The sequence below is a fragment of the Nocardia sp. NPDC058518 genome, assembly GCF_042719655.1.
In the GTDB taxonomy this organism is placed as follows: domain Bacteria; phylum Actinomycetota; class Actinomycetes; order Mycobacteriales; family Mycobacteriaceae; genus Nocardia.
In genome coordinates this window covers 1-46,310 of sequence record NZ_JBHXNJ010000015.1, presented here as the reverse complement: position 1 = coordinate 46,310, position 46,310 = coordinate 1, and the positions used below count along the sequence as shown (strand labels likewise).

At 68.5% G+C, this 46,310-nt stretch carries 46 protein-coding genes and 2 pseudogenes; 17 read left to right on the top strand and 31 right to left on the bottom strand.

The features are described 5' to 3' along the window. Window positions 1-60: 60 nt before the first annotated feature. Window positions 61-648 carry a TetR/AcrR family transcriptional regulator gene (locus tag ACFWPX_RS23845; RefSeq protein WP_378929138.1) on the bottom strand — a complete coding sequence of 196 codons (588 nt, stop codon included), beginning with the start codon at window positions 646-648 and terminating at the stop codon, window positions 61-63. 80 nt (window positions 649-728) lie between these two features. Here ACFWPX_RS23845 and ACFWPX_RS23840 point away from each other — a divergent pair, with 80 nt between their 5' ends. Beyond that, window positions 729-1,574: an SDR family oxidoreductase gene (locus ACFWPX_RS23840; protein ID WP_378929137.1), complete on the top strand. Its 846-nt coding sequence runs from the start codon at window positions 729-731 to the stop codon at window positions 1,572-1,574. Between the two features lie 14 nt (window positions 1,575-1,588). Here ACFWPX_RS23840 and ACFWPX_RS23835 read toward each other — a convergent pair whose 3' ends face one another. From ACFWPX_RS23835 to ACFWPX_RS23805, 7 genes are all read right to left on the bottom strand, one after another. Further along, a complete protein-coding gene (locus ACFWPX_RS23835) occupies window positions 1,589-3,784 on the bottom strand; it encodes a primosomal protein N' (RefSeq protein WP_378929136.1) in 2,196 nt (731 codons plus the stop codon). Between the two features lie 14 nt (window positions 3,785-3,798). Then, window positions 3,799-5,010: a methionine adenosyltransferase gene (gene metK / locus ACFWPX_RS23830; RefSeq protein ID WP_378912996.1), complete on the bottom strand. Its 1,212-nt coding sequence runs from the start codon at window positions 5,008-5,010 to the stop codon at window positions 3,799-3,801. 215 nt (window positions 5,011-5,225) lie between these two features. Further along, window positions 5,226-6,443 (bottom strand): bifunctional phosphopantothenoylcysteine decarboxylase/phosphopantothenate--cysteine ligase CoaBC, encoded by a 1,218-nt coding sequence (gene coaBC, locus ACFWPX_RS23825; RefSeq protein WP_378912997.1) that lies wholly within the window; start codon window positions 6,441-6,443, stop codon window positions 5,226-5,228. Window positions 6,444-6,472: 29 nt separating this feature from the next. Continuing rightward, the gene (gene rpoZ, locus ACFWPX_RS23820) at window positions 6,473-6,751 is read right to left on the bottom strand and encodes a DNA-directed RNA polymerase subunit omega (protein WP_056810542.1); all 279 of its coding nucleotides are present in this window, start codon (window positions 6,749-6,751) and stop codon (window positions 6,473-6,475) included. Between the two features lie 27 nt (window positions 6,752-6,778). Continuing rightward, complete coding sequence (gene gmk / locus ACFWPX_RS23815; RefSeq protein WP_056810544.1) at window positions 6,779-7,363, bottom strand: guanylate kinase; 585 nt, start codon at window positions 7,361-7,363, stop codon at window positions 6,779-6,781. Window positions 7,364-7,369: 6 nt separating this feature from the next. Then, window positions 7,370-7,690, bottom strand: coding sequence for an integration host factor, actinobacterial type (gene mihF, locus ACFWPX_RS23810; protein ID WP_056815410.1), 321 nt, complete (start codon window positions 7,688-7,690; stop codon window positions 7,370-7,372). 348 nt (window positions 7,691-8,038) lie between these two features. Further along, complete coding sequence (locus ACFWPX_RS23805) at window positions 8,039-8,629, bottom strand: TetR/AcrR family transcriptional regulator (RefSeq protein ID WP_378929135.1); 591 nt, start codon at window positions 8,627-8,629, stop codon at window positions 8,039-8,041. 30 nt (window positions 8,630-8,659) lie between these two features. Here ACFWPX_RS23805 and ACFWPX_RS23800 point away from each other — a divergent pair, with 30 nt between their 5' ends. Continuing rightward, entirely contained in the window at window positions 8,660-9,004 is a 345-nt protein-coding gene (locus tag ACFWPX_RS23800) for a DUF6463 family protein (protein ID WP_378929134.1), read from the top strand. Window positions 9,005-9,008: 4 nt separating this feature from the next. On the opposite strand, the gene ACFWPX_RS23795 is transcribed toward ACFWPX_RS23800, so the two are convergent. The 3 genes from ACFWPX_RS23795 to ACFWPX_RS23785 are packed head-to-tail and all read right to left on the bottom strand — an operon-like array spanning window position 9,009 to window position 11,450. Further along, window positions 9,009-9,665 carry a response regulator gene (locus ACFWPX_RS23795; RefSeq protein WP_378913001.1) on the bottom strand — a complete coding sequence of 219 codons (657 nt, stop codon included), beginning with the start codon at window positions 9,663-9,665 and terminating at the stop codon, window positions 9,009-9,011. Beyond that, window positions 9,656-10,780 (bottom strand): sensor histidine kinase, encoded by a 1,125-nt coding sequence (locus ACFWPX_RS23790; protein WP_378929133.1) that lies wholly within the window; start codon window positions 10,778-10,780, stop codon window positions 9,656-9,658. The genes ACFWPX_RS23795 and ACFWPX_RS23790 overlap by 10 nt, the downstream gene beginning before the upstream one ends. Before the next feature lie 19 nt (window positions 10,781-10,799). Then, a complete protein-coding gene (locus tag ACFWPX_RS23785; RefSeq protein ID WP_378929132.1) occupies window positions 10,800-11,450 on the bottom strand; it encodes a DedA family protein in 651 nt (216 codons plus the stop codon). 156 nt (window positions 11,451-11,606) lie between these two features. Between ACFWPX_RS23785 and ACFWPX_RS23780 the strand changes: the two genes are divergently transcribed. Continuing rightward, window positions 11,607-12,377 (top strand): serine hydrolase domain-containing protein, encoded by a 771-nt coding sequence (locus ACFWPX_RS23780; protein WP_378929131.1) that lies wholly within the window; start codon window positions 11,607-11,609, stop codon window positions 12,375-12,377. Between the two features lie 65 nt (window positions 12,378-12,442). On the opposite strand, the gene pyrF is transcribed toward ACFWPX_RS23780, so the two are convergent. The 8 genes from pyrF to ACFWPX_RS23740 form a co-directional block, all read right to left on the bottom strand. Beyond that, the gene (gene pyrF / locus ACFWPX_RS23775) at window positions 12,443-13,264 is read right to left on the bottom strand and encodes an orotidine-5'-phosphate decarboxylase (protein WP_378929363.1); all 822 of its coding nucleotides are present in this window, start codon (window positions 13,262-13,264) and stop codon (window positions 12,443-12,445) included. Between the two features lies 1 nt (window position 13,265). After that, window positions 13,266-16,628 (bottom strand): carbamoyl-phosphate synthase large subunit, encoded by a 3,363-nt coding sequence (gene carB, locus ACFWPX_RS23770; protein WP_378929130.1) that lies wholly within the window; start codon window positions 16,626-16,628, stop codon window positions 13,266-13,268. Next, the gene (gene carA / locus ACFWPX_RS23765) at window positions 16,628-17,740 is read right to left on the bottom strand and encodes a glutamine-hydrolyzing carbamoyl-phosphate synthase small subunit (RefSeq protein WP_378929129.1); all 1,113 of its coding nucleotides are present in this window, start codon (window positions 17,738-17,740) and stop codon (window positions 16,628-16,630) included. The genes carB and carA overlap by 1 nt, the downstream gene beginning before the upstream one ends. Continuing rightward, window positions 17,737-18,252: a transporter gene (locus tag ACFWPX_RS23760; protein ID WP_378929128.1), complete on the bottom strand. Its 516-nt coding sequence runs from the start codon at window positions 18,250-18,252 to the stop codon at window positions 17,737-17,739. Before ACFWPX_RS23760 ends, carA begins: the two co-directional genes overlap by 4 nt. Before the next feature lie 12 nt (window positions 18,253-18,264). Continuing rightward, on the bottom strand, window positions 18,265-19,563 hold the full coding sequence (locus tag ACFWPX_RS23755) for a dihydroorotase (RefSeq protein ID WP_378913009.1): 1,299 nt from the start codon (window positions 19,561-19,563) through the stop codon (window positions 18,265-18,267). Further along, window positions 19,560-20,513 (bottom strand): aspartate carbamoyltransferase catalytic subunit, encoded by a 954-nt coding sequence (locus ACFWPX_RS23750; RefSeq protein ID WP_378913010.1) that lies wholly within the window; start codon window positions 20,511-20,513, stop codon window positions 19,560-19,562. The genes ACFWPX_RS23755 and ACFWPX_RS23750 overlap by 4 nt, the downstream gene beginning before the upstream one ends. Window positions 20,514-20,589: 76 nt before the next feature. Continuing rightward, a complete protein-coding gene (gene pyrR / locus ACFWPX_RS23745) occupies window positions 20,590-21,225 on the bottom strand; it encodes a bifunctional pyr operon transcriptional regulator/uracil phosphoribosyltransferase PyrR (protein ID WP_378627016.1) in 636 nt (211 codons plus the stop codon). Window positions 21,226-21,530: 305 nt separating this feature from the next. Beyond that, window positions 21,531-22,382, bottom strand: coding sequence for an SAM-dependent methyltransferase (locus ACFWPX_RS23740; protein ID WP_378913012.1), 852 nt, complete (start codon window positions 22,380-22,382; stop codon window positions 21,531-21,533). Between the two features lie 101 nt (window positions 22,383-22,483). Between ACFWPX_RS23740 and ACFWPX_RS23735 the strand changes: the two genes are divergently transcribed. The 4 genes from ACFWPX_RS23735 (at window position 22,484) to ACFWPX_RS23720 (ending at window position 24,735) form a co-directional block, all read left to right on the top strand. After that, window positions 22,484-23,041, top strand: a complete 558-nt coding sequence (locus ACFWPX_RS23735) for a TetR/AcrR family transcriptional regulator (RefSeq protein WP_378913013.1) — start codon at window positions 22,484-22,486, stop codon at window positions 23,039-23,041. 64 nt (window positions 23,042-23,105) lie between these two features. After that, a complete protein-coding gene (locus ACFWPX_RS23730) occupies window positions 23,106-23,690 on the top strand; it encodes a GNAT family N-acetyltransferase (RefSeq protein ID WP_378929127.1) in 585 nt (194 codons plus the stop codon). 195 nt (window positions 23,691-23,885) lie between these two features. Next, window positions 23,886-24,176, top strand: coding sequence for a hypothetical protein (locus ACFWPX_RS23725; RefSeq protein WP_378929126.1), 291 nt, complete (start codon window positions 23,886-23,888; stop codon window positions 24,174-24,176). 130 nt (window positions 24,177-24,306) lie between these two features. Then, window positions 24,307-24,735 (top strand): DUF6463 family protein, encoded by a 429-nt coding sequence (locus ACFWPX_RS23720; RefSeq protein WP_378929125.1) that lies wholly within the window; start codon window positions 24,307-24,309, stop codon window positions 24,733-24,735. A gap of 13 nt (window positions 24,736-24,748) precedes the next feature. Here ACFWPX_RS23720 and ACFWPX_RS23715 read toward each other — a convergent pair whose 3' ends face one another. The 4 genes from ACFWPX_RS23715 to ACFWPX_RS23700 form a co-directional block, all read right to left on the bottom strand. Beyond that, window positions 24,749-25,660 (bottom strand): DMT family transporter, encoded by a 912-nt coding sequence (locus ACFWPX_RS23715; protein ID WP_378929124.1) that lies wholly within the window; start codon window positions 25,658-25,660, stop codon window positions 24,749-24,751. Window positions 25,661-25,724: 64 nt separating this feature from the next. Further along, entirely contained in the window at window positions 25,725-27,248 is a 1,524-nt protein-coding gene (locus ACFWPX_RS23710; RefSeq protein WP_378929123.1) for an FAD-dependent monooxygenase, read from the bottom strand. Window positions 27,249-27,383: 135 nt separating this feature from the next. Continuing rightward, window positions 27,384-28,019, bottom strand: a complete 636-nt coding sequence (locus ACFWPX_RS23705; RefSeq protein ID WP_378929122.1) for a LysE family translocator — start codon at window positions 28,017-28,019, stop codon at window positions 27,384-27,386. A gap of 59 nt (window positions 28,020-28,078) precedes the next feature. Continuing rightward, the gene (locus ACFWPX_RS23700; protein ID WP_378929121.1) at window positions 28,079-28,654 is read right to left on the bottom strand and encodes a TetR/AcrR family transcriptional regulator; all 576 of its coding nucleotides are present in this window, start codon (window positions 28,652-28,654) and stop codon (window positions 28,079-28,081) included. A 99-nt stretch (window positions 28,655-28,753) separates the two neighbouring features. Between ACFWPX_RS23700 and ACFWPX_RS23695 the strand changes: the two genes are divergently transcribed. From ACFWPX_RS23695 to ACFWPX_RS23670, 6 genes are all read left to right on the top strand, one after another. Then, the gene (locus tag ACFWPX_RS23695) at window positions 28,754-29,719 is read left to right on the top strand and encodes a zinc-binding alcohol dehydrogenase family protein (protein ID WP_378929119.1); all 966 of its coding nucleotides are present in this window, start codon (window positions 28,754-28,756) and stop codon (window positions 29,717-29,719) included. A gap of 149 nt (window positions 29,720-29,868) precedes the next feature. Further along, window positions 29,869-30,540 carry an HD domain-containing protein gene (locus tag ACFWPX_RS23690; RefSeq protein WP_378913022.1) on the top strand — a complete coding sequence of 224 codons (672 nt, stop codon included), beginning with the start codon at window positions 29,869-29,871 and terminating at the stop codon, window positions 30,538-30,540. A gap of 61 nt (window positions 30,541-30,601) precedes the next feature. Further along, window positions 30,602-31,225, top strand: coding sequence for an alpha-ketoglutarate-dependent dioxygenase AlkB (locus tag ACFWPX_RS23685; RefSeq protein WP_378913023.1), 624 nt, complete (start codon window positions 30,602-30,604; stop codon window positions 31,223-31,225). 79 nt (window positions 31,226-31,304) lie between these two features. Next, on the top strand, window positions 31,305-32,498 hold the full coding sequence (locus ACFWPX_RS23680; RefSeq protein WP_378929118.1) for a serpin family protein: 1,194 nt from the start codon (window positions 31,305-31,307) through the stop codon (window positions 32,496-32,498). A 111-nt stretch (window positions 32,499-32,609) separates the two neighbouring features. Further along, complete coding sequence (locus ACFWPX_RS23675) at window positions 32,610-34,802, top strand: NERD domain-containing protein (RefSeq protein ID WP_378929117.1); 2,193 nt, start codon at window positions 32,610-32,612, stop codon at window positions 34,800-34,802. 195 nt (window positions 34,803-34,997) lie between these two features. Further along, complete coding sequence (locus ACFWPX_RS23670) at window positions 34,998-35,660, top strand: hypothetical protein (protein WP_378913026.1); 663 nt, start codon at window positions 34,998-35,000, stop codon at window positions 35,658-35,660. A 70-nt stretch (window positions 35,661-35,730) separates the two neighbouring features. Here the strand turns inward: ACFWPX_RS23670 and ACFWPX_RS23665 are convergent, their stop codons facing one another. The 4 genes from ACFWPX_RS23665 to ACFWPX_RS23650 all read right to left on the bottom strand — a co-directional run bounded on the left by ACFWPX_RS23665 (window position 35,731) and on the right by ACFWPX_RS23650 (window position 38,270). Next, complete coding sequence (locus ACFWPX_RS23665; RefSeq protein ID WP_378913027.1) at window positions 35,731-35,997, bottom strand: YciI family protein; 267 nt, start codon at window positions 35,995-35,997, stop codon at window positions 35,731-35,733. Between the two features lie 2 nt (window positions 35,998-35,999). Beyond that, window positions 36,000-36,518, bottom strand: coding sequence for a transcription antitermination factor NusB (gene nusB, locus ACFWPX_RS23660; protein ID WP_378913028.1), 519 nt, complete (start codon window positions 36,516-36,518; stop codon window positions 36,000-36,002). Between the two features lie 2 nt (window positions 36,519-36,520). Next, a complete protein-coding gene (efp, locus tag ACFWPX_RS23655; RefSeq protein ID WP_067452307.1) occupies window positions 36,521-37,084 on the bottom strand; it encodes an elongation factor P in 564 nt (187 codons plus the stop codon). Between the two features lie 64 nt (window positions 37,085-37,148). After that, the gene (locus ACFWPX_RS23650) at window positions 37,149-38,270 is read right to left on the bottom strand and encodes a M24 family metallopeptidase (RefSeq protein ID WP_378929116.1); all 1,122 of its coding nucleotides are present in this window, start codon (window positions 38,268-38,270) and stop codon (window positions 37,149-37,151) included. A gap of 160 nt (window positions 38,271-38,430) precedes the next feature. On the opposite strand from ACFWPX_RS23650, the gene ACFWPX_RS23645 reads away from it, so the two are divergent. The 4 genes and pseudogenes from ACFWPX_RS23645 to aroB all read left to right on the top strand — a co-directional run bounded on the left by ACFWPX_RS23645 (window position 38,431) and on the right by aroB (window position 42,861). Next, the gene (locus ACFWPX_RS23645; RefSeq protein WP_378929115.1) at window positions 38,431-38,904 is read left to right on the top strand and encodes a prepilin peptidase; all 474 of its coding nucleotides are present in this window, start codon (window positions 38,431-38,433) and stop codon (window positions 38,902-38,904) included. Window positions 38,905-39,086: 182 nt separating this feature from the next. Further along, a complete protein-coding gene (gene aroC / locus ACFWPX_RS23640) occupies window positions 39,087-40,295 on the top strand; it encodes a chorismate synthase (protein WP_378929114.1) in 1,209 nt (402 codons plus the stop codon). 98 nt (window positions 40,296-40,393) lie between these two features. Beyond that, a pseudogene (locus tag ACFWPX_RS23635) lies at window positions 40,394-40,897 on the top strand (shikimate kinase); the annotation flags it as partial. Window positions 40,898-41,742: 845 nt separating this feature from the next. Further along, window positions 41,743-42,861: a 3-dehydroquinate synthase gene (aroB, locus tag ACFWPX_RS23630; RefSeq protein ID WP_378913031.1), complete on the top strand. Its 1,119-nt coding sequence runs from the start codon at window positions 41,743-41,745 to the stop codon at window positions 42,859-42,861. Between the two features lie 66 nt (window positions 42,862-42,927). On the opposite strand, the gene ACFWPX_RS23625 is transcribed toward aroB, so the two are convergent. The 4 genes and pseudogenes from ACFWPX_RS23625 to ruvX form a co-directional block, all read right to left on the bottom strand. Further along, entirely contained in the window at window positions 42,928-43,371 is a 444-nt protein-coding gene (locus ACFWPX_RS23625) for a B-4DMT family transporter (RefSeq protein WP_378929113.1), read from the bottom strand. 76 nt (window positions 43,372-43,447) lie between these two features. Then, window positions 43,448-44,260: a shikimate dehydrogenase gene (locus tag ACFWPX_RS23620; RefSeq protein WP_378929112.1), complete on the bottom strand. Its 813-nt coding sequence runs from the start codon at window positions 44,258-44,260 to the stop codon at window positions 43,448-43,450. Beyond that, window positions 44,253-45,788 carry an endolytic transglycosylase MltG gene (gene mltG, locus ACFWPX_RS23615; RefSeq protein WP_378913034.1) on the bottom strand — a complete coding sequence of 512 codons (1,536 nt, stop codon included), beginning with the start codon at window positions 45,786-45,788 and terminating at the stop codon, window positions 44,253-44,255. Before mltG ends, ACFWPX_RS23620 begins: the two co-directional genes overlap by 8 nt. Continuing rightward, window positions 45,785-46,310 (bottom strand): annotated as a pseudogene (gene ruvX / locus ACFWPX_RS23610) (Holliday junction resolvase RuvX); the annotation flags it as partial. The pseudogene ruvX and the gene mltG, both read right to left, overlap by 4 nt.

The following is a 46,310-nucleotide window of genomic DNA, read 5'->3' as shown; positions in this document are numbered from 1 at the left end:
GGGGCGCGTTTTTGTGAAACCCCCACCCCCGCCCCCCCGCGCGCGGGCGTCGCGACGCGCCTACCGCACGGCCAGCTCGTCGATCCATCGCTCCAGCCGGGCACCCTCGGTGACCATCAGCTGCGGGTCGCGGAAGGTGTTGGTGAGCAACGAGATTCCCTGATAGGCCGCGACGAACGCGATCGCGAGCTCAGCGGCGTCGGCGCGCCCCAGCTCCGCGAACTGCGTGCGTGCCCAGTCCACGAGTAACCCCATCACGCGCGCGGGCTCGCCACGGAAGGCGTCCTCCCGCTTGTCGAGCTCGGCGGCCAGCGAGCCGAACGGACAACCGAAGCGCGCCGCCATCTCCCGCTCGTCGACCCAGCTGCGCACCATCGCCTTCAACCGCTCGGCGGGCCCCTGCAGTTCGGCGATCTCGGCGACAGCTCCGGCCAGCACCTGCGCGTGCAGCGCGATCACCGCGGCGATGAACTGGTCCTTGGTCTTGAAGTAGTAGTAGACATTGCCGACCGGCACGTCGGCCTCGCGCGCGATCTCGGCGATCGTCGTCTTCTCGATGCCCTGCTGGTAGAACACGCGCATCGCCGCTTGGACCAGGCGTTCCTGCTTCCCGATCTTCGGGCTGACCTGCGCGTCCGATTTAGTCATACAACTAACTATAGACAGCTGACGGCTCATGGGATACGTTCTGCTCAGCAATTCAGTCAGCCAACTAACTAAGGATTCACATGATCGTCGTCACCGGAGCGACCGGCAACATCGGCAGCACCCTGGTCGAACTACTCGCCGACGCGGGTGCGCAGGTCAGGGCCGTATCCCGAGGTACTCGCCCCGTCGAGCTGCCCACAGGCGTCGAGCACGCGGTCGCCGAGCTGGGCGATCTCGACAGTCTCTCCCCCGCCCTGCACGGCGCCGACGCGCTGTTCCTGCTGATCACCGGCGAGCAACTGATGACCGGCCCCGAGCCCGCGCTGCTGCTGAAAACGGCCGCCGACGCCGGCGTGCGCCGGGTCGTCTTCGTGTCCTCGCAAGGCGCGGTGACCCGCCCCCACTCCGACGGCTACGCCAGAACCATCGCCTTCGAACAGGCACTCGCCGAGTCCGGCCTCGAGTGGACGGCTCTGCGTCCCGGCGCGTTCTTCTCCAACACCTTCGCGTGGATCGAACCGGTCCGGACCCAGCGCATCGTCGCGGCGCCCTTCGGCGATATCGGCCTGCCCGCCGTGGACCCCGCCGATATCGCCGCTGTAGCCGCGGCAGCCCTGCTCGAAGGCGGCCACCACACCCGCGCCTACACGCTGACCGGCCCCGCGGTGGTCACTCCCCGCGACCAGGCGGCAGCACTCGCCGAAGCGATCGACACCCCGCTCACCTTCCTCGAACTCACCGCCGAACAAGCCAAACAGAACATGCTCCGCTTCATGCCTGAGCCAGTCGCCGACCACACCCTGACCATCCTCGGCACGCCCACGGCGCAAGAGCAGCAGGTCAGCAACGATATCGAGGAGATTCTCGGTCGACCGGCCACCGCCTACGCGCAGTGGGCAAGGCGCCACCGGACGATGTACACCTGACCGAGGTGCCCCGGTCAGCCGATGTCGACCGGGTCGATCTGGACGCGAAGGGGGGCGTCGGAGCGGTGGGAGCTGCGGATCGCTTGGGCGGCGGTGAGGGCGCGGGCGAGGGGCGCGCCGCCCGAGCGGGGTACACGCAGGAGCATGCGTTCGACTTCGGCGGGAGCGTCGGTGCCGGAGAAGGGTTTACGGGCCGTCGGCGGTAGGGGGACGGGGCCGAGGATCTCGGTGCCGTCGGGAAGTGTTGTGGCGTCGAGCAATTCGGCGATCGAGGCGGTGGTACCGTCGACGGCGGCGAGACGGACCGCGGGTGGGAAGCCGACCTCGGCGCGGGCTTCGAGCTCGGCGGCGGCATGGTTGACCGGGTCCCAGCGAACCAGTGCCTGGACCGTGGGCAGGGAGGGCTCGGCCATCACGATGACCTGTCCGCGAGGCCGCACCAGGGCCGCAGCACCCATCCAGCGGCGCAAAGTGTCCTCACTCGCGCGCAGGTCGGCGCGCCCGAGCAGCGCCCATCCGTCGAGCAGCAGAGCGACACCGTAACCGCCGCGCACGAGCGGTTCGGCACCGACGGTAGCCACGACCACCTGAGCACCCGGCTCGACGGTATCGAGCACTTCCCCACCCCCCGAGGCGCGGATCGGGACGCCGGAGAAGGCGCGGCCGAGCTCTTCGGCGGTGCGAGCCGCGCCGATCACCGTCGCCCGCAGCGCTCGCGCACCGCAGGCCTGGCAGCGGAACGCGGCTTCGGTGATGCCGCACCACTTGCACTGTGGGCTCGCCGCTTCACCATTGCCCGAATGCGGTAGCGCCAACGGTCCGTTGCAGTGCCTGCAGCGCGCGGGGGTGCGACATTTCGCACAGGCCAGCGACGGAACATAGCCTCGCCGCGGCACCTGGACCAGCACCGCGGCGTTCTCCTTGATCGCGGAGCGGGCGGCCGCGAACGCAACGCCGGGCATCCGCACCGAGCGGGCCAGCGCGTCGCGTTCCAGCGCGTAATCGCTGTCGCCGGGCGCGCTGATCCGGGGCGTCACCTCGCGCAACGTCTGACGTTCCGCGAGAAGGTCTCGCGCCCAACCGGATTCGACCACTGCCTGGATTTCGGCGGTGCGCGCAAAACCGGCGGCGACGAACGCGGCACCTGTCTCGTGCGCCCGCAACATCGCCACTTCGCGAGCGTGCGGATACGGGGAACGCGGCTCGGCGTAGGTGTCGTCGCCGTCGTCCCACATCGCGATCAGCCCTAGGTCCCGTGCGGGCGCGAACACCGCCGCCCGAGTGCCCACCACGATCCGGGCCTGCCCCCGCAACACCGCCAACCACCGTCGATACCGCGCTGCGGGACCCAAGCCCGCCGACAGCCCGACAGCCGAATCACCCACCAGTGCGACACATTCGGCAAGCAACCGATCGAGGTCCCGCTGATCCGGCACCATCAACACCGCACTGCGACCAGCGGCCACCACCGTCGCCGCCAACTCCGCCAGCCGCGCCGCCCAGTCCTCTCCAGGCAACGCTTGCCATGCCGCCCGTACACCCTTGCCCTGTGCCAGCGCACCGACGAACCCCGAGCCGTGCGCATACCGCCCCCACGCCGACGCATCGACCTCGATGCGCGATTCCGCCGCGGCATCGACCAGGACCTCCGCGGCCGTCGTATCCACCTTGTCCCCCGCACCTCCGCCGAACTCCTCGGCCGAATCGCCTACCTCGCCCGCACCTTGCTCACCGATCGGGCCTGCCTCGACCAGGCCGGACACCGAATCATCCGCGCTATCAGCACCTTCCGTCGCGGCACTCGCCGCTTTCGTTGTGGTGCCGGTTTTCTTCGTGCCGCCAGTTTCGGTGCGGGCGTGACGCGGGGGAATCGCCAGGCGAAGGACATCGGGCCGAGTCCCCGCATAGCGGGTGGCGACGGCGGTGGCCAGGCGCAGAACTTCCGGGGTGAGGACGCGTTCCGGGGAGACGACCCGTTCGAGTGGCATCATCTTGCCGTTGTGGTCGCTGTGCGGGAGCCGTTCCAGCAGGTATCCGTCGACGAGACGACCCGCGAAACGGACGCGCACGCGCACGCCCGGCTGGGCGATCTCGTCCAGTTCAGGTGGGACGAGGTAGTCGAAGTCGCGGTCGAGGTGGGCAGGCGAAAGCAGCGGGAGCACCCTCGCGATGGGGTGTCCCGCTGCTGTCGATGTTTCGTCCGCTGCCACGCGGTCCGTGGTTATTACAGGCCGACGGCCGCGCGCAGCTTGTCGGCGCGGTCCGTGTGCTCCCAGGGCAGGTCGACATCGGTGCGGCCGAAGTGGCCGTAGGCCGCGGTCGGTGCGTAGATCGGGCGCAGCAGGTCGAGATCGCGGATGATCGCGCCCGGACGCAGGTCGAAGACCTCGGAGATGGCGGTGGAGATACGCACCGGGTCGATCTTCTCGGTGCCGAAGGTCTCGACGAACAGGCCGACGGGAGCCGACTTGCCGATCGCGTACGCGACCTGCACCTCGACGCGATCCGCCAGGCCCGCGGCCACGACGTTCTTGGCGACCCAGCGCATGGCGTAGGCGGCCGACCGGTCGACCTTCGACGGATCCTTGCCGGAGAACGCGCCGCCACCGTGGCGGGCCATGCCGCCGTAGGTGTCGACGATGATCTTGCGGCCGGTCAGGCCCGCATCGCCCATCGGGCCACCGAGGACGAACTTGCCGGTGGGGTTGACCAGCAGGCGGATTTCGGAGGTGTCCAGGCTGGGCAGGTTCAGATCACCGATGACGGCGTCGACGACCTTCTCGCGGATATCGGGGGCGAGCAGGTTGTCCAGGTCGATATCGGCGGCGTGCTGGGTGGAGATGACGACCGTATCGAGGCGGACCGGGCGGTCACCGTCGTATTCGATGGTGACCTGGGTCTTGCCGTCGGGGCGCAGGTAGGGCAGCACGCCCGACTTACGGACCTCGGTGAGCTTGCGCGAGAGCCGGTGCGCGAGCGCGATCGGCAGCGGCATCAGCTCGGGCGTGTCGATGGTGGCGTAGCCGAACATCAGGCCCTGGTCACCGGCGCCCTGACGCTCGATCGCGTCGTCGGAACCGCCGACGCGCGCTTCGTGCGAGGTGTCGACACCCTGGGCGATATCGGGCGACTGGGCCCCGATCGCGATGTTGACACCGCAGGAATTGCCGTCGAATCCCTTTGCGGAGGAGTCGTATCCGATCTCGAGGACCTTCTCACGGACGATCCGCGGGATGTCGGCGTAGGCGGAGGTGGTGACCTCGCCCGCGACATGGACCTGCCCCGTGGTGACCATGGTTTCCACCGCGACCCGGCTGCTCGGGTCCTCCGCGAGCAATGCGTCGAGGATGGAATCGCTGATCGCGTCACAGATCTTGTCCGGATGACCTTCGGTCACGGACTCACTGGTGAATAGCCGACTACCTGTCGTACGCACAGTTCTTCCCTCTCCCTCAACGGGTTACTCGTTCGGCTTGTGACGGTAACTTCTCGGTGTTACCGCGCAACCCTTCTCATCAAGACTATTCCAAACCACCGACATGGTGGCGAGTAAGTATCAAGCCGGACCGCGAACACCCACGCGGACGGTAAACTGCCCGACCCTCGTTGCCGCGCAACTGTTTTCGCGCGAAGTCGACGCGAACTCCCCGGTCAGGGCAGCAGCGGGACCAGCGCGTCGAGCACCCGGCTGGCCAGCAGCGCCTTCGATCCGTGATCGAGGGCCTGTTCGGTGCCGTCGGCGCCGAGCAACCAGCCGTCGTTGGTGTCGACCTCGAACGCCTTGCCCTCACCCACCGCGTTGACGACGAGCAGATCGCAGCCCTTGCGCGCCAGTTTCGCGCGCGCGTGGGTGAGCACGTCGCCGTTGTCGTCACCGGTCTCGGCGGCGAAACCGACGATCGCGGTACCGGCGAGCCGTCCCTCGGTGCGGGCGTCGACCAAGCCGGCGAGGATGTCCTCGTTCTTGGTCAGCGGGATCACGTCGGGTTCGTCGGCGCCCTTCTTGATCTTCGCGGCGGCCACGTGTGTCGGACGGAAATCGGCGACCGCGGCCGCCATGATCACCGCATCGGCGCCGAGCGCGTGCTTGTCGACCGCGGTCTTGAGCTGGTCGGCGGTGGTGATGTGGACCAGTTCGACCGCGGCGGGCGGCGCGAGCTCGATCGTGTTGCCCGCGATCAGCGTCACCTGGGCGCCACGCTGGGCGGCGACCCTGGCCAGGGCATAGCCCTGCTTGCCGGAGCTGCGGTTGCCGAGGAAGCGCACCGGGTCGAGGGGTTCCCTCGTACCACCGGCGGTGATCACCACGCGGCGACCGGTCAGGTCGCGAGGCAGCGCGTCGGCACGTTCGAGCAGCAGCGAGGCCAGACCGAAGATCTCCTCCGGTTCGGGCAGCCGTCCGGGACCGGTATCGGTGCCGGTGAGCCTGCCCGAGGCGGGTTCCATCACGTTGGCGCCGTGCGCGCGCAAGGTCGCGACATTGGCCACCGTCGCCGGATGCTCCCACATCTCGGTGTGCATCGCGGGCGCGAACAGCACCGGACATCGGGCCGTCAGCAAGGTGGCGGTGAGCAGATCGTCGGCGCGCCCCTGTGCGGCGCGCGCCATCAGATCCGCGGTGGCGGGGGCGATGACGACGAGATCGGCCTCCTGGCCGATCCGGACATGCGGCACCTCGGGCACGTCGGCGAACACCGTGGTGTGCACCGGCTGCCCGGACAGCGCCTCGAAGGTCGCCTTACCGATGAACTGTAGAGCCGACTCGGTGGGAATCACCCGCACCTGGTGTCCGGTCTCGGTGAAACGGCGAACGAGGGCACACGCCTTGTAGGCGGCGATGCCCCCGCCGACCCCGACGACGATCCGCATGGTCTTCTACGCCTCCGGACTAGAGATTGTCACTCGCCCTCGGTGTGTTCGAGCAGGTCGGAGTGAATTTCGCGCATGGCGACCGACAGCGGCTTCTCCTGCAGACCCGGCTCGACGAGCGGGCCGACGTACTCGAGGATGCCGTCACCGAGCTGGTTGTAGTAATCGTTGATCTGACGGGCGCGCTTGGCCGCGTAGATCACCAGGGCGTACTTGGAGGACGTGCGCTCGAGCAGCTCGTCGATCGGGGGGTTGGTGAGGCCGATCGGAGTGTCGTACGCGGGTACTGCGGTGATGTCCGTGCTCACTAGGGGTGACTCCTGCGGGTTAGTGGGTCAAGAACTCGAATTTGTGCTAACGAACAACGATACCAACTGCTCACAAGCGGTCGTTACCTCGCTGTTCACGATGACCGTGTCGAACTCGTCACAGGCCGCCAATTCGACCCGGGCCGTCTCGAGCCTGCGCTCGATCACCTCGGGCGTCTCGGTGCCGCGTGAACGCAGCCGCGAGACCAGTTCTTCCCAGCTCGGCGGCGCGAGAAACACCAGCAGTGCTTCCGGCATCGCCTGCCGGACCGACCGTGCACCGGCCAGGTCGACTTCGATCAGTACGGAAAGTCCGCTCGCCAGCGCTTCTCGCACCGGGGCGGCGGGGGTGCCCGATCGCTGCAACCCCCCATGGATGTCTGCCCATTCGAGCAATTCGTCCGCCGCGATCATGGCGTCGAACTCGACTCGGGAAACGAAGCGGTAATCGAGACCGTCGACCTCGCCGGGACGGGGGTCCCGCGTCGTGGCCGACACACTGAAGACCAATTCGGGCAGGCGTTCCCGCACGCACCGCACGACCGTGGATTTACCCACGGCCGAGGGGCCGACCAGTACTACCAGCCGGCCCTTCCGCGTGTTTTTGTCCACCAGACTTTAGGCGTCGAAGTCGAAGCGGGTGAGCAGCGCGGCGCGCTGCCGGGCACCGAGACCACGGAGACGACGCGTAGGCGCGATCTCCAGCTCGGTCATGATCTCCGCCGCCTTGACCTTGCCCACCTTCGGCAGAGCCTCGAGCAGCGCAGAAACCTTCATCTTGCCGAGAATCTCATCGGACTCGGCATCGGTGAGGACCTGCTTCAGGTTCGTTCCACCGCGCTTCAGGCGCTCCTTGAGCTCTGCCCGAGCGCGGCGAGCGGCAGCCGCCTTCTCCAGAGCAGCGGCGCGCTGCTCATCAGTCAGCTGGGGAAGGGCCACGGGTTCCTCCGTCTCATCGTTCATTGCCAGATCTACCGCCGGTTACCCGGACGGTCTGTGCGACCGTACCCACGGTGCGCGCCGATTGCGAACCCGACCCCCAGGTCAGGGCAGGATTACGAATGCCGTATGGCGCGCGCGGACCCGATGCGGTGACGGCTGATTCCAACGTCTCGATCGTACAGCCGAATTACTGAAATGCATCCCCACCTGCGGTTATACCGATATGGGCGATGATAGCCACCAGGTAGCGCGAGGGCCGCGTGCCGCCCTGGCAAACCCGGTGGCGCGCGACCAGCGGGTTTCCTGAAAAAGCCCGCGTGTCGCACGATTTCGTACAGCGTGTCGTCAAGATCGGGCACGAAACTCGTCGAGAACCGCACCCGACGCGGTCGCCACAACCTCGTCGATCCAGTCCGGAATCGGGGCCGCGCGGGCGATGTAATCGCGGACAAGACCGTACGGAATCGCCTTCACGGCGGCGCCCGCGATGGCCAGCGATCGGTCGTCGGCGATCCCGAATTCGGTCACGACGGCAGTCAGCAGGGCGGCGTTCATCCCGTCGTTGACGCCGGCGATCGCGGCTCGCAGATCCTCGGCGCCGACCTCGAGGAGTTCGTCGCGATGGAACATCTTCATCGCCCGCGCCTCGGTGGGGTGCGCGCGGCAATAGCGCGGCAGGAACACGGCGGCGGACAGCAGCGGCGCGGGGCCGGTCAGTGCCGTGACGAAGCCCTCGTGGAAGCGGCGGATCGACCGCAGCCACAGGCGGGCGAGCAGTTCGTCACGTGAGGCGAACCGCACATAGATCGACCCCGAGTGCACACCGGCGGCCGTGCCGATCGCCGTGATGGCGGGCCGGGTGATCGCGGGGTCGGCGAGCAGATCGCGGGCCGCGTCGAGCACCTGATCGTCGGTGAAAAGGCGGGGTCTTGCCACCGGATCAGCCTAGTGGCACAGTTTATGAATATGGATTCAAGAACAAGATTCCCGCTCGCCGGTGCGCTGCTCACCTTCATCGGCACCGCCCATACCGCCCTCGGCGTCGCGCTGTTCTTCGCCGCCGATCAAGATGCCGAGCTCACCTTCTGGTTCACCGAGTTCGGCGTGGTCAGCATCGGTTTCGGCATCGCGATCATCGCGCTGGAGCGCGCGCTGGGGTATGTGCCCGGCGCGGTGCTGCTCGTGCTCGGCGCGGTCACGGTGTCCGGCCTGGCGTTCATGCCGCTGTCGGGGTTCCTGACGGTGCTGGCGCCGCTCGGCATCGGCGCGTTCGGCTGGTGGCGGGCCAGGAACGAGCGGGTCGCGGCCTGAGCGGTCACCCCTGCGCCGCACCCGCCCGCAGGTGCTCCAGGATGGCGAGCACCCGCCGGTTGTGTGCCTCGCCTGCCGGTAGGTCCAGCTTGGTGAAGATCGCGTTGATGTGTTTCTCGACGGCGCTGCGGGTGACGTAGAGCTGTCCGCAGATCGCCGCGTTGCTCAGGCCCTGCGCCATGAGTTCGAGCACCTCGCGTTCGCGCTCGGTGAGCCGGTGCAGTGGCGAGTCGGCGCGATTGTGCAGCAGCAACTGACGGACCACCTCCGGGTCGAAGGCGGTGCCGCCGGTGCCCACCCGGTCGACGGCGTCGAGGAATGAGCCGATCGCGGCGACCCGGTCCTTGAGCAGGTAGCCGATGCCGCCGGTGCCGGTGAGGAACTCCGCCGCGTGCCTGCGCTCGACGTACTGTGACAGCACCAGGATCGCGATTCCCGGCTGGTCGCGGCGGATCTCCAGCGCCGCTCTGATCCCCTCGTCGACATGGTCGGGCGGCATCCGCACATCGGCGATGACCAGGTCGGGCGGGCGCACTCGCACAGCGGCGAGCAGTTCGGTCGCGGTGCCGACGGAGTCCACGATCTCGTGACCTTCGGCGGTGAGCAGCTGGGCCAAGCTCTCGCGCAGCAGCGCGGAGTCCTCGGCCAGGGTTATCCGCACGGAACCTCCACGGTGATGATCGTCGGGCCGCCCGGCGGGCTGTCCACTGTCATGGTGCCGTCCAGCGCGGTGACGCGGGTGGCGATGCCGGTCAGGCCGTGTCCGGTGGGGTCGGCACCACCTTTTCCGTCGTCGCGGACACGCAAGCGCACTGTGCGGCCGCCGCGCTCCACCGCGACCTCGACGGCCGTGGCTCCGGAATGTTTGATGGCGTTGGTGATCGCCTCGCTCGCGGTGAAATAACAGGCCGATTCGACCGGCCGGGGTGCGCGTTCATCGAGGTCGACGGTCAGTCGCGTCGGCACCGGGGTGCGGTCGGCGAGGGCTTCGAGGGCGGCGCGCAGGCCGTCGCGGGCGAGCATGGCCGGGTAGATGCGCCAAGAGACCTCGCGCAATTCGTCGAGGATGTGCCCGGTCTCGGCGATCGCACGCCGTCGCAGGTCGGCGCGCCCGTCCTCGTCGGCCGCCCGGTCCATCCGGCCGAGCAGGATCGACAAGGCGACCACCCGCTGTTGCACACCGTCGTGCAGATCGCGTTCGATACGCCGCCGTTCGTCGTCGATCACCTCGACCACCTCGGCGCGGGTGGTGGTGAGCTGGGCGACCCGCTGAGCCAGTTCGTCCTGGCCAGGGCGCGTGCTCCGGCGCAGGCACCAGGCTTCGGCCCGCACCACCCCGAGCAAACCCTGCACGGCGAGGAAGCCGAGCACCGCGCCGGGAAGTGCGAGCACGGTGACCGTCGCCCAGGTGACCTGCCCGGGTTCGGTCGCGTCGATGATCGGCACCGCGGCGCCGGTGCTCGCGCCGTAGACCACGGCCACCGCGACGACGACCCCCAACCCCGACAGGGCGAGCACCAGCACGCCGAGCACGCCGACCAGCGCGCGGACCGCCAGATATCCCGCGGCTCGCGCTCCGCTCGGCGCGCCGTTCGACCGCACGCCGAGCAACCGGGTGAGACGCCGGTGCTCCCCCTGGGCGATCCGGTCGGTGAGGTTCGCGGCGATCGGCGTGGCGAGCACACCGAACAGGTCCAGCGGCACGGTGAGCACGCCGAGCAGATATCCCGCGACAGCGGCGGCGACGCGTGACGATCGCGCCGTGGAGGTGCTCATCGCCCAATTCTCGCGAATCTCATCGGCCGGTGCTCGGCTGCGCCTGCCGCTGACGCACGCGCCGGACGACGAACACCGTCGCGGCCACGAGCACGGCGACGATCACGGCCTTCTGCAGGATGCCCGCGTAGGTCTCGACGACGTGCCAGTTCTCGCCGAGAAAGAAGCCCGCGAACACGAAGACCGCGTTCCACAACAGGCTGCCCGCCGTGGTCAGCAGCGTGAAGCGGATGAGGGGCATGCGTTCGACGCCCGCGGGGATCGAGATCAGGCTGCGGAAGATCGGGATCATCCGGCCGAAGAAGACTGCCTTGTCGCCGTGGCGGGCGAACCAGTCCTCGGTGCGGTCCAGGTCGGACAGTCTCACCAGGGGTACCCGGTCGACGATGCGGCGCAGGCGGTCGCGGCCGAGTGCGGCACCGAGGCCGTAGAGGGCGAGGGCACCGACCACCGAGCCCAGGGTGGTCCACAGCAGGACCTCGGCCAGGCTGAATCGCCCGCGGCCGGCAGTGAAGCCTGCCAGCGGCAGGATCACCTCGCTGGGCAGCGGGGGGAAGAGGTTCTCGAGTGCGATAGCGAGGCCGGCGCCGAAGCCACCGAGCTGTTCCATCAGCTGTACCGCCCACCCGGCGATGCCGGTCAGTTCGGTCGAATTCCCTGTCGTATCCATGCTTTCGACGCTAGGTAGCCGGGACCCCGCGATCAGTAGCGTCAACCACCCGGTTCGATGCGGCGCGACCGCAGCTCGGGGGTGGGGTTTTCCGCACCCCTGTCGCGGGGCGTACACCATCGCTGCGGGCCGGACGCGTCCCTAGCGTCGAAAGGTATGCGACAGAAACTGTTTCGGGCCTCTGTGGTCGTTGTGGGCACCGTGCTGGCGGCCACACTGATGGCCGCTCTGGTCCTCGTGACGGCACGGTGGCGGGTTGTCGGGGATACGGTCGAGGCCACCGCGCGCTGGAACGACACCGATGTGGTGTTGCGAGTCTCCGACGGCGAGCGGCAGCGCGAATGGCAATACGAGGGCAGCGCGGCCGGGCAGGCGAGCACGCCGGGACCGCACAGCAGGTTCCGGATCGGCAGCATCACCAAGACCTTCGTCGCCACCGTCGTGCTGCAACTCGTCGACGAGGGCAAGGTCACGCTGGACGGTTCGATCGCCGCGCACCTGCCAGAGCCGATTCCCGGTGGCGACCGGATCACGGTGCGGCAGTTGATGAATCACACCAGCGGGCTCTACGACTACATGAAAGAGCCGGGCATGTCGACGAACCGGTGGCGCGGCGACGACCGGTTCCGCACGCACGCACCGCGTGATCTGCTCGCCACCGCGGTGGGCCACGACCCCTATTTCGCACCGGGCGCCCGCTTCCGGTACTCGAACACCAACTACATCGCCCTCGGCCTGCTGATCGAGCACGTGACCGGGCACCGCTACGGCGACGAGATCCGCGACCGTGTCCTCACACCGTTGCGGTTGACCGCCACCACCGTGCCAGGCGAGGACCCTCGCGTCCCCGCGCCCGCCCTCACCGCACACCGTGACATCGACGGTGCGGGCCGGGTGGACGTGACCGCGGTCGGCGACTTCGCCTGATCCGGCGGCGCGACCGACGACGAGGCCGGGGCAGCGTTTCGCTACCCCGGCCGGTCGTCGTGTTCTCAACGCTGCAGGAAGGCGAACTCCTCTTGCAGCTGAGCCGTCTTGTCGCACAGCGCCGTCACCGACGGGCCCGCGTTGAGCACCTCGCGCGAGACCGCCGGTACGGCGGCGGCGAAGTTCGCCTCGGTGACCAGGGCGCGGATGGAGTCCGCTCCCCCGCCTTGCGCGCCCACACCGGGCATCAGGATCGGGCCGTTGAGGGCCGACAGGTCGGGCGCCTCGGTGAGTGTCGCACCGACGACCACGCCGACGGAGCCGAAACCGGACCCGGCGTTGCGGGCCGCGGCCTCGTCGACCATCGTCTGCGCGATGGTGCGCCCGTCCGCGGCGGTGATCCGTTGCAGTTGCGCCCCTTCGGGATTGGACGTCGCCGCGAGCACGAACACTCCACGGTGATTGTCCTGCGCCAGGCTCAGCGCCGGGTCGAGGGACCCGAAGCCGAGGTATGGCGAGACCGTCACGGCGTCCGAACCCAGGGGCCCGTCGCCGAGCCAGGCGTGCGCGTAGGCATCCATCGTGGAGCCGATATCGCCACGCTTGGCATCGGCCAGCACCAGGGTGCCCGAGGCCCGCAGCACCGAGATGGTGCGCTCGAGCACCGCGATGCCGCCGGAACCGTAGGTCTCGAAGAACGCGACCTGCGGCTTCACCAGGGCGACCCGACCGTCGAACGCCTCGACACAGATCTCGGCGAAAGCCTCCAGCCCGTCGACGTCTTCGGTGAGCCCCCACGCCCGCAGCAGGGCGGGGTGGGGGTCGATGCCGACGCACACGGGTCCGAAATGCCGCATGGCGTGCTGCAATCGGTGGCCGAATGTCATGTCAGCCACGCAGTTTCGAGTGCAGTTCCTGCAGCGAGCGCACCCCGATGCCGCCGTTGATGCCTGCCTCGATGCCCTGCACCGCCGCCGCCGCGCCCTGCACGGTGGTGATGCACGGGATGTTCGCGCCCACTGCTGCGGTGCGGATCTCGTAGCCGTCCACGCGGGGGCCCGAGTTGCCGTAGGGGGTGTTGAACACGATGTCGATCTCGCCGTCGCGGATCTGCTCCACGATGGAGGCCTCCGGCATGCCGGTGGCCGGGTCGGTGGCCTCCGGGTCGGAGTGCTTGCGTGTCTGTTCACACGGAATGCCGTTGCGGCGCAGGGTTTCCGCAGTGCCCGAGGTGGCGAGGATGCGGAAGCCTAGGTCGTGCAGGCGCTTGATCGGGAAGACCATGGCGCGCTTGTCGCGGTTGGCGACCGAGACGAACACGGTGCCCTCGGTGGGCAGCGAGCCGTAGGCGGCGGCCTGGCTCTTGGCGAAGGCGGTGCCGAAATCGGCGTCGATGCCCATGACCTCGCCGGTGGACTTCATTTCCGGCGAGAGCAGCGAGTCGATTCCCGACCCGTCGGCGCGACGGAACCGGTGGAAGGGCAGCACAGCTTCCTTCACCGCGACCGGCGCGTCGAGGGGCACGTGGCCGCCGTCGCCTTCGGGCGGCAGCATGCCTTCCTTGCGCAGGTCGGCGATGGTGGCACCGAGCATGATGCGTGCGCAGGCCTTCGCCAGCGGTACGGCGGTGGCCTTGGAGACGAACGGAACCGTCCGGCTCGCACGGGGATTGGCTTCCAGGACGTAGAGCACGTCGTCCTTGAGCGCGTACTGCACATTGAGCAGGCCCTTGACGCCGATGCCCTTGGCCAGGGCGATCGTGGAGCGTCGCACGGCCTCGATGTCGCTGCGGCCCAACGTGATCGGGGGCAGCGCGCAGGCGGAGTCACCGGAGTGGATGCCGGCTTCCTCGATGTGTTCCATCACGCCGCCGAGGTAGACCTCGTCGCCGTCACACAGCGCGTCGACGTCGATCTCGATGGCGTCTTCGAGGAACCGGTCGACCAGGACCGGGTGATCGGGGCTGAGCTCGGTCGCGCGGGAGATGTAGCCCTCGAGGGAGGTCTCGTCGTAGACGATCTCCATGCCGCGGCCGCCGAGCACGTAGGACGGGCGGACCAGGACCGGGTAGCCGATCTCGTTCGCGATCTTCTTGGCCTGCGCCACGTTGGTGGCGGTGCCGTACTTGGGCGCGGGCAGGCCCGCGGCGACGAGCACGTCACCGAACTCGCCACGGTCTTCGGCCAGGTCGATCGCGGCCGCGGAGGTTCCGACGACGGGCACGCCCGCGTCGGTGAGCCGCTGCGCCAGACCCAGCGGAGTCTGTCCGCCCAGCTGGACGATCACACCGGCGACGGTGCCGGACTCGGCTTCGGAGTTGTACACCTCGAGGACGTCCTCGAAGGTGAGCGGCTCGAAGTAGAGGCGATCGGCGGTGTCGTAGTCCGTCGACACGGTTTCCGGGTTGCAGTTGACCATCACGGTCTCGTACCCGGCGGCCGAAAGTGTCTGCGCCGCATGGACACACGAGTAGTCGAACTCGATGCCCTGACCGATACGGTTCGGGCCCGAACCCAGGATGATGACCTTTTCGCGCTCGTGCTGCGGCGCGACCTCGGACTCCGCACCGGGATCCAGTTCGTAGGTGCTGTAGTGGTACGGGGTCTTGGCTTCGAACTCCGCGGCGCAGGTGTCGACGGTCTTGTAGACCGGGCGCACCTGGAGACGGTGACGCAGCGAGCGCACGCCTGCCTCGCCCGCGAGCTCGGGACGCAGGGCCGCGAGCTGACCGTCGGACAGGCCGTAGTGCTTGGCGCGACGCAGCAGATCCTCATCGAGGACGGGCGCGTCGAGAACTTCCTGACGCAGCTCGACCAGACCGAGAACCTCGGCCACGAACCACGGGTCCACACCGGAAGCCAGCGCGACCTCTTCGATGCTCGCGCCATAGCGCAGCGCACGTTCGACCTGGTAGATGCGACCCTCGGTCGGCACGCGCAGGTCGGCGAGGATGGCTTCGATCGCCTCGCGCACCGAGGCCGGATCGCTCGGATCCGCCGGGGCCCACTGGCCGTCGTCGGTGGTCCAGAAGCTGGCGGCCTTGGTCTCGAGCGAACGCAGCACCTTGCCGAGCGCCTCGGAGAAGTTGCGGCCCATCGACATCGCCTCACCCACCGACTTCATGGTGGTGGTCAGCGTGGCGTCGGCGCCGGGGAACTTCTCGAACGCGAACCGCGGCGCCTTCACGACGACGTAGTCCAGCGTCGGCTCGAAGCTCGCCGGGGTCTCGCCGGTGATGTCGTTGACGATCTCGTCGAGGGTGTAGCCGATCGCCAGCTTGGCCGCGATCTTGGCGATCGGGAAACCGGTGGCCTTCGACGCCAGCGCCGAGGAGCGCGACACACGCGGGTTCATCTCGATGACGATCAGGCGGCCGTCGGCCGGGTCCACCGCGAACTGGATATTGCAGCCGCCGGTGTCGACGCCGACCTCGCGCAGGATCGCGATACCGAGATCGCGCATCTTCTGGTACTCGCGGTCGGTGAGGGTCATCGCGGGGGCGACGGTGACCGAGTCACCGGTGTGCACACCCATCGGGTCGACGTTCTCGATCGAGCAGACGATGACCACATTGTCGTTGCGGTCGCGCATGAGCTCGAGTTCGAACTCCTTCCAGCCGAGGATGGACTCCTCGATCAGGACGTTCGCGGTCGGCGAGGCGGCCAGACCGCCACCGGCGATCCGGTCGAGGTCTTCCTCGTTGTAGGCCATGCCGGAGCCGAGGCCACCCATGGTGAACGACGGGCGCACGACCACCGGGTACCCGAGGTCGGCGACAGTCTCGCGGACTTCGTCCATGGTGTAACAGACGGCGCTGCGGGCACTCTCACCGCCGACCTTGGCGACGATGTCCTTGAACTTCTGCCGGTCCTCACCGCGCTGGATGGCGTCGAAGTCGGCGCCGATCAGCTCGACGTTGTACTTCTGCAGCACACCGTTCTCGTGCAGCGCGACGGCCGTGTTGAGCGCAGTCTGCCCACCGAGGGTGGCCAGGATCGCGTCGGGGCGTTCCTTCTCGATGACCTTCTCGACGAACTCCGGGGTGATCGGCTCGACGTAGGTGGCGTCGGCGAACTCCGGGTCGGTCATGATGGTCGCCGGGTTGGAGTTCACCAGCGAAACGCGCAGTCCTTCGGACCGCAGCACCCGGCACGCCTGGGTACCGGAGTAGTCGAATTCGCACGCCTGGCCGATCACGATCGGGCCAGAGCCGATCACCAGGATGTGCTTCAGATCCTCGCGGCGAGGCATCAGGCTCCTTCCATGAGACCGGCGAAACGGTCGAACAGGTATGCGGCGTCGTGCGGGCCTGCGGCGGCCTCGGGGTGGTACTGCACCGAGAAGGCGCGGCCGTCGATCAGCCGCACACCCTCGACGGTGCCGTCGTTGGCGCAGATATGGGAGACCTCGGCCTTGCCGAACGGGGTGTCGAACACCTCGCCGCGCTCGCCTTCCAGGGCGAAGCCGTGGTTCTGGGCCGTGATGGAGACGCGGCCCGTGCCCTCTTCGATCACCGGGATGTTGATGCCGCGGTGGCCGAACTTCATCTTGTAGGTCGAGCGGCCAAGCGCCCGGCCCAGGATCTGGTTGCCGAAGCAGATGCCGAACAGCGGGATGCCGCGCTCGAGCACACCCTGGGTGAGCGCGATCGCGCCGACCTGGGTGGCCGGGTCGCCGGGGCCGTTCGACAGGAACACACCGTTGGGGTTCAGCGCGAGAATGTCGTCGAGGGAGGTGTTCGACGGCACCACATGGGTGCGCACGCCGCGCTCGGCGAACATGCGCGGGGTGTTGGTCTTGATGCCCAGGTCGACCGCGACGACGGTGAACTTGTGGTCACCCACCGGTTCGATCGTGTACATCGCGTCGGTGCTGACCTCTTCGGCGAGGTCGGCGCCCAGCATCGAGGCCTGGCCGTTGACCCTCGCGAGGAGCTCCTCGTCGTTGGCCAGCGCGGCACCGGAGAAGATGCCTGCCTTCATCGAACCGCGGCTGCGCAGGTGGCGGACCACCGCGCGGGTGTCGATGCCCGCGATGCCGACCACGTCCTGGCGGTCGAGTTCGTCGGTCAGCGTGCCGGTGGCGCGCCAGTTGGAGGAGACCCGCGAGGGGTCGCGCACGGCATAACCGGCGACCCAGATCTTGGCGGACTCGTCGTCCTCGTCGTTCCAGCCGGTGTTGCCGATCTGCGGGGCCGTGGCCACCACGATCTGGCGGGCGTAGCTGGGGTCGGTCAGGGTTTCCTGGTACCCGGTCATCGCCGTGCAGAACACGGCCTCACCGAGCGTCTGGCCCTCGGCACCGAAGGCGGTACCGCGGAATACGCGGCCGTCCTCGAGCACCAAGGCTGCTTTTACTGTCATTCGTCGTCTCCCGTCGTCGCCCTGGTGGAATCCGCTGTCCCGGCCGTCCATGCCGGGTACACCGTCTTGTCGTCACCGCGGAAACCGGTATCGATCTCGGTTCCCGTCGGCAGTGTCCAGCGAATTACCAGCACACCATTTTCTGTCATCACTTTGCCCGCGTGGCCGCGCTCGGTACGCACGGCTGTCACCGATTCCTGCGGAATCCAGATCACCGTGGCGCCGTCGCGTTCGAGCAGAATTCCGCGTTCGAACCGCGTCAGTTCGGCGGTCGCCCGGAATCCCAGGTCACCGACCGCGATCCGGTCCTGCCAGCTGGGCGCGATGGTGCTGCCCAGGTACATACCGGTGGTCGGTTCCAGTAGTTGTGCGCCCAGTTCGGCCGGCACCGTCGGCAGTTCGCCGATGCGTGCCTGCTGCCGCGTGGCCTTCTTCTGCCATGCCCGGTACATCAGCCACAGGCATGCAACGAAAAATGCCAGCAGCCCGACTACCCACAGCGTTCTTTCCACGTCCTGGCCTCCCTAGATCCCGACCGCCTTGCCCTCGCGGGCAGTTACCCGGCCGCGCAGCACGGTGGCTGTGACCTCGGCCGGGAACGTCATGTCCTCGAACGGTGTGTTGTTCGAGATGCTCGCCAGTTCGGCGCCGCGCACCGTCCACTCGGCGTCGGGGTCGATCAGCGTGAGGTTGGCGGGCTCGCCCACCGCGATCGGGCGGCCGTGGTCGTCGAGGCCGACGATCGCGGCGGGCTTCTCGCTCATCACCCGGGCGACACCGCGCCAGTCGAGCAGGCCGGGCTCGACCATCGTCTGCACGATGATCGACAGCGCCGTCTCGAGGCCGAGCATGCCGGGGCGGGCGGCCGCGAACTCGCAGCACTTGTCCTGTTCGGCGTGCGGGGCGTGGTCGGTGGCGACGCAGTCGATGATGCCGTCGGCCAGCGCCTGGCGCAGGGCGGCCACGTCGGCGGATTCGCGCAGCGGCGGGTTCACCTTGTTGACCGCGTCGTAGGTTTCCAGACGCGAGTCGTCGAGCAGCAGGTGGTGCGGGGTGACCTCGGCGGTGATCGAGATGCCCTGGGACTTGGCCCATTTCACCAGCTCGACGGTGCCCGCGGTGGAGGCATGGCAGATGTGCACGCGGGCGTTCGCATCGCGAGCGAGCAGCGCGTCGCGGGCGACGATCGACTCCTCGGCGGCACGAGGCCAGCCGTGCAGTCCCAGGCGCGCGGCATTGGGGCCCTCGTGCGCGATGGCGCCCTTGGTCAGGCGCGGCTCTTCGGCGTGCTGGGCGATGAGAACGCCGAGGGAGTTCGCGTATTCGAGGGCGCGGCGCATGATCAGCGGGTCGTCGACGCAGTGGCCGTCGTCGGAGAACATCCTGACCTGGCCGATACCGGCGGCCATGGTGCCCATCTCGGCGAGCTGCTTGCCCTGCAGGCCGACCGTGACGGCACCGACCGGGAACACGTCGACGAGGCCGACTTCCTGGCCGCGACGCCACACGTGGTCGGTGATCACCACCGAGTCGGCGACCGGACTGGTGTTGGCCATCGCGAACACCGCGGTGTAACCACCCAATGCGGCTGCGGCGGAACCGGTTTCGATGGTCTCGGTGTCTTCGCGGCCGGGTTCACGCAGGTGCGTGTGCAGATCGACGAAGCCGGGCAGCAGGATCTGGCCGTTGCCCTCGATCACGTCGGCGTCGCCGGAGGCCGTGATGCCCGTGCCGATCTCGGCGATGATGGTGCCGCGCACCAGCACGTCGACGGGGTCACCTTCGCCGTAGGGCTTGACGTTCTTGATCAGCAGCTCACTCATACCGTTTCCTCCTGACCGACGAGCAGCCGGAACAACACGGCCATCCGCATGTGCACTCCGTTCGAGACCTGCTGCAGCACAGCCGATTTCGGCGAATCCGCGACCGCCGAGGCGATTTCCATACCGCGCAGCATCGGGCCGGGGTGCAGGACCACCGCGTCGTCGTCGAGCAGTGCGAGCCTGCGCTCGGACAGTCCGTAGTTGATCGAATATTCGCGGGCCGACGGGAAGAACCCGCCGTTCATCCGCTCGGCCTGCACGCGCAACATCATCACAGCGTCGGCACCGGGCAGTTCGGCGTCGAGGGAGCTCGAGACCCGGGCGGGCCAGGCCTCCACGCCGACGGGCAGCAGGGTGCGCGGCGCGACCAGCACCACTTCGGCGCCGAGAGTATTGAGCAGCGAGACGTTGGAGCGGGCGACCCGGCTGTGCAGGATGTCGCCGACCAGCACGATCCGCTTGCCTTCGATATCGCCGAGGCGCTGACGCAGGGTGAGTGCGTCGAGCAGGGCCTGGGTGGGGTGCTGGTGCGTGCCGTCGCCGGCGTTGATGATCGACGGGGCGGCGCGGTTCTCCTCGCGGGCCCACTGCTCCATCCAGCGCGCGATCTGGTGCGCGGCGCCCGAGGCGGGGTGGCGCACGATCAGCGCGTCGGCGCCTGCGGCGTGCAGGGTGAGCGCGGTGTCGCGCAGCGATTCACCTTTGGAGACAGACGAACTCGACGCGCTCACGTTGATCACATCGGCGCTCATCCACTTGCCCGCGACCTCGAAGGACACGCGGGTGCGGGTGGAGTTCTCGTAGAACACCGTCATCACGGTGCGGCCGCGCAGGGTCGGCAGCTTCTTCACCTCGCGGCCGAGCAGGGCCTGTTCGAAGCGTTCGGCTTCATCGAGGAGTTCGGTGGCGGTGCCGCGATCCAGGTCGGCGACCGTCAGAAGGTGCTTCACGCCTCCACCTCGCTGGCGCTCGGCTCCGGCGTGAACCACTGGGTGGCTCTGTCCATGGTTCGGTCGCTACGCTCCCTCACTGCTCCTGTCCTTCCTGATGCAGATACACGCCGTCACGACCGTCGTGCTCGACCATGAGCACCGAGATGTCCTCGGCGCGCGAGGTGGGCACGTTCTTGCCCACGTAGTCGGCGCGGATCGGCAGTTCACGGTGCCCGCGGTCGATGAGGACAGCCAGCTGCACGGCGCGGGGGCGGCCGAGGTCGCGCAGGCCGTCGAGGGCCGAGCGGACTGTGCGGCCCGAGAACAGCACGTCGTCGACGAGGACGACCAGGGAGTTCTCGATGCCGCCGTCGGGGACCGAGGTGCGCTCGAGCGGGCGGTGCGGGCGGCTGCGCAGGTCGTCGCGATACAGCGTGATGTCGAGGGAGCCGAGCGCGGGACGCACACCGGAGAATTCCTCGATCTTGTCCGCCAGCCGGTTCGCCAGAGTGGTACCGCGGGTGGGGATTCCCATGAGAACCACCCGCGGTGCGTCGGCGTCGCCGGAATCCAAAGCGGTCTTCTCGATGATCTGATGCGCGATACGCGCTACGGTCCTGGTTACGTCCGATGGCGACAACAACTCGCGGCCGGCTGCCACCCACTCCGGGGTGTGCCGCTGCGATGTTTCGCCCGCGCCGGTTTTGGCCGCCCGTTCGGGCACAGCCATGCCGACCTCCTTCCCCGCCTCACCGGACGGTCCGTTAAAGGATGCCTAACTCGCCCGTCAGCCTATCAGCGCCACCGAGTGCCTTTGACCAGGTAGGCCCACCTGTGAGCGCGACCACGGACCGCCGATGGACGACCGCTGCCGTGTCGGCGATCACATGCGCGCCGAAAGTCCAGTGAGCGCGCATGTTTCACTGCCACACACCGCCGCTGTGACGGCCGGCGCGAACCGGTCCGTGATCGCCTTCACGTCGTCGGCACGGCCTTGATAACTGCCGCCGCCCGGCGCGAATGGTTCGCCTTCGATCACACCCGCTCGGCGAGCACGACACCGACCGCCGGGTCGTTCACCGCCACGTCTCGGCCGAGCGGAACGACCATGTCGTCCCACGCGCGGAACCGGGTGCGCCAGCCGTGCTCGACGAGCCACTGCTCCCCCGGCCGCCCCGCATCCAGCGGTGGGGTCTGCGCATCATCGTCACCGCCGACGAGTCGGCGGAGTTCGGCGTAGGGCGCGGCGTCGGGATCGACCGCGAACCGGCTGAGGCCGAATCGGCTCCCGGGCGCGGACAGCGCCGTCAGTGTCGCCACCGTGCCGAGGTGATCTTCGGGCGGGAGGTACGCCAGCGCGCCCTCGTCGATCCAGTGTGTCGGTCGGCCGGGGCGAAATCCGTGCTCGCGCAACGGGACAGCCCAGTCTGTTCGCAGGTCGATCGGCAGGACGTGCCGCCGCGCCGTCGGTGTGGCGTCCGCGGCGCGCAGCACCGGTTCTTTGAAAGCGAACAGCTCGGGCAGGTCGAGTTCGTAGACGGTGACGTCGGCCGGCAGACCGAGCCGGTAGGCGCGGGTATCGAGACCCGCGCCGAGCAGGACGATCTGGCGGCATCCGGCGGCGACAGCCTCGGCCACCTGATCGTCGACCAACCGAACGCCGACGGATCGGCCCGCGAAGAACTGTTCGGCTAGCGCCTCGACTCGTCGCCACCGCGCTGTGCCGCCCTCGGTACTCGCGAAATCGCGGCGCGCGGCGTCGACGAATGCCGTGGCGAGTGGGTCGTCGTAGAGCCGATCGGGCCTGCGCGACTCCTGCTCACGGATCAGCGCGACCCCGATCGCTGTCAGTGCCACCCCTGCGGTGGGCACATTCACCTGTGTCATCTACTCCTCCTGAAGAACTAACTTGCCGACCGGCTAGTGATCTCGGTCATGGTCCGAACGGTAGGCTCGCCCTAGCCGGTCGTCAAGCAAAGGAAAGCCCCGTGGACGGACGTCGTAGCGACACCAGGGAACGTATTCGCACAGTGGCGATGGAACTGTTCTCCGAGCGCGGCTACGAGAAGACGTCGCTGCGCGAGATCGCCGAGCGGCTCGGTGTCACCAAAGCCGCGCTGTACTACCACTTCCGGACGAAGGAAGACATCGTCGTCAGCCTGTCCGACGATCTGCGCCGCGGCATCGACGACATCGTCACCTGGGCCGAACAGGCTCCGCCGGGGTCCGAGCGCGCCGAGCAGATCCTGCGCCGCTACAGCGCGCTACTCCACAGCCTCGGCCGTGACATGGTGCGGTTCTGGCACGAGAACCAGCCCGCGTTCCGCGACCTCGGTTTCGGTGCGGGCCTGCGCTACCAATTCCGTGTCCTCGCCGATCTCATGACCGGCCCTGGCGCCACTCCGCTCGACGTCTATCACGCCCGGCAAGCCCTGCTCGCGATCAGCTGGAGCCTGTCGATGATGGGCGATCTCGAGCTGACCGACGACCAGATGCACACCGCCGCAACGGATATCGCGATCGATATCCTCGCCCGGATCCACTGACCGGTCACCGTCGGGCACCCGGAAACACGTTGCCGGGTGGAGGCGTGGTCGGCCATCATCGGTCATGACCATCGGCACCAGCGCCCATTCCGGCTCGACACCGCCGGAGCGGATCGAGCTGGGCGATCTCGTGCTGCGCCGCTGGCGAACCGGCGACCTGACGCGCCGGTTCGCCGCGCTGACCGCTTCACACGCCCACCTGCGCCCGTGGATGTCGTGGGCGGAGCAGCCACCGACGCTCGCCGGACAACGCCGATCGCTGCAGACCTCGGCCGCGCACTGGCCGACGCCCGACGGCGGCTATCTGTACGGGATCTTCACCGCGAGAGGCGAGGTGGCGGGCGGCATCGGACTCCACGACCGGATCGACCCCGGCGCCATGGAGATCGGTTACTGGTGCCACGTCGCCCACACCGGCCGGGGAATCATCACCCGCGCCGCCCACGCACTGACCACCACCGCGCTGGCCCTCCCCCATATCGGTCGCGTCGAAATCCATTGCGACGCGGCCAATGTCCGCAGTGCGGCGGTGCCGAAGCGGCTCGGATACGACCTGGTCAGCACTGCCACACGCCCGCGCACGGCACCCGCCGACTCCGGTATCGGAATGGTCTGGGCGACAACAGGCTGCCGTTCGGACGACCTGTGAGGTCGCTTGTCGGCCGATGACCCACGGACTAGACTGTGACGCGCACCACATCGCGACGGTGAGTTCGTACCGCCGCCCAGAGCGATCGTGATCCGATCGGAGCGCCGGGTCACGGTGTTCGATCGCGACCCGCCGTTCGCTGGGCCGGGCCCCAGTCACTCCACTCCCGCTCGACCGCGCAAGGAGATGACCGCCATGACGGTTGCCGTCGAACTCGACTTCCCCGGCTCGACCCTCGAACAGTACGACCAGGCCCTGGCGAAGATGGGCTTCGTGCACGGCGGCTCGGGCGGCCCGGGCCTGCTGTTCCATCTGGTCAGAAAGACCGACAACGGGTTCCACGTCACCGATGTCTGGGAATCCCCCGAGCAGTTCCAGAGCTTCGCCGAAACCACCCTCGGCCCCATCGGCATGGAAGTGGGCATGCCCAACCAGCCCACCATCGAAATCCACGAAATCTACAACTACCTGGCCCAGGGCAACTGACCTCGCCGATTCGCCGCCGAGGTCAGCGTTCCTCGTGTGCCACATGCCATATCCCACCCTCTATACGCACCCGTATATGTGCCGATACGCTCGGATTTGTACGGTTCCGTATAGAGGTTGGGAGTCAGCTATGGAACGGCCGAGTGTGAATCGGACGATCAAGTGGGCAGGGCGGGTCATCGCGATCATCGGCATCGGGCATCTCACGCTCGGCATGCTGGCCAGCTGGTCCTATTTCGATGACTGGCTGTCGTTGGACCTGTGGGGCCATTGGTGGGAGGACACCGGTGCGGCCAACGCCTTCTGGGCCAACCCCGCCGGGTTCGGCTGGCCACTGTTCATTGTCGGGCTGCTCGTTGTCTGGATGGAACGGAACGGGATCGTTCCGCCGCTCTTCCTGGCCTGGATGGTGCTCGGCTGGGGCGTGATGTGTGCCGTCATCGTCGAGCCGACCCCGGGACCGATCGTGGTGGTTGCCGCGGTCATGCTCCTGCGCGGAATCCGCAGCGCCGCTCCACCTGCCGGAACACCGTCGCCGGACCTGGTATCCCGCGCATGATCGAGTCGAACCGTCACAGCGGCGCGGGCGGTTCCGGCGCAGCCTGACGGGTGGGCAGAGCACTGATCGTCAACGCCAGCATGACCAGTGCGATGCCCGCGAGTTCCAGCGCGGTGGGCCGTTGCGCGAGAGCGATCGCGCCGACGACGGTCGCGGTCGCCGGGAGTAACGCGAGCAGCAAAGCGAATCGAGCACGGCCCACCGCGGTCAGCACCACCTGGTCCAGCGCATACGGCACCGCGCTCGACAGCACGCCGACGCCGAGACCGAGCAGCCAGGTCCGGGGGTCGGCGAACACGGCGGCGTCGATCGCCAGCTGCGGAATCAGCACGAACGGCGCCAGCAACACTGCCGCGGCCGCCATGCCGACAGCCAGGGAATCCTGGCCGTCACCGGTGTCTGCGACGCGTTTGCCGACCAGGATGTAGGCCGCCCACAGAACGGCCGAGGCGAGCGCGAAACCCACCCCGACCGGCTCGACGTCGAGTTGCACACCGGCCAGCAACACCACCCCGACCGCCACCAGCGCCACAGCGAGCAGGTCGCGCGCCCGTCGCGAGCCCAGCGTCGCGACGGCGACCGGACCGAGGAATTCGATCGCGACGGCGGTCCCGAGCGGGATGCGCGCGATCGCCTCGTAGAACACGATGTTCATCGACACGGTGACGATTCCGAAGCCCGCCGCCGTCGCGATGCCCCGCCGCGTCCAGCGGGTTCGCCACGGACGCCGCCACGCCAGCAACGCCACCCCCGCCGCGGCGGCGCGCAGCCAGGCGACGGTGGCCGGTTCGGTGGTGTCGAACAGGAATACGCCGAGTGCCGCGCCCACATATTGCGAGGTCGCCGCGACGATGAACACCATCGGCACCGACCAGCCGGGTAGCGAGCGCGTCGCCGGCCGTTCGGTTGTCGAGATCGAATTCATCCCAGGAGTAATCCACAGAAGGGCACGGATTTCAACGCGCCGAGGACTTCCCGCGTCGGCGCGATTACTGGACGCCGAACCACTTGGTCAGCGCCGCACGCATATCGGCTGCGGCGTGGTCCGATGACTCGTCGATCGTCGCCGCCCAGGCGATGTGACCATCGGGGCGGATCAGGAGAGCATCGGCCGAGCGATCGACAGTCTTGGCTGAGTGGACCTCGACGCGCGGCGCCCACTCCCCGACGATCTCGCGCAGGTCGGCACGATCGGCCAGGTCGAGGAAGACCGGTCGCGCGGCGTGCATGAGTTCGGCGACGGTGGTGGTGCCCTGATCGGTGTGCAGGATCAGATCGGGGGCGAAAGTGCCGGTGAGCGAACGGTTTCCGGGTTCCGGGTAGCGCAGATCGGTGCCCGCCACGAGGGCTCCCATGCGGCGCAGCGCGGGTTCGTCGGAGAGGAGTTCCTGGAACACCGCGCGCAATGCCTCGGCGGCGGGATCCTGGCCCTGGCGCAGTGCCGCCTGGGCGCGGGTCTGCAGCAATGCGCGGCCACCGGCGAAGTGACGTTCGGAGTGATAGGTGTCGAGCAGGTCCGCCGGCGCCCAACCGCCGATGTCGGCGGCCAGCTTCCAGGCCAGGTTCACCGAATCGGTCATGCCGAGGTTCATCGCGGCACCGGTGGCGGGCAGCAGGTGGGCCGCGTCACCGGCCAGGAAAACCCTGCCCACCCGGTAGTTCTCCGCCTGCCGGTCCTGGAACTGGTAGCGCGACAAGCGGGTCGGCGCGCCCAGCGGAACCTCCGCGCCGAGCACGCGCCGCACGCTGTCGCCGAGTTCGGCCATGGTCAGCGGTTCGTCGTTGTCGTATTCGGCTTCGTCGTTCTCGGTGGTCTGGAAGAACATCACCCGGTCCTCGGTGCTGACCCGTCCGAGCGCGAACACCCCGTTGTCGGTGCGGGTGAATCCCGGATCGATCCGGCCGAGGCCGGGTACCTCGATCCCGCCGTCTGCGAGCACGGTCACCGACTCGTGCACTGCGACCACCGCCAACCGGTTGACCTCCGGATAGGTGCTGCCGGGGAATTCGATTCCCGCCAGTTCGCGGATCCGGCTGCGGCCACCGTCGCAGCCGACCAGGTAGCGGGCGCGCACCCGGTACGGCCCGTCCGGCCCGTTCACCTGCGCGATCACCACGTCGTCGTCCTGGGTCACCGCGACCACCTCGTGTCCGCGCCGGATCTCGGCGCCGAGGTCGACGGCGTCCTCGGCGAGGAGTTCCTCGACCCGCGCCTGCGGAATCGCCATGGCGTGCATCGGAGTTTCGTCGAGACCGGTGAAGTCGAGGTACACACCGCCGAAAGGGAAGATCGGCTTCGGACTCGGGTCACCGCTGACCGCCGTCATCCGGTCGAGCAGTCCACGGAAGCGCAATACATCCAGAATCCGCCCACCGAGACCGCTGGCCTTCTGCGCGGTACCGGGCTGTTCCCGGCGTTCGAGCACCAACGGCCGCACCCCGGTCCGACCCAGCTCCCCCGCGAGCATCAATCCGGCGGGCCCGGCGCCGACAACGATCACGTCGGTGGTCATCTCTTGCATGTTGTTGTCACTCCCGAATGTGGCTGGTCCCTGCATTGCCCAGCGATTGTGCAGCACCACCGGGGCCTTGCCGCAAGCCCCCGGGTGAGCTATAAGTTAGAAGGGGCAACGAGTGTGTCGGCCGCGTCAGCCGGTCCCGGACAGCGCCATCCCCGCCCCGACTCCGATGATCATCAGCCCGCCGGTGCTGCCGACAGTTTCCAGTCGACGCGGAGAACGCACGAACCACGAACGCGCCGTCGCCGCGAGCAGCGCCCAGCAACCATCCGACAGCGCTTGGATCGTCAGGAAGATCGCGCCGAGGATCAGCAACTGCGCGGGCAGCCCACCTTCGGCCGGAACCGCGAACTGCGGAAGGACCGCGCCGAAGAACACGATCGTCTTGGGGTTGGTCGCGCCGACGATGAATCCCTGCCTGAGCACCCGACTTCCACCGATACTCGGGGCTTTCGATTGCAAGGCCGCCGCCAGCTCCTTCCGCTGCCGGATCGTCGCGATGCCCAGATAGATCAGATACCCGGCTCCGACGATCTTCACGAGCAGGAACAACGTCGCCGAGGCCATCAAAATCGCACCCAAGCCCACCGACACCGCGACCAAGGGTACGAACGATCCAGCGACGGCACCCGCGACCGACAGCACAGCGGACCGGCGCCCCAGCGTCAGTGCTCGACCGATCGCGAACAGCACGTTCGGACCTGGAATCACGATGATGATCAGGGAGGCAACGGCGAAGGCCGCGGCATTCGACAGCGGAACCATCTGTCGAAGCGTAGCCGCCGTCGATCGTGCGCCGCGGCGGAATCCGGTGACGCTGCGGCTCAGGGAGCGCGCAGCACCGAACGGACCAATTCCGCTATGCCCGAGCGTAAACGGTCGACCTCCCCCGCCCTGGCCAGTTGCTGAGCGAGTTCCCCGCCGACCGTCGAAAGCAACAGCGCGCCAACGGTGTCGGCGTCGATGTCGGGGCGGGCCTCGCGTAAGAGGGTGCTGATGTGCTGTGCCCAGAAGGTGTGGAATTCGGCGCTGCGGGGATGTGGCGGCATCGCCTGGTAGGCCGCGATCAGTTCCACGTCGTCGGTGACCAGGCTCGTCATGGCGTCGAAGAAGGCGAGTAGCCGGTCGGTCGCCGGTGCGCCCGGCCCCAGGGGCGGTGGGCCGCTCGAGACCGCCGACATCAGCCCGGCCGCACCCTCGGCGACGAGCTCGTAGAGCAGGCCCGCGCGGCTGCCGAACCGGTGGAAGATGGTGCCCTTCCCGACGCCTGCCGCTGCCGCCACCCGATCCATCGTCACCCCGGCCGCGCCGTGTTCGGCCAGCAGCGCGGCGGTGGCGTCGAGGATCGCTCGACGGTTGCGCGCGGCATCGGCGCGTTCGGTGGGACGTCGGTCGGTCATCGCACCCGCTTTCTCGGCACCCGCCGATCCGTTGACAAGTTGACCGACGGTCCATATCGTTCGAGATATCTGGACCGACAGTCAACTTATGGAGTTCTGATGCAGGCAATCGTAATGACAGAGACGGGCGTACCCGAGGTCCTGGTGGCACGGGAGGTCGGCGAACCTCGTCCGGGCGACGGGCAGGTCGCCGTCCGAGCGGAGGTTGTGCCGGTGCTGTACCCGGAGACCAAGGTCCGGGCAGGTGCGTTCCCCTTCCCCGCGCCGCTGCCCGAGGTCTTCGGGTTCCAGGCAGCGGGCACTGTTGTCGACATCGGCGCGGGCGTTGATCGGGGATTGCTCGGCGCACGGGTGGTCGCGTCGACCAACGGCTTCGGTTCCTACGCCGAACTCGTTGTCGCCGAAGCCGATTCGGTGACGGTGATCCCGGACGGGCTGACCACCGAGCACGCCGCCGCGATCCTGATGCCGGGGTCGGTGGCACTGGCGCTGATGCAGACCGCGGCCGTCGCCGCGGGCGCGACCGTCCTGATCGAAGCGGCAGCCACCGGTGTCGGCGGCTGCCTCACCCAGCTGTGCGCCGCCGCGGGCGTGCGCGTCATCGGCACCGCGGGCGGGGCACAGAAAGCCTGCCTCGCTCGCGCCAACGGTGCGCACGAGGTGCTCGACCACACCGCGCCCGACTGGGCGAACCAGCTCGCCGACCTGCTCGCAGGCGGCACGGTCGATGTCGTGTTCGATTCCATCGGGGGCGATTCACTGACACCGCTGCTCGACTCGATCACGCCACTGCGCGGCCGGATTCTCAGCTACGGCTGGCTCGACGGCGCACCCGCGCAGCTGGGCGTCACCGATCTGATCCTGCGTGGGCTCACGCTCACCGGCTGCGCGGGCACCGCCTGGCTCGGCGAAGTCGCGCGGCAGCGATCGGCGGCTCTGACGGCTTCGGCGCAGGGCCTGCTGACACCTGTGGTCCACTCGGTTCTCCCCCTCGCCGGCGCCGCGGACGCGCACCGAATGCTGGAAGACCGGGTCGCGTTCGGCACCGTTCTGTTGCGTCCGTGACGAATCCGGCGGCCGCGACACACTAAGAAGGCGCTTCTGTGTGCTCGATTCCCACCAACCTTCAGCCTAATTGAAACTTGGGTTATGCTTCAACCATCCTGAAGGTTGGTGGACGTCACGCAACCGGGCACACCGAAGGAGCAAACCCCATGTCGCAGACAACATCCGGCATCGACTCGCTGGCACTACCGTCCACGCCACTCGCGAACGAAACCCACCGGCTGATCGCCGACGCCCTCGAAATGCCGGTGTGTCATCACAGCATTCGCGGGTTCCTGTTCGGGCGCGCCCACGCCGCCGCCAAGGGCTTGCGGCCCGGCACGGACTACGACGAGGAGCTCATGTTCCTCATCTGCGCGCTGCACGATATCGGCCTGTCCGAACGTGCCAACGGCACACAGCGATTCGAGGTGGACGGCGCGGATTTCGCGGCCGAGTTCCTCGAAGCGCAGGGTGTCCACGATGAGCGCGTGGACATCATCTGGGACGCCATCGCCGCACACACGACCGGTCTCAGCGACTCACCCGTGTACCGCCGACGGCGACCCGCCGCCATCTGGATCGCGGTCACCGGCATCGGTCTCGACGTGGCCGGCGGCCCCGGCGACCTACCCCCCGGCTTCGCGGACCTGGTCCACGCCACCTATCCGCGCCTCGGCGGCACGCGCGCCCTCACCGACGCCATCGAACGCCAGGCGGTCGCCGACCCGCGCAAGGCACCACCTGGCTCACTGCCGGGCGAGATCCTCCGGCTGCGTCATCCGGAGTTGGTGCCCTACTCCTGGGACATGATTCTCGATGCGAGCGGCTGGCAGGACTGATCCGACGCAAGATCGCACCGCTTATCGAACATACATTCGAACACGTTGTAGACTGGCGCTCATGTCGCTGCCCCTGCAAGGTTCACTGTTCGACGGTGATGCGATTGCCCTGGGTTCGATCGAGGCGATCCGGCGCACCCCACTCGACGCGACCAGCTGGGTCGATGCGCTGCCCGGCTGGCTGAGCGGCGCGAGTCAGCTGTTCGACCGGCTGGCCGAGCGCGTTCCCTGGCATGCCGAACGCAGGCCGATGTACGACCGGGTGGTCGACGTGCCGCGGCTGGTGTCGTTCTTCGGGGAGAACGATCCGCTGCCGGATCACATTCTGGTCGAAGCGCGCGCGGCGCTGACCGCGCATTACGCGGCCGAGCTCGGTGAACCGTTCCGGACGGCCGGGCTGTGTTTCTATCGCGACGGCCGCGACAGCGTCGCCTGGCACGGGGACACGATCGGCCGCGGCGCCACCCACGACACGATGGTCGCGATCGTGTCGGTCGGGGCGCCGCGTTCGCTGCTGCTGCGCCCGCGCGGTGGGGGTGCCAGCGTGCGGTTCACGGTGGGGCACGGGGATCTGCTGGTGATGGGTGGGGCGTGTCAACGCACCTGGGAGCACGCGGTTCCCAAGACCGCACGCCCCGTCGGACCCCGCATCAGCATCCAGTTCCGCCCACGCGGCGTCCGGTGAGCCGTTTTGCCGCGTTGAGCAATACTTACGGATTTCGCTGACGTGGCGGATTGTCGGTGGCTGGTCGTAGGATCCGGGGATGGGGAGTTCACTTTCGCCGCATGCGCGGGCGTCGAATGCGTTGACGGGGCGGTGGTGCGCGACGTTCGGGGGCGAGGACGCGGTGGTGTCGGGGGCGGGGCTGTGGCCGTTGCTGGCAGTGCTGGCCGGGGCGGCGTCCGGGCGGTCGCGGGACGAACTCGCTGCGGTGGTGGGGATTCCAGCCGAGCAGGCGCATGCGGCCGGGCTGGATATGCTGAAATCGCTGGATACTTCGCGGGAGGTGTCGACGGCGATCGGGGCATGGGTTCGGCCGGAGCTGACCTTGCGCGAGGAATGGGTTCGCAGTATGCCCGCGGGGACGGTCGGTGAGCTGGGCGATCCGGCGGCACTCGATGCGTGGGCACAGGAGCAGACCCGGGGGTTGATCAAGAAGTTTCCGGTGCCGATCACCCCGGATACCGTCCTCGCGCTGGCCACCGCCCTGCTGGCACGCACTCGCTGGGTGAGTCCGTTCGACGAGATCCTCTACACACCGGAAACCGGTCCGTGGCAGGGACATCGGGGACCAGGCCTGTACCGGACGAACCATCCCGACGGCAGTGTGTCGGTACTCGGCGACGACGTCACCCGCGTGATCGTCACGGGCAAAGGCGAACTCGATGTGCATCTGCTGATCGGAGCGGATCCGCGCCACGGTGTCGCCGTCGGCCTCGCGGCGCTGGACGGGGCCGTTGATGTGCGAACAGAACTGCCGGTCGGCACAACAGCGCCCTGCCTGTCGGTGAGCCGACAGGAGACCTACGGCGGCGGCGATTCCGTCGTGCTGAAGCTGCCGCCGTTCGAAGTCGAGAACGAACACGACCTCACCCGCCATGCGGCACTGTTCGGGCTGCACACCGCGATGAACAATCCCGGTTCCCATTTCGCCGGACTCGCCGATGATCCGCTCGCACTGGACGCCGCGGGCCAGAATGTCATGGCGCGCTTCGACGCCGCAGGCTTCGAAGCGGCCGCAGTGACGGCCGTGGCGATATGCCCGGGCGGCATGCCGCAGAAGACATGGTCGACGATCACGTCGGTGAACATCGACCGGCCCTTCGGATTTCTCGCGGTGGATCGGCCGACCGGACTGGTCTTGGTGGCAGGTCAGGTCACGAAGCCGCCGGTGGAGTGGGTCCGGCCGGTCGGCGAGGCGCCCGCGCGGGGTCCGAGCCCGGGGCCGCCGTGGTGAGATCGGTAATCGACATTGCCGAAGACGTTGCTCAGCAACAGGATTCGGTTTCGATACGGCTGGTGGAGGCCGTATCCTGGTAGAAGTCCGCAGTCAGGTGCACAGGGGGTCGTGGTGATCGTCGTTGTCGCGGACGAGAGCGAACTCGAAGGCGCCGAGCAGATCGTCGGCGCTGCCCTCCGTGACCAGGCGTTTCAGGCGGGCGGCGTCGCCGTGTTCCGCTGCCATGTGCCGGAGAGCCGGGGCGGGTCGGTCGAGGTCGACGCGCTGGTGTGCACACCGCAGAGCGTGACCATCGTGGAGGTGAAGGGGTTCACCGCCCGCCAGGAAGGCACCCTCGCCACCCCGCCGAACGGGCCGTGGACCATCGACGGCGAACCGGCCGCGCTCTATCACGCCGTCCGGGTACCGAACCCGTTCGTCCAGGTGCGCCGGCAGGTGTTCGCCGCCAAGAGCTTGCTGCAGCAGTCCGGGATCTTCGGCTGGGTGAACGCGGTGATCGCGCTGGTCTCCCAGCCCGGTGCCGAGATCACCATCGAGGAAAGCAGAATCGCCGACGGGTACCGTGCGGTGCTGATCGATCGTGATGACGTCGGCGCACTGCACGACTACTTCCAGGCGGAGAGCGGGCGCACTGTCCGGCTCAGTGTCGATGACGTCACCCGGGTGTTCGCCGCGCTGAACCTGGGCCATCTGCTGCCCGCCCCCGATGCGCTGATGGCACAGGGTTTTCCGGCCGTTCTCGACCCGGCGACCACGTCCCGGCCCGCTGCGCCGACCGCCGTGGAGCTCGACTCTCCTTCGGAGACAGAAGAGTCCGCCACCGCAGCGAATTCGGCTGCGGCGCCGGTCAGTTCGACGCGGGTCACCCCAGCGGCAACGCCCGCTTTTCTCGCCGCGATCGACAGGCTCGCCCATCGAGCCCCTACGTCGGCTCACCCCGAGGAGTCAGCGACACCGACCCGTTCCGAAGAAGCGGCGCAATCCCCGTCTCCGAGCGAAGAATTCACCGACACGCAGGCCGAGGAGTCGAACGAGGTGGCGGCATCTGCCCCAGCGGTCGAACAGCCGACGCCCGAATCCGCTGAACCTGCGACGAACGAGGCTCCCGCTGCCGAAGTTACCGAGGAAGATCTGTCACCTGACGAGCACCCTGAGCGCGAGACGGCCGGAGAGGACACGACCTCGCACAGCGAAAGTGTTGTCTCGCTGAGTAAGTCCGTCGCTCGAACCGAATCAGGCGCGACCGTTGATCCGGTGGTCGATGGCACCGAACACACTGCGAGTGAGAGTTCGGAGCACCGGCACGAACCCACACCGGACGACGAGATTGCCGCCACGGGCACCCCGGTCGGCGCCGACGCAGGTCCGAAGGTCGGCTCGGGTCCCGCGGTGGGCGCAGCGGTCGGCACCGCTGCCGCACTGGGTGCCGCTGCCGCCGTCGGTACCGCAAGGTCGACCGGCCGGACCGGATCGTGGAGTACCCCCTCGACAGCGAGCGGCACCACCGCCGTCGCGCCCTCGTACCATTCGGCGGAACCGGAAGCGCCCCAGAAGAACCCGGAGCACTGGTCCGATTGGGTTGAAAGTGACCGGACTCCGCGGCAACCGACGCTGTCGGAGAGGTGGCGGTCGTGGCGTCGGGGGAACGGTCCGTCGCTGATCGAACAGTGGCACAATCGCCCCGTTCGGGAGCGCAGCGCACCGAGGCGGGGCCTGCGCGTGGGGCCCGGTGTCGCGTTGGTGCTGTTCATCGCGCTGTTCGGGGCCGGGTTCTTCGCGATCACGGCGGTGCAGGCGAGCCGATTCGAGATGTCGGACTTCGACCGGATGTGTGGCGAGGACAAGAAACCGTTCCCGAATGCCGCACCCTATCAGCGCGACGGCGCACGGCCGATCTATCTGTCCGGTGAACTCACGACCATGGTCCATCCGGACGATCCGACCGCGTGGAACCCGGACGACCCGTCGACCGTGCAGCTCATCGCCTGCATGAAGCAGCTGGAACTGCGCGAGCTCGTCCAGACCTGCCAGTACGGTCCTTCCTCCGGCGCACCGATTGGGCGCACCGTCAACCTCTTCCGCGCGACCTACGAGGTCGCCGTCTACGAACTCCACACCGGACGCGAGGTCGCCAAGGCGACCATGCTCGGCGAACGATATTCCGCCGACCCGTCGAATACCGATCAGGATCGTTGCCGAGCCGCCGCCGACGCCCCCGACTACCTCGGCCGCCGCCTCGGCCAACCTTCGACAGCCCAGCTCACCGGCTTCCTCGCCCCGTTGGTCCACTCTCCCCGCTGAACCACTTGACCTCGAGCGCACTCGAGGTAGCAAGATCACCTCGTGCCCAGCGCACACCCGACACCGCGCCTACCCAGCGCCGGTCGCGCCTCCGCCGGTTTCCTCGTACACCCATCGGCGGAGGCCGTCGGGATCACATCCGCGCTCCACCGCCGTGATGTGCGAGTTCGATTGCGGCAGTGGCAAGCTGGCGGGGTGGAACAGCCGAACGTCCCGCAGGGGCACCAGACCGGGCAACCGCCGCCGGGGCCGAACGATCAGTGGCGACCGCCCCGCGGTCGTCGTAAACGGCCGGGCTATCGGGAGCAACAGGCGCGCCATGCGCGCTTGTTCGGCGGCAAACGTAAGTGGGTTCTCCTCGCGCTGGCGGCGATCGTGCCGATCAGCGCCGTCGGCTTGGTGGCCTGGAGTCTGATCTCGCCGCCATCGGATACGGAGCGGACCGGCGATTGCGGGTACTACACCGATCCGACACGAGGTGGCTGGGACTTCCATCGACGGGCATGTACCGACTCCGACGCGGTGCTGATCATCACCAGCGCGTGGAGTACGCAGAAATGCGCGACGGGTGACATGGATTTCTCCCGGAGTCACCGGAAGTACACCAGCAGCCCGATGAAGCACCTGTGCACTCACCTCAACGCGAAAGTCGGTGAGTGTGTCAACGATCCGGGCAACGTCAACCTCCATCTCCACCGCATGCGCAAAATTCCCTGTGGCGCAGGGGCATTCGAGGTCAATACTCGTGTCGAAGTCACTGACCCGAACGTCTGCAACGCAGCAAGCAAGCAGTTTCGCGAGACGAAAGCGGTGACCCACACCTCGCCGGCGGTCTCGTTCTGCCTGCACAAGATCTAGCCGACCAGGCGAGCCCCACAGACACAACAGCCGCACGTTCGCAATGAACGTGCGGCTGTGACAACGGGATTCACGCCGAGACGGTGATTTCCCATTCGTGGATCGTCAGGTCCGACGCGCCGGTGATGTGCAGCGGATCGGTGTGCACCAGCGCTGTTGCGGCAGCATGGCTTTCGGCCAGCACAACGTAGGCACCACCGGTGCCGTCGGTGAAGCCGCCGCTTTCCTGGAGTCGGCCTTGCACGAGCAGCTCCTGCAGGAAGGTGCGGTGCGGTTCGATCACCGAGGCGTCGAACTTCGGGGTGCGCATGGCCATCACGAGGTACTTGCGCGCCACGGTCAGGACTCCGCCTCGCCGCGCGCGGCCTTCGTGGCGGCCGTGGCTGCCGCGGCGGCGCGAACCTGCGGTGCCACCTGCACGACCTGGCCGAGCACGCCGTTCACGAACGACGGGGAGTCATCGGTGGACAGTTCCTTGGCCAGCTCGACGGCCTCGTCGACCGCGACGACCGGGGGGACGTCGGTGGCGTGGAACAGTTCCCACACCGCGATCCGCAGGATGGCCCGGTCGACGGCGGGCAGCCGCTGCAGGGTCCAGTCCTGGAGGTAGCCCTCGATGGTGCCGTCGACCCGGTCGAGGTCGTCGGCGACGCCCTCGACGAGGGTGGTGGTGTAGGCGTGCACGGGGGCCACGCTCTGGTCGCGGGTCGCGAGCTCAGCGCGATCCGAGAGCAGCACGGAGACGTCGACATCGCGCGCCTCCGCCTCGAACAGCAGGTCCACGGCCCGGCGGCGCGCCTTGTGACGCGCGCCGAGCTTCTTGAACGAGCCCTTCTTGTCTGCCGGGGAGTCGGTCACGATCAGCCGTTGACGCGGCCGAGGTAGCTGCCGTCGCGCGAGTCGATTTTCAGCTTGTCACCGGTGTTGATGAACAGCGGGACGGCCACCTCGGCGCCGGTTTCCAGGGTGGCGGGCTTGGTGCCACCGGTGGAACGGTCGCCCTGCAGACCGATGTCGGTGTGCTGCACAACCAGCTCGATGGTGACGGGGAGCTCCACGAACAGCGGCGCGTCCTCGTGCACGGCGACCTGCACGCCCATGTTCTCCAGCAGGAAGCGGGCACCGTCACCGATGGTGGCCTCCGGGATGGAGATCTGGTCGTAGGTGTCACCGTCCATGAAGATGTAGTCGGTACCGTCGTGGTACAGGTAGGTCATGTCGCGACGGTCGACGGTCGCGGTCTCGACCTTGACACCCGCGTTGAAGGTCTTGTCGACGACCTTGCCGGACACGACGTTCTTCAGCTTGGTCCGCACGAACGCGGGGCCTTTGCCCGGCTTCACGTGCTGGAATTCGATGATCTGCTGGAGCTGACCGTCGATCTTCAGCACAAGGCCGTTCTTGAAGTCGCTGGTGTCCGCCACTGTCCTCGGATCTCCTCGTTCGTATTACTGCGTACTGGGGGTTACTGCGTTCTGCGCGCCGACGTCAGTCGACGACGATCAAGTCCTTGCTGGTGCGGGTGAGCAGTTCCGGGCCCGCTTCGCGTACTACGAGCGTGTCCTCGATCCGGACCCCGCCGCGGCCGGGAAGGTATACACCAGGTTCGACGGTCACCGCCACACCAGCGAGAAGTGTACCGGTACTCGTTTTCGCCACTCCGGGTGCTTCATGGATCTGCAGCCCGACGCCGTGACCGAGACCGTGCACGAACTGCGGGCCGTACCCCGCCGCTTCGATGATCATCCGGGCCGCCGCGTCGACCTCGCTGGTCTGCGCGCCCGGTTTGAGCGCCTCGGTTCCCGCGCGTTGCGACCGGGCGACCAGTTCGTAGATCTCCCGCTGCCAGTCGGCGGGGGTACCCAGCATCAGCGTGCGGGTCATATCGGAGTGGTAGCCGTTGACCACCGCGCCGAAATCGAACTTCACGAAGTCGCCGGTGGCCAGGACGGCGCCGGTCGGGCGATGATGCGGGATCGCCGAATTGGCTCCCGCCGCGACGATCGTCTCGAAGGAGATCGCCTCGGCACCGTGTTCGAACATCGCCCATTCGAGGTCGCGGGCAACCTGTCGTTCGGTGCGGCCCGGACGCAGCAGGCCGCGCTCGAGCAGGGTGGCAAGGCCCGCGTCGGCGGCCGCGCAGGCCGCGCTCAACTGGTCGACCTCGTAGGGGTCTTTGACCATGCGCAACTGTTCGACCAGGCCCGAGGTGGGGACGAGCTGCAGTCCGGTGCGCAGTTCCCGGAACGCGGAGTGCTGATCGACGGTCACCACATGGCTTTCGAAGCCGACGCGGCCCAGCTGCCATTCCCCGGTCAGCTCGAGTATGCGGCGCGCGGTGGCCCGGCAGATCTCGGCCTGCAAGTCGGGGACCTGTTCGGCCACCTGGGCGGAGTACCGGCCGTCGGTGCCGATGATGGTGCGGTCCTCGGCGCCGCGCATATCCCACGAATGCACCAGCACAACGGCATTGGATCCGGTGAAGCCGGTCAGGTAGCGGATGTTGACCAAATCGGTCACCAGCAACGCGTCGACACCGTTTTCCACCAGCAGGCTCCGCAGGGCACCGCGCCGGGCCGCGTAATCGGGAGCCGTGTAGTCAGCACACATGGGTCAACGCTACCGCTCAACGGGCGACACGTCGGCACGCGATGCTCCGGATTTCGTGTCGGTAGGCAATTGGATACGGCTTTGTTCACATACGCGGAAGTTGTCCACATTCTCGGGTACAGCCCACTTTCGGCCGTCGCGGCGCAGCACGATCGAACCCATGACCACTGCCGCGTTCTGTTGCCTCATCGCCTGGTGCCTGCTGCTCGGCGTCATCGATATTCATGCCCGTCGTCTTCCCAACGCGCTGACCGGCGCCGGTGCCGTCGCGGTGTTCGTGTTCGCCCTGTCGACAGGGGAATTGGCGACCGCGGTGATCGGTGCCGCGCTGTTGACGATGCCGTACCTGGTCGCCCATCTGCTCTCCCCCGCCGCACTCGGGGCCGGTGATGTGAAGCTCGCGGTGGCGCTCGGGGCCGCCGCGGCGATCGCCGGGCCACCTGCCTGGGTGTGGGCCGCGGTGGCCGCACCGCTGCTCACCGCCGCGGTCGCGGTGCTGATGCTCGGCGGTGATCGACTGCGGCTGGTGCTCGGACGTGGTTCACGCCAGGTGCGTGCCGCACCGTCTCGACGGTTGGTTCCGCATGGTCCGGCCATGTGCCTGGCCACGGTGACCGCGATGGCGTTGGCATGACCGGCGGTGCGACGCGCCGAGACGATCCCGGTGACGGGGTTTTGTCGGCCGCCCGGAGCAGGCCGGTTCGGCCGGATCAGGGCGGCGGTCGCCACCGCGCGGCCCGGCGCGGGGGCCACGTGCCGCTCGTCACGTCGGCCCGCATTCCCGGCTACACGTGTCGACATGGGAAGATGGTCGGCGTGTTGCGCTGGATAACTGCCGGAGAATCCCATGGTCCCGCTCTCGTCGCCCTCCTGGAAGGGATGGTCGCCGGAGTCGAGGTGACATCGGACGATGTCTCCGCACAGCTCGCCCGCCGCCGGCTCGGTTACGGGCGCGGCGCCCGGATGAAGTTCGAGGCCGACAAGGTCACCCTGGTCGGCGGCGTGCGCCACGGCCGCACCATGGGTGGTCCGATCGCGATCGAGATCGCCAACTCCGAGTGGCCCAAGTGGACCGAAGTGATGTCGGCCGATCCGATCGACGAGACCGAGCTCGCGGGAATGGCGCGCAACGCGCCGCTGACCCGCCCGCGCCCCGGGCACGCCGATTACTCCGGCATGCTCAAGTACGGCTTCGACGACGCCCGCCCGGTGCTCGAGCGGGCCAGCGCCCGTGAGACCGCGGCCCGCGTCGCCGCCGGAACCTTCGCGCGCAACTTCCTGCGTCAGGCCTTCGGCGTCGAGGTCATCTCGCATGTGGTGTCGATCGGTACCGCGGCCAACACCACCGGTGTCACGCCGGGTCCGGCCGATCTCGACGCGATCGATGCCAGCCCCGTGCGCGCGTTCGACGCCGACGCCGAGGCGGCCATGATCGCCGAGATCGAAGCGGCGAAGAAGGACGGTGACACCCTCGGCGGTGTCGTCGAGGTGATCGTGGACGGGCTGCCCGTCGGGCTCGGCTCGTTCGTCAGCGGCGAGCAGCGCCTCGATTCGCGCCTGGCCGCCGCCCTCATGGGTATCCAGGCGATCAAGGGTGTCGAGGTAGGCGACGGGTTCGAGACCGCGCGCCGACGCGGCAGCCTGGCCCACGACGAGATGCGTCCCGGCCCCGACGGTGTGCTGCGCTCGACCAACCGCGCCGGTGGCCTCGAAGGTGGCATGACCAACGGCGAAGCACTGCGGGTGCGTGCCGCGATGAAGCCGATCTCCACCGTGCCGCGCGCGCTGGCCACGGTCGACATGTCCAGCGGCGAAGAGGCCGTCGCCATCCACCAGCGCTCCGACGTGTGCGCGGTCCCCGCGGCGGCCGTCGTCGCGGAATCGATGGTGGCACTGGTGCTGGCGCAGGCCGCGCTGGAGAAGTTCGGCGGTGACTCGATCGCCGAGACCGTCGACAACATCACCAGTTACGTCAAGCGGATCGGCAGCCGCCCACACGTGCCCGCGGACAGCCGTATCCCGTGACCGCGCAGGGGCAGGAGGGGACCGCGCCGGAGAGCGACGCGGACCCCTCACCGGCGACCGTCGAGCCCGGTGCTCCTGACACCGGCACCGACGACCGGATCGCACCGCTGGCACGGGTGGTGCTGGTCGGGCTGCCCGGCTCGGGGAAGTCGACGATCGGGCGCAAGCTGGCCAGGGAACTCGGGGTGGCGCTCTACGACACCGACGCGGGGATCGAGGCCGATACCGGGCGCACCATTCCCGATATCTTCGCCACCGACGGTGAGGTGGAGTTCCGCCGGATCGAAGAAGAGGTGGTGCGCCGCGCCGTGCTCTCCCACGACGGTGTGGTCTCCCTCGGCGGCGGATCGGTGCTGTCCGAGCGGACCAGGGATCTGCTGCGTGACGCGACGGTCGTCTACCTGGAAATCAGTGTGTCCGAAGGGGTTCGGCGCACCGGCGCGAGCAATACGCGCCCGCTGCTCAACGGTGTCGACCCCGCCGCCAAGTACCGGGATCTGATGCGCGAGCGTCGCCCGCTCTACCGCGAGATCGCTACCGTGCGCGTGCGCACCGACGGACGAAGTCCGGGTCGGGTGGTGCGGATGATCTTGGCCAAGCTCGGCCTGGAATCGGTGCGCACCGACCTCGACGCCACCCGCTCGAACACCGGAAATGTCACCGCGGCTTCGGGTTCGGTCACCAGCAGGCCCGGCACCGGGAGCAACCGGTCCAAGAACCGGCGACGGGCCAGAGCACGCGCCGCCGCCGCGCGCCGAGGCAACACCGAACAGACGGGCGTGGTGGCGACCGAGCGTCGCGCCAGCGTCGAAGACCGGAACCGTTCGGCGGCAACACAATCCGCGGCCGACGGGGCCACGGTCGAGGAAACCACCGGTACCGCTCGCACCACCGGTGCGGCGCAGAGCGAGTCGCGCACGGCAGGCAGTCGGCGGTCCCGGCGTACCAGGTCACGCCGGGGAGGCGCACGCATCCGGTCGGCGACCACTGCTACCGCCCGCGATACGGACAGCTCGTCGGGTGCCGGGTCCACGAACCAGGAAGGCCGTGCGGGCAACGCCGAGAACCAGTCGGGCACCCGCGACGCCGCCGGGGGTCGGGCGGGCAGCCGCCATGCCGCTGGTAGCCGGGTAGGCGGGCGCAATACGGTCTCGGGCGCCCCGGCGAGCAGTCGCAGCGTCGGCCGAGGCAGGCGGGCAGCCAGCCGCGAAGCCGGCGCACCGGGGCGGGTGGGCAACCGTGGTGGCGAGCCTGCGCAACCCTCGGGCTCGGCGACGTCGGACCCGAAGGAGCCCCGGACCGGGGCCTCGCAACAGGTTCAGCGGGCCGGGCCACCCGGTGACGCGGAACGCGCAACGAGTACCAACGAACGCAGGCGACGCGGACAGCCGCGGCGGCGTAGCGGGCGACGTAATAACAATGACCAGAAAGAATCGGAGCAGCGCACGTGACAGAGCCGTCCATCATTGAGGTTCGCACCGCCGACCCGTACCCGGTGATCATCGGCCGCGGGCTGCTCGGCGATCTCGTCGAGGCGGTCAACGCGGGCAATGCCGTGCGGACCGTGGCGATCTTCCATCAGCCGCCGCTCGCCGAAACCGCCGAAGCGGTGCGTAAAGCACTGGCCGACACCGGGATCGACGCGCATCGCATCGAGATCCCCGACGCCGAGGACGGCAAGGAACTGGCCGTGGCCGGGTTCTGCTGGGAGGTGCTCGGCCGGATCGGGCTGACCCGCAACGACGCCATCGTGAGCCTGGGCGGTGGCGCCGCCACCGACCTGGCCGGCTTCGTGGCCGCCACCTGGATGCGTGGCGTGCGCATCGTGCACGTGCCGACCACGCTGCTGGCGATGGTGGACGCGGCGGTCGGCGGCAAGACCGGCATCAATACCGAGGCGGGCAAGAACCTCGTCGGCAGCTTCCACGAACCCAGCGCCGTGCTGGTCGACCTCGCGACCCTGGAAACGGTGCCGCGCAACGAGATCGTGGCGGGTATGGCCGAGATCATCAAGGCCGGTTTCATCGCCGACCCGGTGATCCTCGATCTCATCGAAGCCGACCCCGAGGCCGCCCTCGATCCCACCGGTGACGTGCTGCCCGAGCTGATCCGCCGCGCCATCCAGGTCAAAGCCGATGTGGTCGCCGCCGACCTCAAGGAATCGAACCTGCGCGAGATCCTGAACTACGGCCACACCCTCGGCCATGCGGTGGAGCGCCGCGAGCGCTACCGCTGGCGTCACGGCGCCGCGGTGTCCGTCGGCCTGGTCTTCGCCGCCGAACTCGGCCGCCTCGCCGGGCGGCTCGACGACGCCACGGCCGATCGGCACCGCACCATCCTGGAAAGCGTCGGCCTGCCCGTCACCTACGACGGCGATGCCCTCCCCCACCTGCTGGACGCCATGCAAACCGACAAGAAGACCCGTTCCGGTGTCCTGCGTTTCGTGATCCTGGACGGGCTGGCCAAGCCCGGCCGCCTCGAAGGCCCCGACCCGTCCCTGCTGGCCGCCGCCTACTCGGCCATCGCCCGCGACACCACCCCTGGCACGTCGCCGATCATGCTCTGACTCGCACACCGCCGGACGGTCACTCCTCAGCGCATGCCGGGGAGTGCCGGTCCTGGTACGGCCCGCTCAGCTCGCGGTGGCGAATCCTGGTTCCATTGCGGGGGCAGCGGATTCGCTCGAGCGCCGAGACCGGGTATGGCCGAAGGCCACACCGGCCATCGAGGGCAGGAAGACCAGCAGCAGGATGAACGACGCCGCCGAGGTCATTTCGTAGAGGATCCCGACATCGCCGAGTTCGATTCCGGGCACCTGATCGAGGACCCAGCACACTGCCGAGCTGGCCAGGCCCGCGCCGAAACCGGCGGCCAGCCAGCGGACCGTCAGGCCGTCGGCGCCCGTGCGGCCGTCCCGTACGCCCCAGACGACGGCCACCGCGATGATCGCGAGCAGGCAGGCCGCACGCCAGAAAGTGCCGTAGGTGGGCCAGGAGGCCATGGCGAAGCCCAGCAAGACGCGGAGAGCGACAACCAGCGCGGCGAGGACGGTGGCTCGTAACACCCAAGCGGTCATGGGCAACACCTTAGCGGGAGAAAACTAGAACCGGTATCAATTCTGCGGATCGGGCGATCATCGACGCAACCGCCGATCACTGTCCCGCCAGCGCGGCCACCATCGCGGCGCGCGGCGCCGGCTGCCCGGTGAACAGCTCGACCTGCCCATATGCCTGGTTCAGCAGCATCTGCAGCCCGCTGACCACCGTGTGCCCGGCGGCCTCGACCGCCGTTGCCAGCGGGGTCGGCCACGGGTTGTAGATGGCGTCGAGCACGACCGGTGCCACGGCTACCGCCGGGGCGATCGCCGCGGCCGCCTCGGCGGGCACGGTACTGACCACCGCACCGGCCGACGCACACGCCGCGCGCACCCGCTCCGCGTCGAGCGGCACGACGGTGGCGCGCAGACCGAGTCGATCGGCCAATTCCAGCGCGCTACGCGCCCGCCCGGCATCGCGGGCGATCACGGTGACCGTCTTCGCCCCGAGTTCCGACAGCGCCAGCAAGGCGGGCCTTGCCGTTCCACCGGCCCCGAGCACGACGGCCTCGTCGAGCGAACAGACCCCACCACCACGCAACGCACCGAGCACGCCGTCGACATCGGTGCAGTCCGCCCGCCACCCGCCATCGGTGCGCACGAGGGTGTTGGCCGAGCCGACCAGCACCGCGCGTTCGGTGCGCTCGACCGCCACCGCCAGCGCCGCTTCCTTGCCCGGCATGGTCACCGACAGCCCGACCCATTCCGGCCCGAGCCCGTCGACCAGGCCGGGCAACTGCTCGGCCGAGCACTCGATGCGCTCATAGCTCCAGGGCAATCCGAGCGCCCGATAGGCCGCCAGGTGCAGTTGTGGCGAACGCGAGTGCTCGATCGGCTTGCCGAGCACCGCCGCCTTGCGCACCTCAGCCACCGTAGGGCCGCGAGCTGTCGAGGATGCCGCTGCGCTGGGCCTGCGTGACCAGCCGCAGATGCTCCGAGTAGGAGTCGGTGAACTTCGTCGTGCCCTGCTTGTCGACGGTGACGAAGTACAGCCACGCCCCCGGCTCCGGGTTCTCCATGGCGCGCAGCGCGCCCACGGACGGAGCGGCGATCGGCGTCTTGGGCAGGCCTTCCATCGCATAGGTGTTCCAGGGAGTTTCCCTGGCCCGGTCGGCGTCGGTGGTCGCCACTTCGGTGGTGTCGAGCGCGTAGTTCACCGTGGAGTCGAACTGCAGCATCTGACCGACCCGCAGCCGGTTCACGATCACCCGTGCCACCTTGCCCATATCCTGCGGTTTCGCCTCACGTTCGACCAGCGAGGCGGCGACGAGCGTCTCGTACGGCGACAGCTTCGTGTCGGCACCCGACTGGAGCAGGCCGGTGCCTTCGTAGGCCTGCACGCTCGCGGTCACCATCTGCCGCAGGATCTGTTCCGGTGTGCCGCTCGGATCGAAATCCCAAGTCCCGGCGGCGATGAGGCCTTCCAGCTGCCGTGTCCGGTCGGGGCAGTCCTTGACCGCCTGCGTCGCCCATGCGGGCACGCCGAGTGCGGTCAGGTCCATACTCGCGCCCGCGGCGTCGAGCTGTTCGTAGGTCACGCATTTGCGCTCGGGGCCGACGCAGCTGGCCTCGGCGATCTTGCGGTAGATGCCGTCGTATCGACCACCGGTGGTCGCGTCGTGCTTGTCGTGCAGCAGCCGGCCCTCGGAGATGATCACATTGCCGACCCGGGACTTCCCGCCCACCAGCGCGGTGACAGCGTCGACGGCCGGACTCTTCGCACCGACCGCGTAGAAACCGGGCTGGACGCTGTTCATACCCGAATTGCGCACGGCTGCTTCGTAGAAGGCTTCGGAGCTGGCGACCACGCCCTTGCCGTGCATCTCATCGGCGATCTGCGTCGCGGTGTCGCCGGAGTGCACCTGAACCACCACGGGGGCACCGGGCGGGCCCGCGAAATCCTCGGCGGGGGTGAGGCTGCCCATCAGTTTGTACCCGGCGAAACCCGCGGCGGAGACGAACAGCACCACGAACACCGCGGCGACGGCCCACATATTGCGGCGGCGCCGTTTGCGCTCGGCCGCCTTGCGTGAGGCGATCCGCGATCGTTTGCCGCGTCCCGACGGGCGAGCGCGGCCGCGGTCGGACCCAGCCGCACGACCACGTTCGGACGCTGACGCGCGGCCGGACTGCGCCGCGCGCTGCCCGACCCGGCGCGGCGGGGGCGCCGGTTCGGGTTCGGGCTCCGGCTCAGGGGCGGGCTCGTCGTAGATCTCGTCCTCGTAGCGCGGGATGACGTCTGTGCCGTCTTCGTCGTCCCACCCGGCGGGCCCGGCCTGCCGCGGCTGGTCTTCGCGCACCTCGCGCGCGTCCAGGCCCCAATCATCGCGGCGGGGGTAGCGCCGATCAGCTTCCCGTGCCCGGTAGCGTTCCTCGGCCCTGGTCCATCGGTCGGTCATGCATCGTCTCCGACCCTCGCCGTATCTGCTGCGTCCTTCAACACCGAACTCCGCTCGTCCAACCATCCTTGCAGAATCGACACGGCTGCCGCCTGGTCGATCATCTGCCGCTGGCCACGTGCGCGAACTCCACTGTCGCGCAGCGCACGTGCAGCAGATACCGTAGTCAAACGTTCGTCGGAAAGGCGTATCGGAATCGGGTCGATCACCCGGCGCAACTGCTTGGCAAACTTGCGCGCGATGGCGGCCGCTGTGCCGTTTTCGCCGCGCAGGGTACGTGGCAGGCCGATGATAACCTCGACCGCTTCGTATTCCCGCACAATGTCGGCAATTCTTGCGATGTCGGCGGGTGGACCCCCCGCGCGCCCACCGGACTTGGCGCGCGCGACAGTCTCGACGGGGGTCGCGAGAATGCCGTCGGGGGGGGGTGGACCGTACCCCCAGCGCGCCCGACACCACGCCGTGGGGGAACCGCCGGCCCCCCCACCGGGGGGGGGGGGGGGCGGGGCGGCTGGGGGGTAC

Coding starts and splice junctions, on each gene's coding strand:
- ACFWPX_RS23845 (WP_378929138.1), bottom strand. CDS start 648: ATGACTAAATCGGACGCGCAGGTCAGCCCGAAGATCGGGAAGCAGGAA.
- ACFWPX_RS23840 (WP_378929137.1), top strand. CDS start 729: ATGATCGTCGTCACCGGAGCGACCGGCAACATCGGCAGCACCCTGGTC.
- coaBC (WP_378912997.1), bottom strand. CDS start 6,443: ATGCGGATCGTCGTCGGGGTCGGCGGGGGCATCGCCGCCTACAAGGCG.
- ACFWPX_RS23800 (WP_378929134.1), top strand. CDS start 8,660: ATGGATTCAAGAACAAGATTCCCGCTCGCCGGTGCGCTGCTCACCTTC.
- ACFWPX_RS23790 (WP_378929133.1), bottom strand. CDS start 10,780: ATGAGCACCTCCACGGCGCGATCGTCACGCGTCGCCGCCGCTGTCGCG.
- ACFWPX_RS23785 (WP_378929132.1), bottom strand. CDS start 11,450: ATGGATACGACAGGGAATTCGACCGAACTGACCGGCATCGCCGGGTGG.
- ACFWPX_RS23780 (WP_378929131.1), top strand. CDS start 11,607: ATGCGACAGAAACTGTTTCGGGCCTCTGTGGTCGTTGTGGGCACCGTG.
- pyrF (WP_378929363.1), bottom strand. CDS start 13,264: ATGACATTCGGCCACCGATTGCAGCACGCCATGCGGCATTTCGGACCC.
- carB (WP_378929130.1), bottom strand. CDS start 16,628: ATGCCTCGCCGCGAGGATCTGAAGCACATCCTGGTGATCGGCTCTGGC.
- carA (WP_378929129.1), bottom strand. CDS start 17,740: ATGACAGTAAAAGCAGCCTTGGTGCTCGAGGACGGCCGCGTATTCCGC.
- ACFWPX_RS23755 (WP_378913009.1), bottom strand. CDS start 19,563: ATGAGTGAGCTGCTGATCAAGAACGTCAAGCCCTACGGCGAAGGTGAC.
- pyrR (WP_378627016.1), bottom strand. CDS start 21,225: ATGGCTGTGCCCGAACGGGCGGCCAAAACCGGCGCGGGCGAAACATCG.
- ACFWPX_RS23740 (WP_378913012.1), bottom strand. CDS start 22,382: ATGACACAGGTGAATGTGCCCACCGCAGGGGTGGCACTGACAGCGATC.
- ACFWPX_RS23730 (WP_378929127.1), top strand. CDS start 23,106: ATGACCATCGGCACCAGCGCCCATTCCGGCTCGACACCGCCGGAGCGG.
- ACFWPX_RS23725 (WP_378929126.1), top strand. CDS start 23,886: ATGACGGTTGCCGTCGAACTCGACTTCCCCGGCTCGACCCTCGAACAG.
- ACFWPX_RS23720 (WP_378929125.1), top strand. CDS start 24,307: ATGGAACGGCCGAGTGTGAATCGGACGATCAAGTGGGCAGGGCGGGTC.
- ACFWPX_RS23715 (WP_378929124.1), bottom strand. CDS start 25,660: ATGAATTCGATCTCGACAACCGAACGGCCGGCGACGCGCTCGCTACCC.
- ACFWPX_RS23710 (WP_378929123.1), bottom strand. CDS start 27,248: ATGACCACCGACGTGATCGTTGTCGGCGCCGGGCCCGCCGGATTGATG.
- ACFWPX_RS23705 (WP_378929122.1), bottom strand. CDS start 28,019: ATGGTTCCGCTGTCGAATGCCGCGGCCTTCGCCGTTGCCTCCCTGATC.
- ACFWPX_RS23700 (WP_378929121.1), bottom strand. CDS start 28,654: ATGACCGACCGACGTCCCACCGAACGCGCCGATGCCGCGCGCAACCGT.
- ACFWPX_RS23695 (WP_378929119.1), top strand. CDS start 28,754: ATGCAGGCAATCGTAATGACAGAGACGGGCGTACCCGAGGTCCTGGTG.
- ACFWPX_RS23690 (WP_378913022.1), top strand. CDS start 29,869: ATGTCGCAGACAACATCCGGCATCGACTCGCTGGCACTACCGTCCACG.
- ACFWPX_RS23685 (WP_378913023.1), top strand. CDS start 30,602: ATGTCGCTGCCCCTGCAAGGTTCACTGTTCGACGGTGATGCGATTGCC.
- ACFWPX_RS23680 (WP_378929118.1), top strand. CDS start 31,305: ATGGGGAGTTCACTTTCGCCGCATGCGCGGGCGTCGAATGCGTTGACG.
- ACFWPX_RS23650 (WP_378929116.1), bottom strand. CDS start 38,270: ATGTGTGCTGACTACACGGCTCCCGATTACGCGGCCCGGCGCGGTGCC.
- ACFWPX_RS23645 (WP_378929115.1), top strand. CDS start 38,431: ATGACCACTGCCGCGTTCTGTTGCCTCATCGCCTGGTGCCTGCTGCTC.
- ACFWPX_RS23625 (WP_378929113.1), bottom strand. CDS start 43,371: ATGACCGCTTGGGTGTTACGAGCCACCGTCCTCGCCGCGCTGGTTGTC.
- mltG (WP_378913034.1), bottom strand. CDS start 45,788: ATGACCGACCGATGGACCAGGGCCGAGGAACGCTACCGGGCACGGGAA.